This is a genomic window from Nonomuraea antimicrobica, from assembly GCF_039536965.1.
Classification (GTDB): Bacteria; Actinomycetota; Actinomycetes; order Streptosporangiales; family Streptosporangiaceae; genus Nonomuraea; species Nonomuraea antimicrobica.
The window spans coordinates 169,746-225,192 of the sequence record NZ_BAAAZP010000009.1 but is presented as its reverse complement, the minus strand read 5'-3'; the positions used below and the strand labels follow the sequence as shown (position 1 = coordinate 225,192).

General features: G+C 71.6%; 56 protein-coding genes and 1 pseudogene (2 of these 57 only partly in view). 32 read left to right on the top strand and 25 right to left on the bottom strand.

The genetic code is table 11. The annotated features are described in order from the left end of the window. The 3 genes in view from ABD844_RS03940 to ABD844_RS03930 are tightly spaced (each overlapping or abutting the next) and all read right to left on the bottom strand, a layout consistent with a single transcriptional unit that may run on beyond the window. On the bottom strand, nt 1-1,297 hold the 5' portion of the coding sequence (locus tag ABD844_RS03940) for an aKG-HExxH-type peptide beta-hydroxylase (protein WP_344873005.1). Its footprint begins 1,448 nt before the window's first position; 1,297 of the gene's 2,745 nt are visible here — the first part of the coding sequence; its start codon is at nt 1,295-1,297; its stop codon lies beyond the left edge, outside the window. Then, nucleotides 1,294-2,469: an FxsB family cyclophane-forming radical SAM/SPASM peptide maturase gene (locus ABD844_RS03935; RefSeq protein WP_344873003.1), complete on the bottom strand. Its 1,176-nt coding sequence runs from the start codon at nt 2,467-2,469 to the stop codon at nt 1,294-1,296. Before ABD844_RS03935 ends, ABD844_RS03940 begins: the two co-directional genes overlap by 4 nt. Then, nucleotides 2,462-2,842: a hypothetical protein gene (locus ABD844_RS03930; RefSeq protein ID WP_344873001.1), complete on the bottom strand. Its 381-nt coding sequence runs from the start codon at nt 2,840-2,842 to the stop codon at nt 2,462-2,464. The genes ABD844_RS03935 and ABD844_RS03930 overlap by 8 nt, the downstream gene beginning before the upstream one ends. 212 nt (nt 2,843-3,054) lie before the next feature. Between ABD844_RS03930 and ABD844_RS03925 the strand changes: the two genes are divergently transcribed. The 3 genes from ABD844_RS03925 to ABD844_RS03915 all read left to right on the top strand — a co-directional run bounded on the left by ABD844_RS03925 (nt 3,055) and on the right by ABD844_RS03915 (nt 5,244). Then, the gene (locus ABD844_RS03925; protein ID WP_344872999.1) at nt 3,055-4,212 is read left to right on the top strand and encodes a hypothetical protein; all 1,158 of its coding nucleotides are present in this window, start codon (nt 3,055-3,057) and stop codon (nt 4,210-4,212) included. A 275-nt stretch (nt 4,213-4,487) separates the two neighbouring features. Further along, entirely contained in the window at nt 4,488-4,853 is a 366-nt protein-coding gene (locus tag ABD844_RS03920) for a hypothetical protein (protein ID WP_344872997.1), read from the top strand. 22 nt (nt 4,854-4,875) lie between these two features. After that, entirely contained in the window at nt 4,876-5,244 is a 369-nt protein-coding gene (locus tag ABD844_RS03915) for a hypothetical protein (protein WP_344872995.1), read from the top strand. A gap of 23 nt (nt 5,245-5,267) precedes the next feature. Here ABD844_RS03915 and ABD844_RS03910 read toward each other — a convergent pair whose 3' ends face one another. After that, nucleotides 5,268-5,687, bottom strand: coding sequence for an FtsX-like permease family protein (locus tag ABD844_RS03910; protein ID WP_344872993.1), 420 nt, complete (start codon nt 5,685-5,687; stop codon nt 5,268-5,270). A gap of 316 nt (nt 5,688-6,003) precedes the next feature. Between ABD844_RS03910 and ABD844_RS03905 the strand changes: the two genes are divergently transcribed. After that, a complete protein-coding gene (locus tag ABD844_RS03905; protein WP_344872991.1) occupies nt 6,004-6,261 on the top strand; it encodes a hypothetical protein in 258 nt (85 codons plus the stop codon). Between the two features lie 89 nt (nt 6,262-6,350). Here the strand turns inward: ABD844_RS03905 and ABD844_RS53045 are convergent. After that, nucleotides 6,351-6,488, bottom strand: a pseudogene (locus ABD844_RS53045) (IS30 family transposase); the annotation flags it as partial. A 359-nt stretch (nt 6,489-6,847) separates the two neighbouring features. Here ABD844_RS53045 and ABD844_RS53040 point away from each other — a divergent pair. The 7 genes from ABD844_RS53040 (at nt 6,848) to ABD844_RS03870 (ending at nt 11,200) form a co-directional block, all read left to right on the top strand. Then, nucleotides 6,848-7,078, top strand: coding sequence for a response regulator transcription factor (locus ABD844_RS53040; RefSeq protein ID WP_425568499.1), 231 nt, complete (start codon nt 6,848-6,850; stop codon nt 7,076-7,078). A 172-nt stretch (nt 7,079-7,250) separates the two neighbouring features. Next, a complete protein-coding gene (locus ABD844_RS03895) occupies nt 7,251-7,406 on the top strand; it encodes a hypothetical protein (protein WP_344872988.1) in 156 nt (51 codons plus the stop codon). A 12-nt stretch (nt 7,407-7,418) separates the two neighbouring features. Then, on the top strand, nt 7,419-8,228 hold the full coding sequence (gene pqqB / locus ABD844_RS03890) for a pyrroloquinoline quinone biosynthesis protein PqqB (protein ID WP_344872986.1): 810 nt from the start codon (nt 7,419-7,421) through the stop codon (nt 8,226-8,228). Beyond that, nucleotides 8,225-8,896, top strand: coding sequence for a pyrroloquinoline-quinone synthase PqqC (pqqC, locus tag ABD844_RS03885; RefSeq protein WP_344872984.1), 672 nt, complete (start codon nt 8,225-8,227; stop codon nt 8,894-8,896). Before pqqB ends, pqqC begins: the two co-directional genes overlap by 4 nt. Continuing rightward, nucleotides 8,893-9,144, top strand: a complete 252-nt coding sequence (gene pqqD, locus ABD844_RS03880) for a pyrroloquinoline quinone biosynthesis peptide chaperone PqqD (RefSeq protein ID WP_344872982.1) — start codon at nt 8,893-8,895, stop codon at nt 9,142-9,144. Before pqqC ends, pqqD begins: the two co-directional genes overlap by 4 nt. After that, nucleotides 9,141-10,238: a pyrroloquinoline quinone biosynthesis protein PqqE gene (gene pqqE / locus ABD844_RS03875; protein WP_344872980.1), complete on the top strand. Its 1,098-nt coding sequence runs from the start codon at nt 9,141-9,143 to the stop codon at nt 10,236-10,238. Before pqqD ends, pqqE begins: the two co-directional genes overlap by 4 nt. A gap of 254 nt (nt 10,239-10,492) precedes the next feature. Next, nucleotides 10,493-11,200 carry a histidine phosphatase family protein gene (locus ABD844_RS03870; protein WP_344872978.1) on the top strand — a complete coding sequence of 236 codons (708 nt, stop codon included), beginning with the start codon at nt 10,493-10,495 and terminating at the stop codon, nt 11,198-11,200. Here the strand turns inward: ABD844_RS03870 and ABD844_RS03865 are convergent. After that, nucleotides 11,193-11,675: an NUDIX domain-containing protein gene (locus tag ABD844_RS03865; RefSeq protein WP_344872976.1), complete on the bottom strand. Its 483-nt coding sequence runs from the start codon at nt 11,673-11,675 to the stop codon at nt 11,193-11,195. The genes ABD844_RS03870 and ABD844_RS03865 overlap by 8 nt on opposite strands. Nucleotides 11,676-11,909: 234 nt before the next feature. Here ABD844_RS03865 and ABD844_RS03860 point away from each other — a divergent pair, with 234 nt between their 5' ends. Continuing rightward, the gene (locus tag ABD844_RS03860; RefSeq protein WP_344872974.1) at nt 11,910-12,743 is read left to right on the top strand and encodes a hypothetical protein; all 834 of its coding nucleotides are present in this window, start codon (nt 11,910-11,912) and stop codon (nt 12,741-12,743) included. A 40-nt stretch (nt 12,744-12,783) separates the two neighbouring features. Continuing rightward, nucleotides 12,784-13,557 (top strand): hypothetical protein, encoded by a 774-nt coding sequence (locus tag ABD844_RS03855; RefSeq protein WP_344872972.1) that lies wholly within the window; start codon nt 12,784-12,786, stop codon nt 13,555-13,557. A gap of 69 nt (nt 13,558-13,626) precedes the next feature. On the opposite strand, the gene ABD844_RS03850 is transcribed toward ABD844_RS03855, so the two are convergent. Beyond that, nucleotides 13,627-14,445 (bottom strand): SAM-dependent methyltransferase, encoded by an 819-nt coding sequence (locus ABD844_RS03850; RefSeq protein WP_344872971.1) that lies wholly within the window; start codon nt 14,443-14,445, stop codon nt 13,627-13,629. A 319-nt stretch (nt 14,446-14,764) separates the two neighbouring features. On the opposite strand from ABD844_RS03850, the gene ABD844_RS03845 reads away from it, so the two are divergent. The 4 genes from ABD844_RS03845 to ABD844_RS03830 all read left to right on the top strand — a co-directional run bounded on the left by ABD844_RS03845 (nt 14,765) and on the right by ABD844_RS03830 (nt 19,473). After that, a complete protein-coding gene (locus tag ABD844_RS03845) occupies nt 14,765-15,124 on the top strand; it encodes a hypothetical protein (protein ID WP_344872970.1) in 360 nt (119 codons plus the stop codon). Nucleotides 15,125-15,294: 170 nt separating this feature from the next. Next, nucleotides 15,295-15,846: an anthrone oxygenase family protein gene (locus ABD844_RS03840; protein ID WP_344872969.1), complete on the top strand. Its 552-nt coding sequence runs from the start codon at nt 15,295-15,297 to the stop codon at nt 15,844-15,846. Nucleotides 15,847-16,187: 341 nt separating this feature from the next. Beyond that, nucleotides 16,188-18,587: an RICIN domain-containing protein gene (locus ABD844_RS03835; RefSeq protein ID WP_344872968.1), complete on the top strand. Its 2,400-nt coding sequence runs from the start codon at nt 16,188-16,190 to the stop codon at nt 18,585-18,587. Nucleotides 18,588-18,681: 94 nt separating this feature from the next. Then, a complete protein-coding gene (locus ABD844_RS03830) occupies nt 18,682-19,473 on the top strand; it encodes a hypothetical protein (protein ID WP_344872967.1) in 792 nt (263 codons plus the stop codon). Between the two features lie 46 nt (nt 19,474-19,519). On the opposite strand, the gene ABD844_RS03825 is transcribed toward ABD844_RS03830, so the two are convergent. Beyond that, a complete protein-coding gene (locus ABD844_RS03825) occupies nt 19,520-19,996 on the bottom strand; it encodes a hypothetical protein (protein ID WP_344872966.1) in 477 nt (158 codons plus the stop codon). 234 nt (nt 19,997-20,230) lie between these two features. Between ABD844_RS03825 and ABD844_RS03820 the strand changes: the two genes are divergently transcribed. After that, nucleotides 20,231-20,785: an AAA family ATPase gene (locus ABD844_RS03820; RefSeq protein WP_344872965.1), complete on the top strand. Its 555-nt coding sequence runs from the start codon at nt 20,231-20,233 to the stop codon at nt 20,783-20,785. A gap of 124 nt (nt 20,786-20,909) precedes the next feature. Next, entirely contained in the window at nt 20,910-22,220 is a 1,311-nt protein-coding gene (locus ABD844_RS03815; protein WP_344872964.1) for an alkaline phosphatase family protein, read from the top strand. Between the two features lie 126 nt (nt 22,221-22,346). Here the strand turns inward: ABD844_RS03815 and ABD844_RS03810 are convergent, their stop codons facing one another. Then, nucleotides 22,347-22,994 (bottom strand): FMN-dependent NADH-azoreductase, encoded by a 648-nt coding sequence (locus ABD844_RS03810; protein ID WP_344872963.1) that lies wholly within the window; start codon nt 22,992-22,994, stop codon nt 22,347-22,349. A gap of 84 nt (nt 22,995-23,078) precedes the next feature. On the opposite strand from ABD844_RS03810, the gene ABD844_RS03805 reads away from it, so the two are divergent. Next, on the top strand, nt 23,079-23,576 hold the full coding sequence (locus ABD844_RS03805) for a MarR family winged helix-turn-helix transcriptional regulator (protein ID WP_344872962.1): 498 nt from the start codon (nt 23,079-23,081) through the stop codon (nt 23,574-23,576). 114 nt (nt 23,577-23,690) lie between these two features. Here ABD844_RS03805 and ABD844_RS03800 read toward each other — a convergent pair whose 3' ends face one another. Continuing rightward, the gene (locus tag ABD844_RS03800; RefSeq protein WP_344872961.1) at nt 23,691-25,235 is read right to left on the bottom strand and encodes a glycosyl hydrolase family 18 protein; all 1,545 of its coding nucleotides are present in this window, start codon (nt 25,233-25,235) and stop codon (nt 23,691-23,693) included. Between the two features lie 298 nt (nt 25,236-25,533). Between ABD844_RS03800 and ABD844_RS03795 the strand changes: the two genes are divergently transcribed. From ABD844_RS03795 to ABD844_RS03780, 4 genes are all read left to right on the top strand, one after another. Next, nucleotides 25,534-25,977 carry an ester cyclase gene (locus ABD844_RS03795; protein ID WP_344872960.1) on the top strand — a complete coding sequence of 148 codons (444 nt, stop codon included), beginning with the start codon at nt 25,534-25,536 and terminating at the stop codon, nt 25,975-25,977. 490 nt (nt 25,978-26,467) lie between these two features. Beyond that, nucleotides 26,468-27,625, top strand: a complete 1,158-nt coding sequence (locus tag ABD844_RS03790) for a radical SAM protein (protein ID WP_344872959.1) — start codon at nt 26,468-26,470, stop codon at nt 27,623-27,625. 98 nt (nt 27,626-27,723) lie between these two features. Beyond that, entirely contained in the window at nt 27,724-28,332 is a 609-nt protein-coding gene (locus tag ABD844_RS03785; protein ID WP_344872958.1) for a dihydrofolate reductase family protein, read from the top strand. Between the two features lie 142 nt (nt 28,333-28,474). Further along, nucleotides 28,475-28,642 (top strand): hypothetical protein, encoded by a 168-nt coding sequence (locus ABD844_RS03780; RefSeq protein ID WP_344872957.1) that lies wholly within the window; start codon nt 28,475-28,477, stop codon nt 28,640-28,642. A gap of 112 nt (nt 28,643-28,754) precedes the next feature. Here ABD844_RS03780 and ABD844_RS03775 read toward each other — a convergent pair whose 3' ends face one another. Then, nucleotides 28,755-30,290 carry a GNAT family N-acetyltransferase gene (locus ABD844_RS03775; RefSeq protein WP_344872956.1) on the bottom strand — a complete coding sequence of 512 codons (1,536 nt, stop codon included), beginning with the start codon at nt 30,288-30,290 and terminating at the stop codon, nt 28,755-28,757. A 108-nt stretch (nt 30,291-30,398) separates the two neighbouring features. Between ABD844_RS03775 and ABD844_RS03770 the strand changes: the two genes are divergently transcribed. Beyond that, nucleotides 30,399-31,316: a LysR family transcriptional regulator gene (locus ABD844_RS03770; protein WP_344872954.1), complete on the top strand. Its 918-nt coding sequence runs from the start codon at nt 30,399-30,401 to the stop codon at nt 31,314-31,316. 88 nt (nt 31,317-31,404) lie between these two features. Here the strand turns inward: ABD844_RS03770 and ABD844_RS03765 are convergent, their stop codons facing one another. Together ABD844_RS03765 and ABD844_RS03760 are read right to left on the bottom strand one after the other, a co-directional pair. After that, the gene (locus ABD844_RS03765) at nt 31,405-32,193 is read right to left on the bottom strand and encodes an ABC transporter permease (RefSeq protein WP_344872952.1); all 789 of its coding nucleotides are present in this window, start codon (nt 32,191-32,193) and stop codon (nt 31,405-31,407) included. Further along, nucleotides 32,190-33,131 carry an ABC transporter ATP-binding protein gene (locus ABD844_RS03760; protein WP_344872950.1) on the bottom strand — a complete coding sequence of 314 codons (942 nt, stop codon included), beginning with the start codon at nt 33,129-33,131 and terminating at the stop codon, nt 32,190-32,192. Before ABD844_RS03760 ends, ABD844_RS03765 begins: the two co-directional genes overlap by 4 nt. A 112-nt stretch (nt 33,132-33,243) precedes the next feature. On the opposite strand from ABD844_RS03760, the gene ABD844_RS03755 reads away from it, so the two are divergent. Further along, nucleotides 33,244-34,353 (top strand): sensor histidine kinase, encoded by a 1,110-nt coding sequence (locus tag ABD844_RS03755; protein WP_344872948.1) that lies wholly within the window; start codon nt 33,244-33,246, stop codon nt 34,351-34,353. Beyond that, nucleotides 34,350-35,003, top strand: coding sequence for a response regulator (locus ABD844_RS03750; protein WP_344872946.1), 654 nt, complete (start codon nt 34,350-34,352; stop codon nt 35,001-35,003). Before ABD844_RS03755 ends, ABD844_RS03750 begins: the two co-directional genes overlap by 4 nt. Before the next feature lie 33 nt (nt 35,004-35,036). Here ABD844_RS03750 and ABD844_RS03745 read toward each other — a convergent pair whose 3' ends face one another. Together ABD844_RS03745 and ABD844_RS03740 are read right to left on the bottom strand one after the other, a co-directional pair. Then, the gene (locus ABD844_RS03745) at nt 35,037-36,041 is read right to left on the bottom strand and encodes a zinc-dependent alcohol dehydrogenase (protein WP_344872944.1); all 1,005 of its coding nucleotides are present in this window, start codon (nt 36,039-36,041) and stop codon (nt 35,037-35,039) included. Between the two features lie 11 nt (nt 36,042-36,052). Then, entirely contained in the window at nt 36,053-36,178 is a 126-nt protein-coding gene (locus tag ABD844_RS03740) for a hypothetical protein (protein ID WP_344872942.1), read from the bottom strand. 122 nt (nt 36,179-36,300) lie between these two features. On the opposite strand from ABD844_RS03740, the gene ABD844_RS03735 reads away from it, so the two are divergent. Continuing rightward, entirely contained in the window at nt 36,301-37,017 is a 717-nt protein-coding gene (locus ABD844_RS03735) for a TetR/AcrR family transcriptional regulator (RefSeq protein WP_344872940.1), read from the top strand. A gap of 29 nt (nt 37,018-37,046) precedes the next feature. On the opposite strand, the gene ilvA is transcribed toward ABD844_RS03735, so the two are convergent. The 10 genes from ilvA to ABD844_RS03685 form a co-directional block, all read right to left on the bottom strand. After that, nucleotides 37,047-38,465 carry a threonine ammonia-lyase IlvA gene (gene ilvA, locus ABD844_RS03730; RefSeq protein WP_344872938.1) on the bottom strand — a complete coding sequence of 473 codons (1,419 nt, stop codon included), beginning with the start codon at nt 38,463-38,465 and terminating at the stop codon, nt 37,047-37,049. Between the two features lie 86 nt (nt 38,466-38,551). Continuing rightward, nucleotides 38,552-39,466: an LLM class F420-dependent oxidoreductase gene (locus tag ABD844_RS03725; protein ID WP_344872936.1), complete on the bottom strand. Its 915-nt coding sequence runs from the start codon at nt 39,464-39,466 to the stop codon at nt 38,552-38,554. Nucleotides 39,467-39,579: 113 nt separating this feature from the next. Then, nucleotides 39,580-40,011 carry a PPOX class F420-dependent oxidoreductase gene (locus tag ABD844_RS03720; RefSeq protein ID WP_344872934.1) on the bottom strand — a complete coding sequence of 144 codons (432 nt, stop codon included), beginning with the start codon at nt 40,009-40,011 and terminating at the stop codon, nt 39,580-39,582. 128 nt (nt 40,012-40,139) lie between these two features. Further along, nucleotides 40,140-42,092 (bottom strand): ABC transporter ATP-binding protein, encoded by a 1,953-nt coding sequence (locus tag ABD844_RS03715; RefSeq protein WP_344872932.1) that lies wholly within the window; start codon nt 42,090-42,092, stop codon nt 40,140-40,142. Then, nucleotides 42,089-43,825: an ABC transporter ATP-binding protein gene (locus ABD844_RS03710; RefSeq protein WP_344872931.1), complete on the bottom strand. Its 1,737-nt coding sequence runs from the start codon at nt 43,823-43,825 to the stop codon at nt 42,089-42,091. The genes ABD844_RS03715 and ABD844_RS03710 overlap by 4 nt, the downstream gene beginning before the upstream one ends. After that, the gene (locus ABD844_RS03705; protein WP_344872929.1) at nt 43,825-44,448 is read right to left on the bottom strand and encodes a TetR/AcrR family transcriptional regulator; all 624 of its coding nucleotides are present in this window, start codon (nt 44,446-44,448) and stop codon (nt 43,825-43,827) included. The genes ABD844_RS03710 and ABD844_RS03705 overlap by 1 nt, the downstream gene beginning before the upstream one ends. Before the next feature lie 195 nt (nt 44,449-44,643). Further along, nucleotides 44,644-48,213, bottom strand: a complete 3,570-nt coding sequence (locus ABD844_RS03700) for a hypothetical protein (RefSeq protein ID WP_344872927.1) — start codon at nt 48,211-48,213, stop codon at nt 44,644-44,646. A 2-nt stretch (nt 48,214-48,215) separates the two neighbouring features. After that, entirely contained in the window at nt 48,216-49,028 is an 813-nt protein-coding gene (locus tag ABD844_RS03695; protein WP_344872925.1) for a carbohydrate ABC transporter permease, read from the bottom strand. Beyond that, a complete protein-coding gene (locus tag ABD844_RS03690; RefSeq protein WP_344872923.1) occupies nt 49,025-49,930 on the bottom strand; it encodes a carbohydrate ABC transporter permease in 906 nt (301 codons plus the stop codon). The genes ABD844_RS03695 and ABD844_RS03690 overlap by 4 nt, the downstream gene beginning before the upstream one ends. Before the next feature lie 5 nt (nt 49,931-49,935). Next, complete coding sequence (locus tag ABD844_RS03685) at nt 49,936-51,243, bottom strand: extracellular solute-binding protein (protein WP_344872921.1); 1,308 nt, start codon at nt 51,241-51,243, stop codon at nt 49,936-49,938. 262 nt (nt 51,244-51,505) lie between these two features. Between ABD844_RS03685 and ABD844_RS03680 the strand changes: the two genes are divergently transcribed. The 4 genes from ABD844_RS03680 to ABD844_RS03665 form a co-directional block, all read left to right on the top strand. Continuing rightward, nucleotides 51,506-52,243 carry a DeoR/GlpR family DNA-binding transcription regulator gene (locus ABD844_RS03680; RefSeq protein ID WP_344872919.1) on the top strand — a complete coding sequence of 246 codons (738 nt, stop codon included), beginning with the start codon at nt 51,506-51,508 and terminating at the stop codon, nt 52,241-52,243. Nucleotides 52,244-52,336: 93 nt separating this feature from the next. Continuing rightward, nucleotides 52,337-53,911 (top strand): alkaline phosphatase D family protein, encoded by a 1,575-nt coding sequence (locus ABD844_RS03675; RefSeq protein WP_344872917.1) that lies wholly within the window; start codon nt 52,337-52,339, stop codon nt 53,909-53,911. A gap of 14 nt (nt 53,912-53,925) precedes the next feature. Continuing rightward, entirely contained in the window at nt 53,926-54,849 is a 924-nt protein-coding gene (locus ABD844_RS03670; protein ID WP_344872915.1) for a discoidin domain-containing protein, read from the top strand. Nucleotides 54,850-54,859: 10 nt separating this feature from the next. Then, nucleotides 54,860-55,447 carry the 5' portion of an L-fucose/L-arabinose isomerase family protein gene (locus ABD844_RS03665; protein ID WP_344872913.1) on the top strand. 837 nt of this gene lie beyond the right edge of the window, so only the first 588 of its 1,425 coding nucleotides appear in the window; its start codon is at nt 54,860-54,862; its stop codon lies off the right edge, out of view.

Below are 55,447 nucleotides of genomic sequence, written 5' to 3'. Positions count from 1 at the left end.
GCGCGGGCACGTCGAGGACGGGCGAGGGCGGGTTGCGCTCGTCCCAGCGATCCCGGTGCGCCGCGAGGTCGGCGTCGATGCGGCGGCGTTCGGCGGGCGGGGGCGACGGCAGCCCCTCGGCGCACTCCCCGGCCCACGCGGTGATCTCCGCCACGAACGCCTCGCCGAGCGGCGACAGGACGGCGTGCTCGCGCAGGCCGTCGAGTCCCGCGTGGATCTGGCGGACGGTCCGGTAGGCGCGGCCCACGACCTCCGCGGGCTCCAGCCCGCCCGCGTCGGGCAGGTCGAGCAGGCCCCGGTGGAAATGCACGGCCGTCGCGAAGCTGAACACCGCGTGCAGCAGGCCGCTGAGCGGCCGGGGGTCGTCCCGCCAGGGCGAGTAGTGCAGGGGCTCGCCGGTGTCCTCGACGATCAGCGGGGCGAGCATCATGATCGCGTTGAGCTTCTGGTGGCCGTACTCGTGCACGAGGGCCTCGGCAGTCTGCAGCGGGCTGCCCAGGGAGAGCGTGACGAGGCCGGGCGCCTCGCGGAAGCTGCCGCTCAGGTGCCGCCGCTCGTCGGGCGAACAGACCGGGACGATCACGCCGACGCCGCCGCGTACCTCCTCGGCCAGCGGCTCGGACACCCGGGCGATCAGGCGCAGGTGCTCCTCCATGGTCCCCAGCCAGCGCGCCGCGGCGGCCTCGTCCAGGTCGGCGAAGGAGAAGTCGGCGCGCCCGCCGAGCCGCAGGTCGAAGTCGAGCCAGTTGAGCTCGATGCCGCCGGACACCGTCGGCACCCGCGACAGCGGCGGGTCCCCGGCGAACGTCCCGTCCTTGACCGCGAGCCGGACGCGTCCGCGAGGCGGCCCGGCGGCCAGCGTCAGGCCCGCGCCGGGCAGGCTGACCCGGCCGTGCGGGTCGGCGCGGACGTCCGCGTCGAGTTGCCCGCTGCCCGTCAGGTACAGCGCCGCGCAGGCCAGCCGGGCGAACTCCCGCAGGTGGGGGATGAGGTGCACGTCGGGGAAGCGTTCGTGGGCGCGGCGGCGTACCAGGTCCCAGGCGACGTCCACCCAGAACGCGGCGCTGGGATGGCCGAGCACGCGCCGCTGGACGGGCGCCGGCGCCTCGGTCAGCGCGGCCAGGCAGCCCGGGAACCCGGACGCGGCCAGCACGGGCTCCGGCAGCGACTCGGCCAGGCGCCGCACCCCGACGAGGGTGTTCAGGTAGCGCGCGGCGAACACGGCCCTGGTGGTGTCGGTCCACCCGCCGGGCCTGGCGAACTTCGCGATCGTCGTCGCGTCGAGCCGTGGAGTCACCGCGCTCCTCCTTCGCGCCTGGCCACCCTCTGCAGGTCGGTACGGACGGTGCCGACGATCGTGCGGATCAGCTTCATCAGGTCCGCGCAGTACACCGACGGGTTGGCGAACCCGTTGCGCCGCGAGTAGCGCTGCGGGAAGTAGCCGCCGCCGCAGATGCGTACCAGGTCGCAGGCCCGGCAGGTGTCACTGAGCGTCGCCCACGCGTCCTGCCGCGCCCGGACCTTGGGCGAGGTCAGCGCGTCGTCGAAGCTGTGCTCGAACACGTTCATGCCGAGGTCGCAGGCGCCCGGATGGGTGACCTTGAGCGTGTCCACGGCCTGGATCTCGCCGTTGGTCTCCACGACGACGAAGTCGACCGGCTGCAGGCCCCACTCCTCCGAGCTCTGCGTCGCGCCCAGGAAGAGCGCGATGATGTCGCGGAAGCGCCGGATCCTGATCGGCTGCGGTTTCTCCGCGTACCAGACGTCGAAGATCGGCAGCAGCCAGTCGGCGTACGGCGTGGCGTCGGGAGAGTCCTTGCCCGGCGGCCTGCGGTCGTGGTGGCCGAGCGGCAGCAGGAAGTCGACCGACGGCGGGTCGAGCGAGCGGAAGTACGAGTACGTCTCCAGCGGGTCCGCCGCGAGGTCGACGACCGCGAGGATGCCGCCCCACAGCCGGGGAGCCGTGCGCAACAGCGCGATCGACCGCTCCACGGCCTCGAACGACGAGCGGCCCGCGTGGTCGAGCCGGTGCAGGTCCTGGACGGAGCGGGGGCCGTCCATGCTGAGCCCGAAGGACAGGTCCCACTCCTGGCAGAACGCGAGGACCTGCTCGGTGTACAGCACTCCGTTCGTCTGCCCGTTCCACCGGATGCGCACGTCGGGCGTGTGCCGGGTGACCGTCTCGAACAGTTGCCGCAGATAGTCCACGCCGAGCAGCAGCGGCTCACCGCCGTGCAGGATGACGTCGGCCTGCGGCAGGCCGTGGGCCAGGGCGTGCTCGTTGATCCGCTGCCCCAGCCGGGCGGCCGTCTCCAGCGACATCCGGTGCGGCTGCCCGCGCCAGGACTGGTCGGCGTGGTGGTAGACGTAGCAGTAGTCGCAGTCGAGGTTGCAGCGCGAGGCCACCTTGCAGATGTACGACTTGAACGGCTCCTTGTACGGCTCCTCGAACGACTCGGCCTCAGACACGTCCGGACCACGAACTGTGCGAGCTGAACGAGCTGAAGGAACTGAAGGAGTCGAAAGAGCTGAAGGAACTGAACGAGCTGAAGGAGTCGAACGAGCTGAACGCGCTGTGCTGGCTGTGCTGACTGTGCGCGCTGAAGGCGCTGAACGCGCTGTGGCGGCTGTGCGAGCTGAACGCGCTGTGCCTGCTGTGCCGGCTGTGCGAGCTGAAGATCTGCCCGAGTTCGCCGGAGGCCATCTCGTGCGGGTAGAGCTCCGTCAGTATCTGCCCGAGCACCGTGCCTTCGAGTTCCCCGACCGAGCTGAGGTCGAACTCGCCGAGCTCCAGATCGATACCTTCTGCGGAGGTCTCCGCGTGATCCGACGGCTCGGCCATCCGAACCTCCACGGCTGAGGGGACTTCAGGGGAGTGCGGCGGTACCTGTTGCCATAGCACAGCAACTCCCCGTGCCAGTCAAGGCCGCGAAACGGCCACCACCGTACGACGTGCACCACCAGGACATACGCCACCACGGGCACCGTCCGGCCGCCCGCGACCCGGCCGCGAGAAGGTACGGTGATCGCGGAAGGCGGAAGGCGGGAGGCCGGGTGGAGCGGTTGAGCTGGCGGCCCAGGGCCGGAGACCTCGGTGACTGGCTGGCCGAGATCTTCGACCGGTTCGCCGTGTCACCCGAGGGGTTCTCGGTGCGGCGCGGCGGGGAGAAGACGCCGCGCCACGACGGGCCGCCGAACGGCCGCCCCTACGATCAGCGGATCAGCCACACCCACCCCCGCACGATCGACGCACTGGTGTCCGACCTCGCCGATGACGACGTGCTGGAGGTGGGCTTCACGGTCCGCTCGCCGGACCGGTGGTCCCTGCGGGCGACCCCGCGCGACCGCTCCACGACCGACTGGATCGCGGTGTGCGCACCCGGTACGCGGGTGCCGGGCTGGCCACTGCCCGCGACGCTGCGGGACGGCGGGGATCTCCGCCGGGTGCTCGTCACGCTCGCCGCGCTGCTCGGCACGGCACCGCCCGATGACGATCCGGGCGGCGGGCGCGCGAGGTATCCCCGGCCGGTCGAGGTCAGCGGCACGATCGGCTCGGACGCTTACCTGCTGAGGGTCACCGGGTGGGGGCACGAGACGCTTTCCCTTCACGGGCGGAGCGCACGGCTCGTGGACGACCTCGCGCGCCTGTTCGGCCCGCGGGGGCCGGCGTCGCTGCCACTCCGTTCGCTCGGCGACCTCGCCCGCGGGTACGAGACGCTGATGGCCGAGCTCGGCCGCCGGTGGGCGACTCGATGGGCCGAGCCGCTGCCGGCGTTCGGCGACGTCCGCCTGCCGCCCGGCACCCGTCTCACCGTGACCAGGACGCCGGGCGCGGAGCCGTCCCTGCGGGTCACGGCGGAGGACCTGCTCGTCGAGGCCGACCACCCGGCCCATTCGCTGCGGGAGCGGTTCACGCTGCTGCTGTGCCCGCAGCTCTACACGCCCTGCGCCCCTCCCGGCCTGCCCGGGTGGCTGCGGTCGCTGGAGCAGGGCGTGTTCGGCAGGCCGGGCATCTGGACCGTACGCGGCACGGGCTGGCGGCCCCCGCGGCGCCGGGGAGCCGCCATGGTGTCCCGTGCCCTGCTCGAACAGGGCGTGACCGGGCACGCCTCGGTGGGGCTGGCGGGTGTGGAGTTTCTGGCCGTTCAGGGTCTGGTGCTCGGCGGTGAGCCGGTGGAGCTGACGGGACGGAGCACGGTCAAGGGCCGGTAGGCGTCGTGCCGCCCGTTCGGGGCGGCCGTACGTGTGCGCGTGGTGGTAAGAGGTGTGCGCTCCGTGCCAACGACATCGCTCCGAGGCCGGGAGATGCTGGCCACAACCGGAAAGCACCCGCCTTGGGGTGGCGGGTCGAGCGCCACGCGCAGCCTCTCCGCAGGCCACGCAGGCCATCGGACGGCGGCGGGAGCCACGCGGGGCCCGCGTTCGCGCGGTGGCGCGCCGGTCCGGCGGCAGAGGATCGCCGGATACGGGGAAGAAGGGTAATAGGCATGAACCTGCGTCAGAAGGCTGGACTGGTCCTGGCCGCGAGCACCGCGGTCATCACCCTGTCCACCACGACGCCGGCCGCAGCGGCCACGGTGACACCGTCCGCGCACGTCAACGTCATGGTGGTGCAGGAAGCGTCGGCGAGCCAGAAGTTCTCGTGCAGCAAGGTCAAGAACTGGAAGGCGCGGCTGGCCTGCCACGCCGTGATGAAGGCGGGCGGCGGGTGGGTGTTCTCGAAGCTCGAGAACGCCGCCAAGAAGGGGTGGAACCGCTACTCCGAGGCGTTCAACCAGCTCCCCAGGACCATCCGTGCCCTGCTCTGGAACCACAAGAGGTACTTCTACTGCCTCCTGTCGCCGTGGTGCTGACGAAAGCGAGGAGACAGCTCCCATGATGAGAACACGGACGACTTCCGCAGCCGCCGCCATCGCCTCGGCGGCCCTCACCCTGGCCCTGGCGCCCGCGGGCACGGCCCACGCGGCGCCCGCGAAGGCCGCTCCCATGACCGGCCCCATGACCGGTGCCGTGACGTCGGCCTCCGCTTCGGCCGGTACCGCTCCTTCCTGCGTCCACCGCAAGCTGCTCATCCGTCAGGGAGTCATGCTGACGAACAAGTGCGGCAAGACGATGAAGGTGAAGGTCCTCGTCAAGCGGGGCAAGGACAGTTGGTGCTTCACGATGAAGAACAACCAGCGGAGATTCTGGGCGTTCGTCCCCCAGGCGGCGTTCGCGAAGTACGAGAAGACCGTCACCTGCTGAGAGTGCCCGCCCGCGGGCCGGGCTCAGGCCCGGGGAATCACCGCCCCCTTGATCCGGCTCGCGGGCAGTACGCCCACCGCCGTCACCAGCAGCGCCTCGGCCATGACGTAACGCAGGACCTGAGCCTTGGTCGCGCCGAGCAGCCGCAGGGCGCCGTGTTCGCCCGCCCGGTCAGGGGCCGCCATCAGCAGCGTGTTGACCAGGGCGATCACGGTGTAGCCGAGCATGATGCCGAGCACGGCCAGCAGGCCGAGTCGGCTGGCGGAGGCGCGGCGGTCGGTGGCGGTGGCGGTGGCGGCCCAGGCGTCTTTGGTCACGGCGCGGGCGTTGTGTCCATCGGTGGCCCGCTCCAGCGCCTGCCGGACCTCGGTGGCGGCGGCGCCGGGGCGCAGTTTCACGTACGCGGCCGACGGCAGGGCGGAGCGGGCGTGCGCCGGGGTCACGTAGGCGTCGGCGACCGAACGGGCTCCGAGCAGCGCGACGACCGTCAGGGTGGCCCGGCTGCCGTCGGCCGCCAGAGTGTCACCCGCTGCCCCCTCCAGCCTCCCCGGCGCATTCCAGGAGTCGTCGCAACACCGTGATTGATTGCTGGCAGCGGGAAGGTTAGCGCTCTTGTGCGGCAGTCACCGAGGGTGGCGTACTCCAGTGCTTGGGTGTACCTCCTGCTCTCGGGCAGGAATCCCATAGACACACATGGTAGTGGATCTATCACTGTGGGTAGTTGACGGTCGGATCGTTCAACTCCCCTTGGAGGCGTACATGCGTCCCATCCGCCAAGCCCTAACCCTGGCCCTGGGCACCGCCGCCGCAGGCGCCGTGCTCGCCCTCACCTCCACAGCCGCCCACGCCGACCCGTACCTGCGCACCGACTACACACACAACTACTGGGCCACCTGCCAGGCATGGGGGCAGTCCCACATGCTCAGCGGTCAGTACATCGACTACCAGTGCAGGCTGGACTCGGGCACCCCAGGGTGGGACGCCATCTACCGCTTGTACCTCCAGCCGAGGTACTAATCACGCAAGCAACCCTGCCCCGACCTTCGAGCCATTCGCCAACAGTGTCTCCTCCAGCAAAGGCCAAGCGGGGCTTCGGAATCCGGTGATCACGTGTGCGCCGTGAGGAGCACTGCCAGACGCTCGGCTGGGGTTTCCCAGCCGAGCGTCTTTCGTGGCCTGGCATCGAGTTCTGCGGCAACGGCGTCGAACTGCTCGCGGCCGTGGACCGACAGGTCTATGCCCTTGGGTACGACCCCACCGGCACAAAGCCGCCGCCCGCCTGGGGCTGCCCGCCGACGGGCCGCTGCGCCGCTACGAGACCTGGGCCCAAGCCTCCGGCCTGCCCTGGGCCCAGGCCGTCCTGCGACGCTGCCAGGCCCTGCTCGAACCCGACCGTGAACGTGCGGACGAGCTCTTCCGCGCGGCCGTACGGCTGCACGCCGGCGGGGGTCGCCCCTGGGAGTCGGCACGTACCGCGCTGGTCTACGGCGAGCGCCTGCGCAGGGAACGGAGCAAGAAGGCCGCCCGCGTCCATCTGCGTGCCGCGCTCGAAACCTTCCAGCGCCTCGACGCCCGCCCGTGGGCGGAACGCGCCAGAAGCGAGTTGCGCGCCGCCGGCGACACCAGTCTCTCCCTCGCCGACACCGACGCCCTGTCGGCCCTGTCGCCGCAGGAGCTGCAGATCGTGCGCCTGGCCGCGGCCGGGCGTACGAACAGGGAGATCGGCACGCAGCTCTTCCTCAGCCCTAAGACCGTCGGCTACCACCTCTATCGGGCCTTTCCCAAGCTCAACGTGACCAGCAGGGCTCAGCTCGCCGGGCTCGACCCGACCTGAACCTGCGGATTGGCGGCGGCTTCGGGCAGACATCGGATGAAGGGCGCCACCAAGCACCCCAAAGGTCGAAATTTACGGAAAAGCCGCACCATAGCTCCGACCTCGGGCATTGACTATGGACTCACCTCACGGTCATATCGGTGGTAATACCCCGAACGGAAGGCAGGTGCTCATGTCCCAGCCGAAGGATCAGGGAAAGACGCAGCCTCGCAGGATCCACGAGCGGAAGGTCAAGGGCCGCGGCGAGGAGACGACCTGGCACAAGCCCGACTACCAGGTCGTCGAGGCCTCCATGGAGATGTCCGCGTACTTCCTGGCCACCAGGTAACCGGGCGGCGCCATGCGTCTGCAGGTGCTCGGCACCGCGGCCGGTGGTGGCGTGCCCCAGTGGAACTGCGCGTGCCCCGGCTGCTCCGGGGCACGCGCCCATCCGGGCCGCCGACGGCGTCACGCCAGCCTGGCCGTCCAGCTCGCCGACGGCGCGTACGTCGTCAACGCCACACCCGACATCGCCGACCAGATCGAGTCGTGCGCGTTCCTACGCCCTGGACCGGGCCCCCGCGAGTCGCCGCTCAAGGGCGTGATCCTCACCGACGCCGAGCTCGACCACACGATCGGCCTGCTCAGGCTCAGGGAGGCCGCGGCGCTGGAGGTGCGCTCCACCCCGGTCGTACGGCAGGCGCTGCGCCCCTTCGCCGACCTCCTGCACGGCTACGTGAAGCTGAGCTGGGCCGACGCCGACACGATCCCGGTCTCCGGCAAGCGCCCCCGGTACGCCGCCGGCTCCCCCGAGGCCCCTGGCTGGGTGTCCGCGCTGCGCCTGGGCCCGCTGGTGTACGCGCCCGCCATGGGAGTGTGGCCGGACGAGCTGGACGAGGCGTTCCTGCGGGCCGCGTGCGTGATCGTCGACGGCACGTTCTGGGACGACGAGGAGCCGCGCCGCACCGGGATCTCCACCAGGACCGCCACCCAGATGGGCCACCTGCCGATCGAGGCGACCATGGAACGGCTCTCCCGCCTGCCCGGCCGCCGGCTCTACACCCACCTCAACAACACCAACCCCCTCGTGGACCCGGCGGCCGAGCAGCACAAGGCGCTCGCCGAGCTGGGGATCGAGGTGGCCGCCGACGGGATGGTGATCGACCTGTGAACGGTTTCGAGGCCGAGCTGCGTGCCGTACCGGAGAAGCGCTACCACCACCTGCACCCCTTCAACCAGCGCATGCACGCGGGCGAGCTGACCCGTGACGAGCTGCGCGGCTGGATACTCAACCGCTTCCACTACCAGCGCCACATCCCGGTCAAGGACGCGCTCATCCTGGCCAAGCTGGCCACGCCCGAGCTGCGCAGGACGTGGTTGCGCCGGATCCAGGACCACGACGGCACCACCGACGGCGAGGGCGGCATCGAGCGGTGGCTGCGCCTGGGCGAGGCGGCCGGTCTGGAGCGGTCGCTGCTGCTGTCGGGCGAGGGCGTGCTCCCCGGCGTGCGGCTGGCCGTCGACGGCTACGTGAACCTGTGCCGCAACGGCTCCGCGCTGGAGGCCGTCGCGGCGTCGCTGACCGAGCTGTTCGCGCCGGACCTCATGCGGACGCGCATCGCCGCGTTCGAACGGCACTACCCGTGGATAGCCCCGGAGGGCCTGCGGTACTTCCAGGTGCGCGTCGGCCAGGGCCGCCAGGACAGCGGCGAGGCCCTGGCCCTGGTGCTCGGCTGGGCCACGACCAGGGCCGACCGGGACAGGGCCGTCGCGGCGCTCACCTACAAGTGCGACCTGCTGTGGGCCCTGCTCGACGCGGTGGACGGGGCGTACCGGTGAGCGAGGCGACGGCCTGGCGCCCGGCGCTGACGCGCTCGGCCATGCTCCGCCACGACCCCGTACGCGGAGCCGACCTGCTCATCGTGCCCGAGCGGATCGTCGTGCTGAACGACGAGGCGGCGGCCATCGTCGCCCTGTGCGACGGCGCGCGGACCGTGGCCGACATCGTCGCCGAGCTGCCCGAGGGCGCCGAGCCCGACGTCGTGGACTTCCTCGAACGGATCCGCGCCGAGGGGTGGCTCAGGTGACCGGCGCGAGGGCGGCGGGCGCTCCCTGGGCCATGCTCGCCGAGCTGACGCACGCGTGCCCGCTGCGCTGCCCGTACTGCTCGAACCCGACCGAGCTGGCGGCCAGGTCGAGCGAGCTGACCACGGCCGAGTGGCGGCGCATCCTCCAGGAGGCGGCGGCGCTGGGCGTCGTGCACTGCCATCTGTCGGGTGGCGAGCCGCTGCTGCGGCGGGACCTGGCGGAGATCGTGGCGGCGGCCGACCGCGCGGGCGTCTACACCCAGCTCGTCACCAGCGGCGTCGGCCTGACCGAGCGCAGGGTGGACGAGCTGGCCGCGGCCGGGGTACGCAGCGTGCAACTGTCGGTCCAGTCGGCCACGGCCGGGGAGTCGGACCGGATCGCGGGGGTCGCGTCGTTCGAGCGGAAGGAGCGGGCCGCGGCGGCGGTGATCGCGAGCGGGCTGCCGCTCGGGCTCAACGTGGTGCTGCACCGGGCCAATCTCGACGCCATCGCCGAGATCATCGAACTGGGGCTGGCGTGGGGCGTCGAGCGCATCGAGCTGGCCAACACCCAGTTCTATGGCTGGGGGTTGCGCAACAGGTCGGCGTTGCTGCCCACCAGGGAGCAGCTCGCCCGCGCCGAGGCCGTCGTGCGGGAGTACCGGGAGAAGACGGAGGTCGAGCTGATCTGGGTGGTCCCCGACTACTTCGACGGCGTGCCCAAGCCCTGCATGGGCGGCTGGGGCGCGATCTCGATCACCGTCGCGCCCGACGGGCGCGTGCTGCCCTGCCCGGCGGCGTACGACCTGCCGTTGGAGCTGCCCAATGCCCGCGATCGCCGGCTCGGCTGGATCTGGGAGCGCTCCCCCGCCTTCAACGCCTACCGGGGCACCGGGTGGATGCGCGAGCCGTGCGCGAGCTGCCCGCGCAGGGAGCTGGACTTCGGCGGCTGCCGGTGCCAGGCGTACGCGCTGACCGGCGACGCGAGCCGTACCGACCCGGCCTGCGCGCTGTCGCCGGATCACGGCCTCGTCGAAGGGCTGGTGGCGGGCGGCGCCTGGACGTACCGGCGGGCGGCACCCTCGGGCGACGGCCGGGACCGGCGGGCCCCTTGAGTCCCTGCGCAGCCCTTACCTGCAAGCACAAATCGGACATATGTATATATTTCGATTGTTCTGGGTATGAGGGAACTGGGGATTGATTGCCCACCCCGCCAAAGCGCCCCGGCTGCGGGGAAGCAGCCGGGGCGCCCGGCCGCCCGAAGGCGGCGATGGGCCGGGCTCCCGCCAGGACTTTCCGCTCACAGGGATCACGCGCCGCGTGTTCGGGCATTCGCCGCGGGCCGCAAAGCGAGTAATGTTCGGTGATTGTGGGATCCGAGAGTGAGCAGCCGGTCGAGTACCGCCAGAGCCGCTTCCGCACGCCACCGGGGGCGGCCGAGATTCTGCTGGTACGGCACGGCGAGTCCGAGCCCGTCCGCCCCGACCGGCCGATCCCGCGGGTCGACGGCCAGGACGATCCCGGTCTCGCGCCCGAGGGCCGCGAGCAGGCCGAGCGGGTGGCCCTGCGGCTCGGCGCCGAGCGCGTCGACGCCATCTACGTGAGCACGCTGCGGCGTACGTCCCAGACCGCCGCGCCGCTCGCCGCCCGGCTCGGCCTGACGCCCGTGGTGGAGCCCGCGCTGCGTGAGGTCTATCTCGGCGACTGGGAGGGCGGCCTGTTCCGGCGCATGGTCGCGGAGGGGCACCCGATCGCGCGGCGGATGTCCGACGAGGAGCGCTGGGACGTGATCCCCGGCGCGGAGCCCGCGGCGGCCTTCTCCGACCGGGTGCGCGAGGCGCTGGGCAAGCTGGGCGCCGCCCACCCCGACCAGCGGATCGTGGTGGTGACGCACGGCGGCGTGATCGCGGAGGCGCTGGCGGCGGCCACGGGTTCGCGGCCGTTCGCGTTCCTCGGCGCCGACAACGGGTCGGTGTCGCGCCTGGTGCTGACGGACAAGCGGTGGATCCTGCGCGGCTACAACGACACCGCGCACCTCGGCGCGGGCCACTCCGCCACGGCGGCCCCGCTCACCTGAGCGAGGACGCGCCCGGCTGCCGGGGCGACGACGACTCGATCAGGAGCCGGTGCGGCTCCAGCAGCTCCTCCGGGAGGTCGTCCGGGGCGCACCAGCGGGCGTCGAGGATCTCCATGGGGTTCAGCCGCAGCGTGCCGCCGCCCGCGTACGCGGCCGCGTAGGCGACCTCTATCCTGAGCCGGAAGCCGCTCCCGAGCCGTACCAGCTCCTCCACCCGCACCTCCAGCCCGGTCTCCTCCCTGACCTCGCGGACGACCGTCTGCTCGAAGGTCTCACCCCGCTTCGCGCCCCCGCTCGGCAGGCCCCACTGCCGGCCGGGAGGCCAGAAGCGGTGCCGCAGCAGCAGCACGTTCCCCTCGCGGTCGCGGACGATGCCGGTCACGCCGACCATGAACTTGGCCTGCGTCAAGTAGAGCAGCCGCCACTGCACCGACCCTCGGATGCCGAGCCAGAGCCGGGCCATCAGCCTCTTCACCGCTGTCCTCCGTGTCCGATGCCGTGCCCGGTGCCGCGCCGTCACCGTTCGTGATCGCCGGGGGAAAGCGTATCGGCCCTCCTCCCTGCGGGCAGCCCGCTGACGCGACGAACTCCCCGGTACTCCAGGTCATGAAACAGCCGCGCACGGTCGCGATCGATGCGCCAGGATGGAGGCACGTTCACCACCGAACCCGAGAACGCGCCAACGTCGTCGTGTGACGGGAGCACTTTCATGAGCGTGAGCCGGATCGCCGAGCGAGCGGTGCAGTGGGTGATGGCGGGCGCGGGCATCGCCATCTCGCTGGCCGGTCTCCTGGGGTTGCTCGACAGCGTGTCCCTGGGCGGCGCACTACCCAAGATCACCCTGCTCATCCTGAGCACGGTGGTCGTCTACCTGCTGCTGGAGCTCGGCCGCCTGCGGGTGGTCGACCAGATCCACGACGTGGTGCGGCGGCTCGACACGGACGCGATCGTCCGCGACCGCCTCAACGGCCACTACGGAGGCGTCGCCCGCGTGCATCCCGGCTTCCCCGGTGAGGTGTTCGCCAGGCTGCTCGACTCGGCGCACCGGGAAGTGGCGATCCTGCAGACCTGGATCCCCAACCTGGAGGACTTCCAGAAGCGGCTGGAGGAGGCGATCCTGCGCAGGCGGGTCAGGGTGCGGGTGCTGCTGCTGCACCCGGCCTCACCGGTCGCGCTGCTGCGTGACGAGGCCCTGGGCAAGCACCGCGAGCCCTCCGCCGAGGCGAACGTCCGCGAGAGCGTGGAGTCCTGCCTGGCCGCCTTCTCCGCCATGCACGCGCGGCTCGGCGAGCACGCGGGCCTGCTGGAGGTCCACGTCTACAACTCGCTGCCGTCGATCGCCGTCCACCAGGTGGACGAGCACTACCTGGTGAGCTCCTTCCTGCACGGCAAGCTCGCCATCAAGTCGAGCCAGATCGAGGTGTCGGGCTCGGGCACCGTGGTGGGCCGCGACGTACGCCACGAGCTGGACAAGATCTGGGAGATCAGCCGGCCCGTGGACCTGCGCGACTGGCAGGTGTCGGTCAACAGCATCTGCCTCTGAACGACGACCCCGGCGGCTCCGGGCCTGAAAGGACGGTCCCATGCAAGAGCTCGACGACTTCGAGGACGGCCTCATCGAGGCGTTCAAGCGGCACCCGGTGCTCGCCGGGGTGCCCCGGCTGCCCGACGCGGACTTCGCCGCGCTGCTGCTGCAACGGCGGTTCCTGTCGCTGGCCTTCACTCCGGCCTACGACCTGGCGATCGATCTGCTGACCGACGAGAGCGGGCTGCGCATCGCCCGTACGATCCTGCGCGAGGAATATCCGGGCAGCCACGGGCGCACCCGGTCGCATCGCGAGGACATGAAGGAGGACCTGCTCCGGCTCGGCGTCCCCCGGCAGGCCCTCGTCAACACCCGGCCGACCCCGGCGACGACGGCCGCCATCACCGGCACGCTTGACCTGATCGCCGAAGCCGGGCGGGCCGAGCACGCGGATCTGCGCCTGCTGACGATCCTGCGCTTCTGGGGCGAGATCCTGGTCTCGGTGGAGTACGAGCGGTTCTGGCCCCGGATGGAACCGCTGCTGACACGCGACGGCAAGAACCACTCCTGCTTCTACTACCCGCACCTCATCCACGACGCCAAGGCCCATCCGCTGGCGACCACCTCGCGGCTGTCGGCCAGCCACTCCGACCGGCTGGGGGTACGCCTGAGCGAGTTGCTGGCGCGCGACGGCGACACCGAGGGGTTCCGCGCGGTGGAGCGGCGGGCCTACCTGCTCAGGGTGGACTTCTACGACCAGTTCTCGGCGATGGTGCCGAGGCCGGAGGAGGCGGTCCCGTCCCCGACGGGTGGCGGCGCGGGCCGTACGTGAGGGCGCGTCCCCGCGCGAGCAGCGGGGCGGGGATGCGCGCAGGGTCGGTGCCCAGGCTCGGGACGGCGGTCAGGGCTTGCGGGCCACGCCTCCATACTGCGAGACCTCGCGGTCGGTGTACTGCGTGCCCGGCTCCGGCCGCCACCCGGGCAGCGACACCACCCCCGGCTCCAGCACCTCCATGCCCTCCAGGAAGCCCTCCAGCTCCTTCGGGCTGCGCAGCGTGATGGTGGTGCCGCCGCCGCCGTTCCACAGGGTGGCCGCCTCGTCCATGGCGGGGCTCCTGACGCTGCTGGCGATGGCGAGCAGGCTGCCGGAGGGCAGGGCGCCGGTGAGCGTACGCACGATCTCGTACGCGTGGTCCAGGCCGGGGACGAACTCCAGGATGCCGAGCAGCAGCAGGCAGACGGGCCGGTCGAAGGCCAGCGTCGCGCGGGCGTCGCGCAGGATGGTCTCGGGGTCGCGCAGGTCGGCGTCCAGGTAGGCGGTCGTCCCCGCCTTCGTGCCGCGCAGCAGGGCCCGCGCGTGGGCCAGCACGATCGGATCGTTGTCGACGTAGACGATCGCGGATTCCGGCGCGGCGCGCTGGGCGACCTCGTGGGTGTTGTCGGCGGTGGGGACACCGGTGCCGATGTCCAGGAACTGGCGAATGCCCGCGTCGACCGCCATGCGGACGACCCGGCCCAGGAACTGCCGTTCGGCGCGGGCGATGACGGCCAACTCGGGCGCCACCATCAGGATCTGATCGCCCACCTCGCGGTCGGCGGCGTAGTTGTCCTTGCCGCCGAGCCAGTGGTTCCACACCCGGGCCGGGTGCGGGACGCCGGTGTCGACGCGGCTGAGGAGGGCCTGGCTGTCGGGGACCTGCGTGCCCGGGTCGGAAGTCATGGATTCCTTTCCCTCACAAGATCACTCCACCAATCCCCTCATCGTAACCAACCGTGGTATGGCGGATGGTCACGAATTATCGGACTAATGCCCATATTTCATGACATCGCTTTGTGGCTGTTCTGGGCACAAATTCGCCGATATTCACTGTCTCAGGATGATTCCCGGCAAAAGCCCGGCAAGTGACAGCGGAAAGAGCACGACAATACGCCTCGCGCCATCCCGAGCGCATTCGTACGCCGGGGACGCCACCGGCACCGGGCACCGGTGTGGCGGCCGGGCGGCGTTCCTCGGTCAGTGCCCGATTAGCATTGGCGGCATGGCAGCAGGAGAGCGTCGCCTGACGCCCGAAGAAGAGGCGATCCTGCTCGCGATGCTCGGGCCGGACTTCCCCGGCAGCGCCGAACTGCGGGCCCAGGTGCCCTCGGTCCTGGTCACCGGCGGCTGCGCCTGCGGGTGCGACACCATCGACCTCAGGGTGGCGGGCGATCCCGCCGCGGCCCCCGTGCCGGACGGCGATCCGCTGTCGGCCGACATCCGCGGCACGAGCGACGGGGTGCTGCTCTTCGTCCGCGGCGGGTACCTGTCCTGCCTGGAGGTCTACACCCCGGACGACGCCCCCGCGCGGCTGCCCGGCCCCGACCGCCTCAACGTACGCCCTCCCGGGAAGCCCTCCTGACCAGCGCGCCTTCCTGACGGGGCGGCCGACCGGCCTGGCACCGGTCGCGTGGACGAACGCGTATGCGCCTGAGCCTGTCGGCCATGGTTCATTCCGGCCGGGACGGCTTGACTGAGGTCGTCGAACGATTCCAGGCCCGAGCCGGCCTGGCACCAGAAAAGAAGATGACCATGCACATCACCCGCGAAGCCCTCTCCCCAGTCGTACCGAAACGTCCGACCCCCTGGTGGTCCGCACCGGCCCTCTGGCTCGCCATGATCACCATGGGGCTCATGGCCGGCCTGTTCTACGCTTTCGCGGTCGCGGTCATGCCCGCGCTCGCCGGCGCGGACGACAGGACCTTCGTGCTGGTCATGCAGAAGATCAACAGGACAATCGAGAATCCGGTCTTCTTCGTGACCTTCTTCGGCGCCTTCGTCTTCACCGGGGCGGCGGCGATCGCCCGCCACCGCCTCGGGGCGCGGGCCGCCGCCCGGTGGATCCTGGCCGCATTGGCGCTCTACATCGTGGCCCTCGCCATCACGATGGGCGTCAACGTCCCGCTCAACGAGGAACTGGCGCGGGCCGGCGATCCCGCCCGCATCGCCGACCTGGCCAAGGTCCGCGGCGAGTTCGAAGGGGTGTGGGTGCCCGCCAATGTGGCCCGCGCGCTGGCCTGCACGCTCGCAGTGGCCTGCCTGGCCCGGGCCACGACACCGCGCGTCCGGGCCGGGCGGTCGTGACCCCTGTTGCCGTACGTGCCCTGCCGCGGGCTGTTCACCGCACCATGAGGGGCCCAGGCGCCGGGCACGTTCCCGGTGAGGATCTTGTTGGGCTCTCCGTTGTCGGCTCTTTGCGGCGTGTCCGACCACAGTTTTCCTGATCTACAGCCGCCGACCAGCCCATTGCGGTCATCTGGCTTCCTCAATCAACGTGAACATCCTCGTGTGCGAAACCTCTGCCCGGCTGCCCGCGCCTGCTGACCTTGCCGCAGGCCCAGCCGAGGGTTCAGAGGAGACCTGAGAAAGGGACGCGTGTGTACGGCTTATTGCTCAAACGGGGAAGGATCGGCCGGTTCAGATTCTTGGCCGCATCGCTGGGGGTGGCGATGCTCGTGGGCCTGCTGACGGGCTTCCCCGACCGGCCCGCGCAGGCGGAGCCGTCCGGAACCCCTCAGTACCGGGCGCTGGCCGGTGTCGGCTCCACGACGACGCAGGAACTGATGAACGCGTTGTCGAACGTGGTGACGGTGAACGGGCAGAAGGTGCTGGCCTCCTACGACGCGGCCCGTCCGCTGTTGCCGGGCAGGATCACGACCAAGGATCCGGCGACGCATCCGGACTGCACGCTGAACCGCCCGGGGGGCGACGCCTCCGGCCAGAGCGCCCTGCAGTATTCGATCGCGGCCGAGGACGGATGCCTGGACTTCGCCCGGCTGGCAGGCGAGCCGGACAGGCAGTCGATCTCCCCCGCCCACAACGTGACCTACCGGCCGTACGCGCTGGACGGGATCACGTACGCGACGAACCTGGCCAACCCCATGCGCCCGCCGAGCCTGGAGTTCCTGCGCCTCATCTACACCTGTGCCGACGTCTCACCGCTGTTCCATCCCCTGCTGCCCGCGGCGGGGTCGCAGTTGCGCAGCGAATGGCTGACGGCACTCAACATCCCCGAGTCGGACGTCAGCGCCGGGAAGTACCCCTGTGTCAAGGACACCAGTGAGGGGCAGCCCATCCGCGAGAACTACTTCACGCCGGTGCTGGCGGACCCGTACGCCATCCTGCCGATCTCGATCGCGAAGTACGTGGCGGGCGGATGGGCCGGCATCCGGATCGGCGACATCCAGGCGGCGCCGGAGTCGGACGGGCGGGGCCCCGTGGTGCCCAACACCGAGGACTTCCCCGAAGGCGTCGGCTACGCCGTCCTGGACGAGATGCCGATCCAGCTCACCCTCGCCGAACTGCTGGACCTCTACCAGTGCAGGAACACGTCGTTCGGCATCACGCCGCTGCTGCCGGCGGCGGGTCCGGTGCGGTCGGCGTGGTTGCGGACGATGCACATCACCGAGGCCGAGATCGCCGAGGGCCGCTACCCGTGCATCCGCGACACGAGGAGCGACGGTTCGCCGATCGCGGCCAACGACGGCACCGGGCTGCAGGACACCGAGATCATTCCCTACTCCATCGCCGAGTACCTCCGTCAGGCGGCCGGACACAGCGGCGGCTCGCCGATCCCGGACAAGCGCGCCGGACGCCGGCTGGGCTCGGTCCCGCAGGGCGGCGGAGTGGTGGCGCGGCCGTTCGCGCTCAACCCGAACTACGGCCGGCCGCTGGTGCACCGGCTGTACAACGTGATCCCCATGGCGAAGCAGCGGACCAGCCCGTGGCGGGAGGTGTTCACCGGCCCCGACTCGCTGATCTGCCAGAACACCGCGATCATCAAGACGCACGGTTTCACCCCTCTGGCGCCGGAGGCGTGCGGCGGCGGTGACCTGCCGCTCGACCCGCCACCGCCGAGCTATCAGATCCGCAACCTCAAGAGCGGCAAATGCCTGGCGATCGACGGGGCCGGCACCGCCAACGCGGCCCCCGCCGTACAGCGGACCTGCGGCAGCGGCCCGGAACAGCGGTGGAGCTGGTCAGGGGCCGACGGCCGGCAGCTCAAGAACACCCACAGCGGCAAGTGCCTGGCGATCGGCGGCGGCAACACCGCCAAGGGCGCGCAGGCCATCCAGTGGCCCTGCGGGTCCGGCAGCGAGCAGCAGTGGATCCTGCTGGCCGACCCCCACAGCACCGAGACGAGCATCAGGAACGTCAAGAGCGCCCTGATCCTGTCCGTGTCCGGCGCCAGCACCGCCGACGGCGCCAAGGTGATCCAGTGGACGGCCAACGGCGGCCCGGAACAGGCCTGGACCCTGCTGACCGCCACCACCCTCGCACCGGGCGGGCAGGCGCCGGTCAAGGCGGCCGACGCCTCGACCGGCGCCGGCGACGCCCGAACGGGGAAGGCGGCCGGGAACGAGTGGGTCACGGTGAGGTACCCGAAGCAGTTGGTCGACGTCCGCCACGGCAGGTGCAGAATGCAGGGCTACTGGTCCACGAAGGCCGTCCGGCCGGGCAGTGGCCCCATCGGCGGCATGTTCCTCGACACCCGCGCCTATGTCGTCGGCCCCAAGTGCGCGGTCACGATGCAGTTCCAGGTCATCAACTACCAGCAGCGACGTCTGTGGATATTCACCGCCGACCACAACTACGACGCCAGCAAGCCCTCGAGTTCCGGTCACAACGAGCGCTGGATGTTCTGGGGACCTATCCTCGGCGGAGGCTACGAAATGAAGATCGGCAACGTGATCTACCTCCTGTCCTACTCCTTGCAGGACATGACCGCCGGGACCAACCTCTCCTCGGTCGGGCAGGTCTGGGGGCCGAAGGCGAACTGGTGTGACGGCTGGGTCGGGCCGGGCGGCTGCCCCACCACGAACTGAGGAACTGAGACAAGGGCTGCGGGCGGAACGCGTCCTCTGAGGCCCGGCCCTGCGCGGGTCCGCGTCCCTACGTGTCCGTGTTTGGATGTTCCCCGTGCGGGAGTCAGTGGCCGAGCGGGTGGCGCGCGAGGTGGTCGCGGCGTACGCGGAATGCGGCGCGCTCGACTTCGCCTACGGCCAGGGCTCGGTGTTCAGCGGGTTCACCAACGACTCGGACCTCGACATCGTGATCGTCTGGGGTGCCGACGAGCCGCCGCCCCCGGCCCGGCGACCGGCCGGGCGGCTGAGCGACCCGGGCTGCGAGCCCACCCAGTTCCACGAGGCCGCGTACGGGCTGGACAAGCTCCGCGTCTCCGGGTGGGAGGTCGATGTCGCCCATTGTCCGCGGGCCCGGTTCGACTCCTGGTGCGCGCTGGTCGCCGCCGGAGACGGCTGGCAGGAGCCGGAGTGGCCCCAGCCGCTGCACGCCGTGGCGGGCTTCGTCCACGGCACCCTGCTGGCGGACGACCGGGGGACGGGCGAGGCGATCCGGCGGTCGATGCGCACGCCCGCCCCGCGACTGGCCGCCAAGGCCGGGGCCGCGCTGGAACGGCAGCTCCCCGCGTACGCGGACGCCCTGCTCGCCTGCGCCCGCGACGACGACGGGTGGCTCTTCCACGATCTCGCCGCCCGCCTGGTCCGGCAGCTCCACGTCGCCTGGTTCGCGGCCGAGGGGCACTATCTGCCCTTCCCTAAGCACCTGCGCCGGTGGGTCCGGCGCCTCGGCCTGGACGAGGGTGGCGCGCTGCTGGAGCGGCGCATCTGGGAGACGGCGACGCTCCACGAGCGCAGGCTGGCCATCGTGCGGTTCGCCGAGCACGTCCTCGGCCGGTTGCCCGCGGGGTGACGCCGCCGGGGGGGCGCGGCTCCCGGGGGCGTCGTGGGCGGTGTTCCTACTTCGACAGGTAGAGGGTCTTCCAGGTGCCCGCGTACAGGCAGTTGAGTGACGGCTTGGCGGCCTTGCGCTCGGTGCAGACCTTCAGCTCGACCTGGTAGACGTCGTGGTACTTGAACGAGAAGTCCTGCGCGGTGCGGTACGAGCAGTCGCGGACCCAGCGCTCCCTGAACGGCAGGTTGTTCCCCGACCGGTACGTGATGCGGAACACGGCCCACCCGCACGCGGGGCCGCGGGTGTTGTCGTACACCTTGCCGGAGATCCGTACGACGTCGGCGGTCGGCAGCACCTCGTGGTCCTCACCCGTGGCCGTCAGGGTGCCGGTGGCCCTGGCCGCCTTGCCGGGGGCGTAGTAGGGGCCCCACGTGCTGGTCGCCGAGTCGGCGGCCTGGGCGGCGGGGGTGAGGGCCGCGACGGTCGCGAGGGCGGCGGTGGCGGCGATGGCCAGGCCGGATAGAGTACGGGAGATCGGCATCGGGGGCCGTCCTTTCAGGTGGGCTGGCCCTACTGTGCGGTGCACCGATTTCAAGTGACTTGCCGGAAACCGGCGGTCGATTTCAAGGCGCTTGCCGGGTTCCGGCGTCGCTTTCAACCCTCTTGCCGGAGCGTGGCGAAGGCCCTCCGGCGCGCTGAACCCCGTGCCCGCCGTCCCGCCCCGACCGGCGGAAGCTCGCCCATGCCCATGACCAGAAAGGCACCCGTACCAGCGATGAAGCGCTACATCCTCACCGGCACCCCCGGCGCCGGCAAGACCACGATCCTGCACCGCCTGGCGGACCTCGGGTACGCCACCGTCGAAGAGGCGGCCACGGCGGTCATCGCCGACGAACAGGCCCGCGGCGACGCCGAGCCCTGGGCGCGTCCGTCGTTCGTCGGCAAGGTCGTGGCCCTGCAACGGCTGCGGCAGACGGAGGCGGGCCCGGCGCCCGTACGGTTCTTCGACCGCTCGCCCATCTGCACGCACGCCCTGAGCACGTTCGTCGGTCATCCGGTCCCGGCGTCCCTGTCCGAGGAGATCGACCGGATCGTCCGGGAGCGGGTCTACGACCGGCGCGTGTTCTTCGTCCGCAATCTCGGCTTCTGCGAGCCGACCGACGCGCGCCGGATCAGCTTCGCCGACTCCCTCGAGTTCGAACGCCTCCACGAGCGGACCTACCGCGCGTTCGGCTTCGAGCTGGTCGACGTGCCCGCCGGACCGGTGGCCGAGCGCGTGGCCGCGATCCTGGCCGCGGTGCCGATCACGGAAACTCCGCGACGGCCGTGATCGGCCCGGCGTTCACGGGGCCGTCACCCGGACGCGGCTGTGATCGTTGCCTGTGATCTTCTACGTTGGCGGTCCAACGTTGGCGGCGGCCGTCACGGTGACGGCACGAAAGCGGTGATGGTCGATGTCGATTTCACGACGTACCGTGCTCGGCGGCCTCGCGGCGGCCGGAGTCGGGGGCCTCGCTCCCACAGGGCGGGCCGACGCACGGACAGGCGGGCAGACAGGCGGGCGGCGCGGGGCCAAGCACGTCATCGTGGTGGACTGGGACGGCTTCGACCCCGGCTACCTCGGCCGGGTGCCGACCCCGAACCTCGACGCGCTGGCCGCCCGCGGCGTCCTCGCCGTCGCCGAGGCGACGTTCCACACGGTCTCGAACCCCTGCCGCGCGTCCATGAGCACGGGCGCCTACCCGGAGGTGCACGGCAACGTCGCGTACGTGTACGACCCGATGAGCGGCAGGGCGCAGGGCCAGAGCCGGCTCCTGGCGGCCGAGACCATCGCGGAGTCCCTGGCGGCCGAGGGCCGCACGGTCGCCTCCGTGCAGTGGTACATGATCCAGGACCACGGCGTCCGCTACGGCGACCCGGAGCACCTGTACGTCCAGCCGGGCGGCGCCTTCGGACCGCGGGTCGACGCGGCGATCGACATCCTCAACCTGCGCCCGGTGAACTCGAACGGCCAGCAGGTGACCGTCCCGAAGATCCCCGACCTGCTCGCCGTCTACAGCTCCGACCTCGACGCCGTGGGCCACGACGAAGGACCGGACAGCCCGAACATCGCCCCGGTGCTCGCCGAGCACGACCGGCAGCTCGGCCGGCTGGTGCAGGCCACCAAGGACGTCGGCATCCACCAGGACACGGCGTTCCTGCTCACCGGCGACCACGGCATGACGGCCTGGAACCGTTCCCTGCTCCCGCAGGTCGTCGAGGCCGTCACGGCGCTCGGCCACAGCGTCGAGATCGTCCCGTCGGGCAGCGCCCCGGCCCCCGGCACCGAGGTCGTCATCGTCCCCAACGCGGTGCGGGTGGGCCACGTCACGCTGCGCGGCACCGCCGCCGAGCCGCGGGCCCGGGGCCGGATCGAGGCCGCGCTGCGCCGGTTGCCGCAGATCAGCCGGGTGCTCGACGATCGCGCGCTGCGGGCCCTGCGCGCCGGGGACAAGCTCGGCGACCTGGTGGCCGAGGCGCGTCCGCCGTGGGGGTTCGCGCTCCCCGAGCCGCCGACCGGGCAGTGGCGGGGGGCGCACGGCAGCCTGAGCGAGATGAAGGTGCCCCTGCTGCTGTCCGGCGCGGGGATCCGTCCCGGGCTCCGCCTGCGCCGTCCCCGGCTGATCGACGTCGCGCCGACCATCGCGGCGCTGCTCGGGACCCGCCCGCCCGCGCAGGCCCAGGGGCGGGACCTGACGGGGATCGCGGGGTCCGCCCAGCCGTAGGCAGCCGGTCGCGGTTCTCGTGGGACGCGATATCGACGCGTTCGTCCGCTCCGCTGACAGGCCCGGTTGACAGGCCCGGTTCCCCCGGCTCCCCCGTGGCCCGGGGGAACCGGGGCCCCGAGGGCTCTACGCGGGCACCGTGGCAGCGGACCAGAGGAGGTCGATCTCGCGTTCGGCGGCGGCGAGGCTCTCCTCGGCAAGCGGGATGAGGTCGGACATCTGCGGGGTCACCTTGGCCAGCGTCAGCTCGGCGGTGATGAAGCGGGGCGTCAGACCGGCCATCGACAGGGCGTGCGGAAGCCACGCCTCGGCATGGTCCCAGCCCTCGCGGGGCGTGCCGGGGCCGTAGCCGCCGCCCCGGGACTTCACCACGATGAACTCGCGGCCACCGAGCAGCCCCTCCCCCTTCACCGGGTCGTACGACAGCCCGGCCGCCATGAAGTGGTCGACCCACGCCTTGACGCTGCTGGGCGCCCCGAAGTTGTACAGCGGGAGGCCCAGCAGCACCGTGTCGGCCCGCTTCAGCTCCTCCACCAGCCGCTCGGTGAGCGTCCACGAGGCCGCCTGCTCGGGCGTGTGCTGCTCGACCGGCACCCTCCGCGCGAGGCCGCCGAGGTGGTCGAGGTGGGGCAGGGGGTTGCTGCCGAGGTCCCGGTAGGTGACCGTGCCGCCGGGGTGGGCGGCCCGCCACGCGGCGGCCGCGCGGGCCGTGAGCCTGCGGCTGGTGGAGGTGTCGCCTTGGATGCTCGAGTCGATGTGCAGCAGGTGCGCCATGTCGCTACCTCTCTATAAATGATTGACTTAACGCAAATCATTTGTACCACATGGATCGGCTCGGGATGTCGATAGACTTGGGACATGGCCTCCCCGTCCGCTGCCAACGCGCCCACGACGCCCTCCGCAGACGGGCCGCCGCACCGCAGTGCGGCGCTCCTCGACCACCTCGCCCGCCGCCTGCGCCTGCGCGCGGAGTCGGCGCTGGCGCCGCTCGATCTGCGCACCCGCCACCTGGTGACGCTCACGCTGCTCCGCGATCGGGGCGCCTGCACGCAGCAGGCCCTCGCCACGATGCTGTCCATGGACGGCACCAACGTCGTCGGGCTGCTCAACGACCTCGAAGCCAAGGACCTGATCGAGCGCAAGCGCTCGCCGGAAGACCGCCGCCGCCACGTCGTCGAGCTGACCGGCGAGGGCCTGCGGCTGCTCGCCGAGGCCGAGCTCGCCCTCGCCGCCGAGGAGGACGCGGTGCTCCACGCGCTCGACCAGGAGCAGCGGGAGCTTCTCTACCACCTGCTCAGGCTGGCGCTCGGCGGCAACGGCGACGAGGTCTGCTCGGCGGAGGAGGATCCCTGCTGAGCCGCGCGTCCTGCCCGCGAGACTCCTGCGGGCAGGAGTCTCGCGGGCTGACCGCCACCGGCTCCGCGCCGGCACTCGGGCCGGCGCGGAGCGTTCTGGGTCAGCGTTCCTGGGTCAGCGGCCCTGGAGAGACTTGACGTTGTCGCCGAACGTCCAGTTCCTGGCGCCGTCCCAGTTGATGGACCAGGTCATCAGGCCCTTGAGCTGGCCGTTGAAGCTGCTCCACGCCTGGGAGACCAGGGAGGGTGACATGTGGCCGCCGCCCGCGCCCGGCTGGGCGGGCAGGCCGGGGACCTGCTTGTCGTAGGGCACTCGGATCGTGGTGCCCTGGATGACCAGGCCGTTGTTCAGGCAGGTGGTCTGGGCGACGAAGCCCTGCACGGTGCCGGCGGAGTAGGAGTCGCCGGAGCAGCCGTACATGCTGCCGTTGTAGTACTGCATGTTCAGCCACCAGAGGCGGCCGTTGTCGGCGTACTTCTTGACGATCGGCAGGTACGCGCCCCAGATCGAGCCGTAGACGACGCTGCCGCCGGTGACGTACGCCGTCTCGGGCGCCATGGTGAGGCCGAAGCCCGCCGGCATCTGGGCGAGCACGCCGTCGATGATGCGGATCAGGTTCGCCTGCGAGGCGGACAGCGTGTTGATGTTCCCGCTGCCAGTGAGGCCGGTCTCGATGTCGATGTCGATGCCGTCGAAGTTGTACTGCTTGAGTATCGGCACGATGGTGGCGATGAAGCGGTCGGCGACGGTGCTGGAGCTCAGGTCGATGCCGGCGGTGGCGCCGCCGATGGACATGAGGATCGTGGCGCCGGCCGCCTTGGCGGCGCACATCTCGGCCGGGGTGGCGACCTTGACGGTGTTGTCCATGCCGTCCTCCCACAGGACCGTGCCGTCGGAGCGGATCACCGGGAAGGCCATGTTGAGGACGTTGTAGCCGTGCTGCGCGATGCGCGGGTCGGTGACCGGGGTCCAGCCGAAGGGCGGATGGACGCCGTTGGCCGCGCCGTCCCAGTTCTCCCAGTACCCCTGCAGGACCTTGCCGGTGGGCCTGGGCTTGAGCGGACAGGTCCCGGCGGTCGGGGTGACGGTGGGAGTGACCGTGGGGGTCACGGTGGGGGTCACGGTGGGAGTCACGGTCGGGGTGACCGTGGGGGTGACCGTCGGGGTGGGGGTGGACGTGGGCGGGGTGCCGGGGCCGTCGAAGCTGACGTCGTCGGCGTAGTAGGTGCCCTGGCCGTACCAGCCGTGCAGGTAGACCACGGCGGTGGTCTGGCTCGGCCCGGCCGTGAAGGGCACGGTGAGCTGCGCGTACGCCGACGGCGACGAGGTCCAGGTGGACCCGCCGCCGTTCACGCCGAGGTAGACGTAGCCGCCGCGGACCCAGGCGGTCAGCGTGTAGGCGGCGCCGGGCTGGACGGTGACGGACTGGCTGCACTGGGCGGTGCTGGACCCGGTGGCGGCCCCGGCCAGGGCGCCGCCGCCGGAGCGGACGGGCGTGCTGACGACCGAGCCGCCCGCGCAGGTCCAGGGCGACAGGCCCCCGGCCTCGAAGCCGGGGTTGGCGAGCAGGTTGGCGGCGCTGGCCGAGGTCTGGGTGACGAACACACCCAGGACGGCGAGGAGCAGCGAGACGGCCAGCACTAACGGTGTTCGGGTCATGAGGACAACCCTTCTGTGGCCCGGACGTCGCCCGGACCGTGACGGGCGCGGCGCGGAAACCTGGAAGTGCCGCGCGTTGGGGGGTGCGTCAGCCCTCATTATTGTAAAGAAACTTATCCATTGTCTACGGCACCCCAGGTGGCAGCGCGCCCGGCCCGTCCCCGCATCGGGCGGCCCGGCCGGGGCACGACCTCTGGCGCTTTGCCACCGCCTGACGTCGCCATGACCGGCGGCCAACCGGCACTTGAGTAACGTGACCGGAAAGACCGACAAAGCTCCACCCCATGTAGGAATGCGCATGTCCGTTTACTGGGATCTCAAACACCGGCTCGGCGTGGCGGTCAACGATCACGACCTGCGGAAAGTGCTCGACTGCTACCAGCCGGACGCCGTCTACGTCACACCGGCGGGCATCGCGGAGGGCCACGAGCAGATCGCCTGGCTCCACAACCAGTTCCTGCGGGGCTTTCCCGACTTCCACATGACGGCGTGGTTCGAGCTGGGCGACTGCGACAACCCCACCGTCACGGAATGGACGTACACCGGCACCCACCTGGGCCCCTTCCTCCTGCCCGACGGACAGGAGATCGCGGCGACGGGCCGCCGGATCGCCATCCGCGCGACGTGCAACGCGCACGTCACGGACGGCAGGATCAGCTCCCACCGTGAGTACTACGACCAGTTGGAGCTCTACAGCCAGCTCGGCTACGGCCTCGTCGAACGGGGTCGCCTCCCCGCGTGACCCCGCCCCTCGGGGGTCGACCTCTCCGGGACCGGCGGTGTGCCGGCCGGCCGATGTCCGGAAAATGCCCGGTGAATGCCCGCGTCTTTTTCCTTGGGCCGACCGTGGCCGTTGTGTGAGCATGACGAGGTGCGGGCGTCACCTCGAATGGTGAAAACGCGTTCCCGGTGCGCCCATTGCCGAAATTCCGGGCCGGAATTTCGGTGGTTCGTCCGTCTGCGCGAAATCCCATGCGGATGGCGCCGTACGAGGGAGGTGACGATGACGATTCAGATCTTCGACGTCGAGGAGTCGGAAGACGCGTGCTTCGCGTTGTGCTGGGACCTGGTCTGATCGAACGGGGGTGCCGCCGCCGGGAGGCGGCGGCACCCCGCCGGAATTAGCCCTCATTCTGCCGACGTTGCGAGGCGATGAAATGCGTTTGTTGAAAGGCCGGAGTTCTTGGTGGTGCCTGTACGGATCCAGGATCGCCGCACTGCCGGCCGATGCGGTGACCGTCGACGACCGGGGGCGGCCCCAGGCGGTCGACGACGCGCGCACCGCCCTGGAGCAGGGCGGTTTCTTCCGTGAGCGATCCACCGACGCCTACAGCCTGACCGTGCTGACCAATACCGGATGCAATCTGGGCTGCGGCTATTGCTTCCAGAACGTCGGCACGGTGGACGAGACCGACTACCGCCCCGATCGCATCCCCCTCGTCCGGCTCGACTCCCGGGTCATCGCGGCCACGCTCGAGTTCACCGCGAAAATGATGCGGGATGCCGGGGCGAGCAAGCTGAAAGTCCTGCTGTTCGGCGGCGAGCCGCTGCTGAGCGGCGAAGCCTGCATAGAGCTGCTGAGCCGGGCGCGGGCTTTCGGCATGACATCGGCCGCGATGGTCAGCAACGGCACGCTCCTGACTCCGGAAATCGCCGAGCGACTCGTGAATGCCGGACTCAACGGGACACAGATCACTTTCGACGGCGACCAGGCCACCCACGACCGGATCAGGATCACCAGGACCGGCGGCGGAACATTCGACCAGATCCTGGGTAACGTCGCGGCCGTGGCGGCGTCGGTCGACATGCGCTGGCAGTTCCGCGTCAACGTGTCGCATCGCAACAGTTTCTCCGTGCCCCGGCTCCTCGACCAGCTCGCCGAACGCATCGAACCCGCGAAAGCCGGTGTCGACATCGCGCTGATCGACGACGTCGGCATCGGCTATGACAATCGCCTGGAGTTCGATGACACGCTCGCCCGGATGCATATCTCGTGGTATCAGCACGCGCTGGAGCTGGGATTCTCGGTACGCCCGCCCAGGGCGGGTTTCTGGTGCGACTTCTGCAGCCCCAAGGCCGGACGGCGCGGCACGGTCGTCAACGCGGACGGCACCCTGTACAGCTGCTGGGAAACCGTGGGCAAACCCGGGCTGGAGGTCGGTGACGTGTGGCAGGGATATCTCGCTTCCGAGATCATCGAACCGCGCTGGCACTCCTGCGACTACGCGACCGCCGCACACGGCACTCCGCAGCAGTCCAGAGACTTCCACGACACGATCGACGCGGCACTGCTCGACGAACTGTCCGCGCGCGGCGCCCTCTCAGGCCGTGAACGGCGCCCTCCAGAGCGCACGTCAATGCCCTATGACGCGGGGCCCACCGGACCGTAGGGAAGCCTGAAGAATTCCGTAAACGGCTTCCGCCACTCTGGAGCACATGAGAGCGGCGGGCGGACGAGCCCGCCGCCCCACGTGCGAAGGAGAGACACATGGCGAGCAAACTGGTGGTCGGGACCTTTGTGACCCTGGACGGCGTGATGCAGGCCCCCGGCGGTGCGGGCGAGGACGCCTCCAACGGCTTCACCTATGAGGGCTGGGTGCCCCCGCATCTGGACGAGGGGTTCGACCGCATCATGGGGCCGCTGTTCGAGCGCGCGGACGGTATGCTGCTGGGCCGCAGGTCGTACGACATCCTCAACGCGCACTGGCCCAACGTCCCCGACGAGGAGGGCGGCGCCAAGATCAACAGCATGCCGAAGTACGTCGCCACCCGCACGCCGATGAACGCCACGTGGCGCAACACCGAGGTGCTGGCGGGCGAGGCCGCCGAGACCGTCGCCGAGCTCAAGCGGCGCACCGAGGGCACGATCCTCGTCCAGGGCAGCAGCGACCTCCTCCGCACCCTGCAGAGCGCCGAACTGGTCGACGAGTACCACCTGCTGGTCTTCCCCGTCGTCCTCGGCCAGGGGAAGCGGCTGTTCGCCGAGGGCACCACGCCCGCCGGGCTGAAGCTCACCGGATCGAACACCACGGACTCCGGCGTCGCGTACCTCACGTACGAATGGGCGGGCAAGCCGAGCTTCGGCACCCTCGCCTAGCGGTTCCGCAGGCGTGGCAGCCCTTCGGATGGCGGCCCACGGGGACTCGTCGGGGAAAGAGCGGCACCGCTTGGCGGAAATCGTGGCCATGGCGCGGCCCGGCTGCCCCGGTCGTGGGCGTGCGCGGTGTTAGCGTCCGCCTATGGCGCCCGATCAGCCCGACGACGACCGCCCGCCCGGCAAGCCCCCGCCCGGCAAGCCGACGGTGCGGCGCCGCGTGCTGGTGATCCTCGGCATGATCCTGCTCCTGCTGTTCTTTCTGCTGATGGGGATGGCCTCGTTCCTCCTGGTCGTCCCAGAACTGGACTGAGTCGCCGGGCTCGGACGGGGGCTCTGGTCGCTGCGTCCCTGCCCTCGGGGACGGGGACCCCTCCAGAAGGAGTCCCGCCACTGGCTGAGTGAGGCCCGGCCAGGTCAGCCCCTCACGCTCGCGAGCGGTAGTGGTAGCTGTGGGACTTGGTGAAGCCCAGTCCGTCGAAGAGGGCTCGGGCGGCGTGGTTGTCCTCGACGACCTGGAGGTAGAGGCGGGAGGCCCCCTGCTCTCGCGACCACCGGGCGGCCTCGGCCAGCACCGCGCTCGCCACGCCCGCCCGCCGGTGGCCGGGGTGGGTGGCCAAGCAGAACAGCCCCGCCCAGCCGTCCTCCGCGACCACCAGCCCCAGTCCAGCGACGTCCCCGGCGACCGCCGACCCCGGCCCTGCGGCATCCCAGGGGACCGCCGACCCCGGCCCTGCGACGTTCGGCGTGACTGCCGGGCCTCGGCCGGAGGTGGTCCTGGCGAGCAGTGCCTTTGCGGGCGCGATGCGCCGGATGACGTCCATGTCATCGGTGTGGCCGGTCACCGCCTCGAACAGGGCGGGCCAGCGGCCCTGGTCGGCCACCCGCTCGACGCCGCCGGATCCCCCCGTCGCGGCCGGCACGGCGTCGACGTCGGCGGTCATGACGAGCGTGCCACCGCTCTTGGCGTAGCCGTGGGACTCCAGGAGCGCGTCCAGCTCCGCGTGCTGTTCCGCCGGGGTGACCTGGACCGTCGCGGGCATCGCCCGTCCGGCGTAGAAGCTCTCCAGTGCCTGGATGGACGGGGTCGCGTCCAGGATGGGCAGGGCCGAGTTGGCACGTCTGCGGTTCACGCCCGGAGTGTGGCGCAGCAGCCAGCCGTCGCGTTCCTCGGTGTGCCGGGCGGGCCAGGCGCGGGCGGCGCGTCGTTCGATCTGCGACGGGCGGGACGCGGCGCACAGCCACACGAGGCCCGGGACCAGGCTCCTGAGCATTTCCTCGTCGCCCGGGTCGCAGGGCGCGTACTCGGTGATGCCCAAGCCGACGATCTCGTGCCGGGCGGCCAGGGCGGCGACCGCCTCGGTGAGGGCGCTCGGGGACAGGCCGCCGGGCTCCGGGTAGCCGACCGACCTGATGCCGTCGAGGACGTCGAGGTCGATGTGGACGTAGAGCACGGCGTCGTCGCGCACGGTGGCGAGGCCGCCGATGCCCACGCGCCGGATGTGGTCGGCCTCGGCGGGGTCGAGCGAACGGGTGCCCGCCAGGGCGATCTGGCCGGGGCTCAGGGCGGGCGAGCGTACCAGGTCGGACGGCCCTTCGCCCTGGAGCGTACGCAGGATCATGCCGTGGAAGGCGCCCGACGGGGACGTGGCGGGAGTGTTCAGGTCGCCGTGGGCGTCGAACCAGACGACGGTCAGCCGGTCGCCGTGGCGACGCAGCGCGGCCGTGACCGGTTCGAGCTCGACGCCGCAGTCGCCGCCGACCGTGACGGTGAGGCCGTCGCCGGGCAGCGCGCGCCTGACCCGGTCGGCGGTCTCGGCAAGGGTGCCCTCGGCGTCCACCCGGACGTGCCGGGCGGCCCCGGGAACCATCGCCGCCAGCCTGGACGCGCCCTCGACCAGTCTGGGCGCCGTGGGTGACGACGACCCCTGCCACTGGGGGACCTCGACGACGGTCAGCATCCGACCCCTCCTCACCTCGAGTTCCGCGGGTGGCCGCAGCACAGTGTGGCGTGGTCGAATTGGCAACGTCCACTTAGTAATCGTGAGCTGATCTATAAGGATTCCTTGATGCTCGACCCCACCAGGCTGTGGCTGCTGCGCGCGTTCGCCGAGCACGGCACGATGACCGCCGTGGGCGAGGTCTGCGGCATGACCTCGTCCGCCGTCTCGCAGCAGCTCGCGACCCTGGAGCGCGAGGCGGGGGTCGCGCTGTTCGAACGGGCGGGGCGCCGGGTCCGGCTCACCGCCGAGGGGCGGCGGCTGGTCGGGCACGCGTACGCCGTGCTCAACGCCTTGGACGCCGCCGAGCAGGACCTCCGGTCGGCCACGACCCCGAGAGGACCCGTCCGGGTGGCCTGTTTCGCCACGGCGGCCGTTCGACGGCTGCTGCCCGCGATGGCCGCCGCCCGCGACCGCCACCCCGGCCTGCACGTGATCCTGTGCGAGCTCGAAGCCCGTGAGGCCGTCGAAGCGCTCCGCGACGGCGGCTGCGACCTCGCGATCGCCTTCACCTACAACCTCATCCCGCAGGACACTCCGCCCGGCGTCACGCGGCGGCTCCTGGGCGTCGAGCCCATCCTGATCGCCCTCCCTGCGGGCCATCCGGCGGCGGACGGCGACGTGGACCTGCGCTCGCTGCGCGAGGAGCAGTGGATCGCGGGGTCCCAGGGCACCACCGACCACGAGATGTTGCATCGGGCCTGCGCGTGGGCGGGGTTCCAGCCCAGGATCGTGCACACGGCCGACGACTACGCGCTCGTGCTGCGCATGGTCCGTGAAGGGCTGGGCGCCAGCCTGGTGCCCGAGGTGGTCGCCACGGTGGTGGGCGTCCCCGAGGGGGTGGTGCTGCGGGCGGTCTCCTCGGTGGAGATCACCCGCACCACGCACGCGCTGGTCCGGACGTCGACCCCGGCGGTGGAGGCCGTGCTCGGGCTGCTCGGCGACCGGCCCGGCCCGCCGACGGCCCACGCCCGCGGCTCGGGGTGAAACGACCGGCCCGCGCCCGCGCCCCGGAGCGACACGACCGGCCCGCGCCCACACCCCGGGGTGACCTTCTGGGCGCTCGCCGTTCCTCTTACTCCCAGCGGAAGAACACGGCCGCGACGCCACCACAGGCGAGCACGGTCGAGCCGAGGCCGATCAGGTGGGCGGGCTCGACGGGATGCCCGAGCCAGGTCAGCGACAGGGCCTCGGCCGCGGCCCCGAACGGCAGCCACTCCCCCGCCGTCGCCAGCACGTCGGGAAGGCCGTCCTGTCCGCCGAACATCCCGCCCAGCGCGCCCAGGGCGAAGAACAGGACGAGGCCGATCGCCACGGCGGAGTTCGGCGTGGGCGCCAGCGCGGCGACGACCATGCCCACGGCGTACATCGCCGCCGTGGTCAGGACCAGCACGCCGAGGGCCGCCCCCGCGTCCGCCGGGGGCCTGGCGCCGAACGCCAGCGTGGCGAGCAGCCACGCCGCCGCGACCCCCACGGCGGTCTGCAGCACGCCGACGGCCACCTGAGCGACGAGCACCATCGCGGGCGAGGCGGGCGTCACCGCCAGCCGCCTCAGGATCCCGGTACGGCGGTAGTACGCCAGGAAGCTCGGCATGTTCACGATCCCGGTCATGGCCACGACCATCGTGAACACCAGCGGCAGCACGTAGACGTCGAGCGCCGTCCTGCCGCCCGCGACGGCCTGGCCGCCGGCGCCGGAGGCGTTCATCACCAGGATGAGCATCGGCAGCACGACCGGCACGATCAGCCCGGCCGTGTCGCGGGCGACCATCTTCAGCTCGCTGACCAGGAGCACGCCCCACGAGCGCGGGCCGGGGCGGTGCACGGCGGTGGTCGCCGGGACGCCGTCGAGGACGCGTTTCATCGGCCGGCCTCCTCGCGGTCGAGGGGCCGGCCGGTCAGGGCGAGGAAGGCGTCGTCGAGGGTGGCCCGCTCGACGCGCGTCCCGGTCGCCACGACGCCCGCGCGCACGAGCGCGACACTCACCGCCTGGAGCAGGTCGCCGTGGCCCTCCACGACGACCTCGCCGCCGTCGGAACGTACCCGGTCGACCTCGTCGAGGCGTTCCAGCAGCCCGCCGGGCACCGGCTCGGCGGCACGGAACCGCACCCGCTGCGCGAACCCGGCCCGCCGGACCAGCCCTGCGGGCGAGTCGAGTGCGACCACCTTGCCCGCGTCGAGCAGCGCGACCCGGTCGCAGAGCCGCTCGACCTCCTCCATGGCGTGGCTGACGAGCAGCACGGTCACGCCCGACTCGCGCAGGCTCTCCAGCGTGGACCACATCTGGCGGCGGGCCTCCGGGTCGAGCCCGGTCGTCAGCTCGTCCAGGATCACCACCCGGGGCCGCCCGGCCAGGGCCAGCGCGATCGACAGTCGCTGCTGCTCACCCCCGGAGAGCTTGTCGAAGCGGACGTGGCGGGAACCGGCCAGGCCGACCGACTCGATCAGCTCGTCGGTCTCCCTCGGCGACCGGTAGAAGCTCCGGTAGAGGCGGACCAGCTCGACGACGGTCAGTGCGGCGTGCAGTTGGGCGTCCTGGAGCTGGACGCCGAGGAGTTGGCGCAGCCGGACGCGGTCGCGCCACGGGTCCAGGCCGAGCACCCGTACGGTGCCGCGGTCGGGCCGTCCGAGCCCGGCGATCAGCTCGACGGTGGTCGTCTTGCCCGCTCCGTTGCGGCCGAGGAGGCCGAAGATCTCACCGGCGGGGACGGACAGGCTGATCCCGTCCACGGCGATCGTCGCTCCGTAGCGCTTGTGCAGGCCGTCCGCTTCGACGGCGAGTGAGGACACGGTTTCTGGCATGCCGCCGACGCTAGGGGCGGGGAGGCGGGCGTGGCCCGTGCCGATGGTCAGCGTTCGCGGGCATGACTTTCGGCACCCCCGTGGCGGGCGGATCGGGCATTACAGTGACGGCATGCCGCGAATCGAGCCGGACGTCGGGGCGGGCGTGGTGATGCTCATGGGCTGCGGGGCGGTGGGCCTGCCGACCGTGCTGGGCGCGTCCGAGACGCTGGTGCCGCGCGCGCTGTGGCTCGTGACGTACGCGGCGCTGCTGGCCGCGGTGCTGGCCGCCGCCCTCTACGAGGGTCACCGGCCCCGCCGGGCCACCGCCGCCTACGCCCTGTCGGTCGTGCTGGGCTGGACCGTGGTCGCGACGGCGCCGGGCGCCGGCTGGCTGCCGATCCTGCTGGTCTTCGTCGCCGCGGTGAGCGCGTACATCGTCCCGCCGTGGGCCGGGGCGGCGGTCATCGTGCTCAACTCGGTCGTCATCGCCGTGACCATGGCCCACGCCGGCGGCGGGACCGCCGACGTCACCATCGGCACGCTGCTCTACGTGCTGATCCAGATCGCCACGCTGCTCAGCTCGTTCGCGATCATCCGGGAGCAGCGGATGCGGCGCGAGCTGGCCGAGGCGCACCTCGAACTGCGGGCCGCGAGCGTCGTACTGGCCGACTCCGCGCGGGCCCGCGAACGCCTGCGGATCGCCAGGGAGCTGCACGACGCGATCGGACACCAGCTCACCGTGCTCGCCCTCGAACTGGAGGTCGCCCGCCACCACGACGGCCCCGCCGCGCGCGAGCACGTCGAACGGGCGAACCGGGTCGCCCGCGACCTGCTCGACGACGTGCGCGAGACCGTCGGCCGGCTCCGCGCCGACGGCCTCGACCTGCGCGAGTCGCTCACCGCCGTGGTATGCGACATCCCCGGCCTCGACGTCGGCGTGCGCATCGACGACGACGTGCCCGCCGGGGAAGACCTCACCGCGACACTCGTACGCGTCGTGCAGGAGATCGTCACCAACACCATCCGCCACGCGGACGCCACCCGCCTGCGGATCAGCATCGAGACGACCTCCGACGGCGCCGTACGACTCACGTCCGTGGACAACGGGCGCGGCAGCCCCGCCCTCACCCCCGGCAACGGGCTGCGCGGCCTGACCGAGCGGATCAACGCGCTCGGCGGCGACGTGCTCCTCGACGGCAGCGACGGCTTCCGCGTCACGGCCAAGGTGCCGGCCCGATGATCCGGGTGCTCGTGGTCGACGACCAGACCCTCGTGCGGCAGGGCATCCTCGGCCTGCTCGACCTGACCGACGACATCGAGGTGGTGGGCGAGGCCGACGACGGCATGGCCGCGCTGGCGGCCGTCGACGCGCACTCCCCCGACGTCGTCCTGCTCGACCTGCGCATGCCGCGCCACGACGGCATCTGGGCCCTCGCCGCGCTGCACGAGCGCTCGGCGGGAACGCCGCCGCCGGTGCTCGTGCTCACCACGTTCGACCACGACACCCTGGTCCTCGACGCGATGCGGGCGGGGGCGCGCGGCTACCTGCTCAAGGACGTGACGCTGGAGCAGCTCACCCGCGCCATCCGCACCCTCGCCGACGGGGGCACGCTGATCTCGCCCTCGATCACCGACCGGCTGCTGCGCGCCGTCCGGCGCGGCCGGCCGCCCGCCGACGGTGAGCTGCCGCCGGTGCAGCAGCTCACCGAGCGGGAGCTGGAGGTGCTGCGGCTGGTGGCGGAGGGCTACAGCAACCGCGAGATCGCCCAGGCGCTGTTCCTGGCCGAGGGGACGGTGAAGAACCACGTCTCGACGCTGCTGCTCAAGCTCGGGGCGCGCGACCGTACCAATGCGGTGCTGCGCGCACTCCACGAGAACGTGCTCGGCTGACGGCGGTGCACGAGGCTCCGGCTTCGCGGGCTCCTATCGGCGCGGGTCGATGTGGATCTTCGGGCCCGGCCCCGCCCAGGGCGGGCGGTGACCGGCCAGGACGTCGGCGGTCTCGGCCAGGCCGACCGTGGCGGCCACGAGCGGGCGGGCGTCGACCGAGCCGTCGGCGTAGGCGGCGACGGCTCCGGCCAGTCCCACCGAGCCGCCGAGGATTCCGACGGCGGTGACGTCCTTGAGCACCAGGTCCCGGGTGTCGATGGTGCTCGGCGTGCCGGCCAGGCCGACGCAGACCACCCGTCCGGCCGGTTCGACCAGCTCAAGCGCGAGCGCGGGCAGCTCGGGGGCGTTGGCGGCGGCGTCCACGACGGCGTGCCAGGCCAGGTCCGGCAGTGACGGACGGGTCCAGGCGCCCGCGAAGCCCAGCTCGCGAGCCAGCCGGAGCCCGTCGCGATCGCGGCCGAGCAGATGCGTCTCCACCCCGTGTGCCCGCGCGAACAACGCCACCAGCAGCCCGATCGTGCCGGTCCCGAGGACGAGCAGCCGCTCGCCCGGCCGCAGGGCGGCGGCGCGGACGGCACGCAGGGCGTTTCCGCCCGGCTCCACGAGCGCGCCGAGCGTCTCGTCCACCGCGTCAGGGAGCGCGTACAGCGCCGCGACCGGGACGGCGACCCGCTCGGCCAGCGCCCCCGCCCGGCCACGGCTGATGCCCAGCTCGGCCAGCTCGGCGCACACGTGGTGGCGGCCCTCGCGGCAACGCTCGCAGCGCCCGCAGCCGAGCATGGTGTCGCCGGTGACGCGGCGGCCCAGCCAGGACGGGTCCACCGCCGCACCGACGGCCGCCACCCGCCCGCACCACTCGTGCCCGGGACGCAGCGGATACCAGGCGCGGCCGGTGCCCAGATAGCTCATGTGGCCGGTGAACAGTTCGAGGTCGGTGCCGCACACCCCGGCGCGCTCGACGGCCACGACCACCTCGCCCGGTCCCGCGACGGGCGGCTCGACCTCCTCGACCGCGGCCTCGCCCGGGCCGGTCAGCACCAGCGCCCGCACTAGCGGGGGCCCAGGACGTCGTGGGCGCCGTCCAGGCGGACGGTGGGCCGGTCGGCGGTGGGCGGGCCGATGCGCATGAGGTGCACGGCGAGTCCTCTCCCCGGTCGGTTGTCAGGACATGTCATGAAGGATTCTCTCCGGAACCGGCGGGTTCTCCCCCGAGCCGGTGGTCCGCCCGCAGCTCGCGGGCGTGGATCTGCCGATGCTGATCGTGGCGGATATCCTTCGGGGAGATCGAGAGGAATCCATGATGACCAGCAGCCCCGGCCCCGCGACCACTCCCGTGGCCCCGGGGGGCACACCGGCTGCGCCCCGGCGGCGTGACGCGGCCAAGACCCGCCGGCAACTGCTCGACGCGGCCCTCCAGCGTTTCGCCCACGACGGGTACGCGGCGACCACCGTACGCGAGATCGCCGACGACGCCGGTGTCAACGTCGCGCTCATCAACCGCTACTTCCAGTCCAAGGAGGGCCTGTTCGAAGCCTGTCTGGAGGCGGCCGTCGAGGAGTTCCGCCGGGCCGCCGACACCGGGCCCGACACCGCTCAGGGCACCGCTCAGGGCACCGCTCAGGGCACCGCTCAGGGCACCGCTCCTGACACGGTGATGGGCCCCGGCCTGATCTCCGACGCCATCCAGCAGATCATCCGCGTCATCTCCACGGGACGCCCGTACCAGTTGCTCCTGCTGTTGCTGCGCTCCTCCGGGGACGAGCGGACCGAGCACAAGCGGGTGGCGCTGCTGCGCTCGTACGCGGAAGGGCTGGCCTCGACCGCGGGCTGGCGGCACGACGAGCCCGGCGGCGATCAGCTCATGCTGCGCGCTCAGCTCGTGCTGTCGATCGCCATCGGCATCGCCACGCTGCGCGCCTCCACGCCGCTCGAGCCCCTCGCCTCGGCCGGTGCGCAGGACCTCGCCGACCCCCTGCGCGAGGTCATCGCCACACTGCTGCCGGGCCGGTCATAACGCGAGGCCGGTCACAGACACCGCGCCGGTCACAGCACGAAGCGGAAGAGCGGGCTCGACGGGTCGATCTGCTCGATCCGATGATGGGCGGCCTCCATGCGCTTGAGCAGCGCGGGCAGGTCGTTGGGGTTGGACAGCTCGATGCCGACCAGCGCGGGGCCGGTCTCGCGGTTGTTGCGCTTGACGTACTCGAACAGGGTGATGTCGTCGTTGGGGCCGAGCACCTCGTCGAGGAAGCGGCGCAGCGCGCCCGGCTCCTGCGGGAACTCGACCAGGAAGTAGTGCTTGCGCTCCTCGTGGACCAGGGCGCGTTCGACGACCTCGGCGTAGCGGCTGACGTCGTTGTTGCCGCCGGACAGCACGCAGATCACGCTCGCCCCGGCCGGGACGTCGAGCACGGACGGCACGCCCAGCACGGCGGTGGCCAGCGCGCCCGCGGGCTCGGCGATGATCCCGTCGGTCTGGTACAGCGCCAGCATCTCGCTGCACACCCGGCCTTCAGGAACGGCGACCAGCTCCGCGCCGGAGGCGGCGATCAGCGGGTACGTGACGTCTCCGGCCCTGCGCACGGCGGCGCCGTCGACGAACGTGTCGATCGTGCCCAGCGTGACCGGCTCCCCGGCCGCCAGGGCGGCGGCGACGCAGGCGGCCCCGGCGGGCTCGACCCCGACGACCTGGGCGCGCGGGTGCCGTGCGGCCAGCCAGGCGAGGGAACCGGCCAGCAGCCCGCCCCCGCCGACCGGGAGCACCACCAGGTCGGGGGTCGTACCGAGCTGGCCGACGGCCTCGCGGATGACCGTGCCCTGACCGGCGATCGTGCGCGGGTCGTCGAACGCGGGCACCAGCGTCGCCCCGCCGGCCCGGGCGTCGGCGACCGCGGCGGCGGACGCCTCGTCGTACGTCTCGCCGCCCACGACGATCTCGATCATGTCGCCGCCGAGCGTGGCGATGCGGTCGCGCTTCTGCCGTGGCGTGGTGCGCGGCAGGTAGACCCGGCCCCGCACGCCCAGGGCCGAACAGGCGTAGGCCACGCCCTGGGCGTGGTTGCCGGCGCTGGCGGCGACCACGCCCGCGGCCCGGGAGGCGTCGTCGAGCTGCGCGATCAGGTTGAACGCCCCGCGCACCTTGTACGAGCGCACGGTCTGCAGGTCCTCCCGCTTGAGCCAGATGTCGGCGCCCGTCCGCTCCGACAGGCGCATGCTGCGTTCGAGCGGGGTGGTCGCGACGACGCCCGCCAGGCGCAGCGCGGCGGCGTCGACCGCATCGGCGTCAACCGGCACGTCGACCGGCACGTCGACCGGCACGTCAACCGGCACAGCCGCGACCGCCGCGCCGGGGACCGCTCCGGCGTCGGCGGGCGCGTTCTCCCCCAGCGTGGCGCCTTTTCCCGGCAGATCGGTCACGTGCCGCCCTGTCTCAACGCGGATCGGCGCGCTGTCTCGTTCCATCCCTGAAGTCATAGCCCATCGTGCCCGTCAACCCCAACTCGGAGCCCTCACCCCCGGCGGGGGCGGGCGTTCCGCGGTGGTGGAGGTCAGAGGGAGGTCAGGTCGGCGGCCGCCAGGGTGCGCAGGTGCTCCAGCATGGCGCGCGGGCTGTCGGCGAGCGGCTGGACGCACACGTGGTCCGCGCCCGCGTCGAGGTGCGCGCGTACCCGCGCGATGATCGTCTCCGGCTCCCCCCACGCCACGATGGCGTCGACGAGCGCGTCACTCCCGCCACCGGCCAGGTCCTCCTCCGGCCAGCCGAGATCGCGCAGGTTGTTGACGTAGTTCGGCAGGGCCAGGTAGAGCGCCATGAAGCGGCGGGCGGTCCGCCGCGCCCGTTCGGGGTCGGTCTCGACCAGCACGGTCTGCTCCGGCGCCAGCACCGGCAGCGGGCCGAGCACCGTGCGGGCGCGGGCCGTGTGCTCCGGCGGCACGAAGTACGGGTGCGCGCCGTAGGCCCGCCGCGCGGCCAGCTCCAGCATCTTGGGCCGCAGCGCCGCCAGCAGGCGCGGCGCGGGCTCCGGGAGCGGCCCGGTGTAGTCCGTGGCGTCCATGGCGTCGAGGTATTCGCGCATCGCCGACACCGGCTTGCGGTAGTCGTGGCCCCGCTGCGACACCAGCGGCGCGTGGCTGACTCCCAGACCGAGCACGAACCTGCCGCCCGACGACTCGGCGAGGGTGTTCGCGCCGTTGGCGGCGGCGGTGGCGTCGCGGGCCCAGATGTTGGCGATGCCGGTCGCCACCGTCAGCCGCCGGGTGCCGCCCAGGAGCAGCGCCGCGTGGGTCAGCGCCTCCTTGCCCGACGGGGTCTCGCCGACCCAGAGCGTGCCGAAGCCCAGGCTCTCCACCTCGGCGGCGGCCTCCTGCTCGAACACGGCAGACTCCCCGCCGAGCGTGCTGTTCCAGACCCCCACGCGCCCCATGCGCCGCTTCAGCGCCGCGATCTCGTCCGCACCCGGCATGAACGCCCCCTCTCCCCGACCGTCATGGCCTGCCCCTGGTGAACCGGCTACCGATCTTCACGATAGGGAGCGCACCGTCTGGTGAGATCAACGTGCGGTTCACGAGTCGGCCGTCACCGGATGTCGGCGCCGTACACGTGCTCGACCTTCATCACTATGAGCACCCGCCGCTCGGAGACCATCACCGACCGGTACTCGGCCCAGTCGGGGTGCTCGCCCGCCGCGCGCCGGTAGTAGTCGACCAGCGCCTCGACCTCGGGGCCGTGCGGGTCGGCGCCCGGGCCGATGAGCGTCACGACGCCCTCGGCGGTGGCCCACGACAAGCCGTCGGAGCTGGTGACCTCGAGCGCGGCGCGCGGGTCGCGGCGCAGGTTCGCCGTCTTGGCCGTGCCCTCTCCCGTCGACACGTAGATCACCTCGGCCTGGCGCTCGTAGAAGGGCATGACGGGGGAGAGCTGCGGGCGGCCGTCGGACTTGACCGTGGCGAGGACGCCCAGCCTGCTCTCGGCCAGGAGAGCGCGCGGGTCGAAGGGTGTGCTCATCATGTTCATGAACAAGTCGCGGACGCCCGCCAGTATTTCCGGCGACGCGCCGGCCCGCCGCGCCGCCGAAACTCCAGGTCGGCGACGCGGCGCGGCGGCCCAGGCGGGTCCGCCCCCCGGGCCGCGCCCGCCTACTCCACCTCCGCCACGGCCTGGGCGAACTGGGCCGAGTAGAGCCGGGCGTAGGCGCCCTCGGCGGCCAGCAGCGACTCGTGCGTGCCCTGCTCGACGATCCGGCCGTTCTCCATCACGAGGATCAGGCTGGCGTCGCGGATCGTGGACAGCCGGTGGGCGATCACGAAGCTCGTACGCCCCTCGCGCAGCGAGCTCATCGCCCGCTGGATGAGCACCTCGGTCCGGGTGTCGACCGAGCTGGTCGCCTCGTCGAGGATGAGGATCGCGGGCTCCGACAGGAACGCGCGGGCGATCGTGATGAGCTGCTTCTCCCCCGCGCTGACCGTCGCGCCCTCCTCGTCGATCACCGTGTCGTAGCCGTCGGGCAGCGTGTGCGCGATGCGGTCGACGTGGGCGGCCCGCGCGGCGGCCTCGATGCGTTCGCGGGTGGCGCCCTCGGATCCGTAGCCGATGTTCTCCGCGATCGTGCCGCCGAACAGCCAGGTGTCCTGCAGCACCATGCCGATGTTGGCGCGCAGCTCGTCCCTGGACATCTGGGCGATGTCGACGCCGTCGAGCGTGATGCGGCCGCCGGTGACCTCGTAGAAGCGCAGGATGAGGTTGACCAGCGTCGTCTTGCCCGCTCCCGTGGGGCCGACGATGGCCACGGTCTGGCCGGGCTCGACGGTCAGCGACAGGTTCTCGATCAGCGGCCGGTCGGGCACGTAGCGGAACGACACGTCCTCGAACGCCACCCGCCCCCTGACCTGCGCGGGCCGCGCGGGCTCGGTGGGATCGGCGGACTGCTCGGGGGCGTCCAGCAGCTCGAAGACGCGCTCGGCGGAGGCGACGCCCGACTGCACGATGTTCGCCATGCCGGCCACCTGGGTGAGCGGCTGGCTGAACTGCCGGGAGTACTGGATGAACGCCTGCACGTCGCCCAGCGAGATCGAGCCCGAGGCCACCCTGAGCCCGCCCACGACGGCGACCAGCACGTAGTTGAGGTTGCCGATGAACATCATGGCCGGCTGGATGAGCCCGGAGATGAACTGGGCGCGGAAGCTGGAGGTGAACAGGGCGTCGTTGTGCTCGGCGAAGGTCTCGGCCGACTCCTTCTGCCTGCCGAACACCTTGACCAGCGTGTGGCCGCCGTACATCTCCTCGATGTGGCCGTTGAGCTTGCCGGTGGACGACCACTGCTTGACGAACTGCGGCTGCGACCGCTTGCCGACGACCGCGGTGACGTAGACCGTCACCGGCACCGTGACCAGCGCGATGAGCGCCAGCAGCGGCGAGATGACGATCATCATCACCAGCACCGCCACGACCGTCAGCAGCGAGGAGATGAGCTGGCTCATCGTCTGCTGCAGCGACTGGGCGATGTTGTCGGTGTCGTTGGTGGCCCGGCTGAGGATCTCGCCGCGCGGCTGGCCGTCGAAGTAGCTGAGCGGCAGCCGCGACAGCTTGGCCTCGATGTGCTCGCGCAGCCGGGACGCCGCCCGCTGCACGACGGTCGTGGTCATCCTGAACTGCACGATCCCGAGCAGCGCGGCCACCAGGTAGATCGCCAGCACCCAGGCCAGCACGTGGCCCAGCGCGGTGAAGTCGATGCCGTGGCCGGGCACCACGTTCATCGACGACACCATGTCGGCGAAGGTGTCCTGGCCCCGGGCGCGCAGCCCGGCCACCGCCTGCTCCTTGCTGAGGCCCGCCGGGAGCTGCGCGCCGATGATGCCGGAGAAGATCAGGTCGGTGGCGTGACCGAGGAGCTTGGGCCCGATCACGGTCAGCGCGACGCTGGCCGTGCCGAGCGCCAGGATGACGACCAGCAGCGCCCGCTCGGGGCGCAGCAGCCCCGACAGGCGGCGCAGCGTGCCGCCGAAGTCGAGGGCCTTCTCGGCGGGCCCGGACATCATCCTGCCCGGCCCGAAGGCGGGCTGCGGGCGCCGTGCCGGCGCCTCCGTGGTCATGCTGCGGCCTCCTGTTCGGTGAGCTGGGAAAGCACGATCTCCCGGTACGTCGGGCAGGTCGTCATGAGTTCGGCGTGGGTGCCGCTGCCGACCACGCGGCCCTCTTCGAGGACGAGGATGCGGTCGGCGTCGCGGATGGTGTTCACCCGCTGGGCCACGATGACGATCGTGGCGTCGGTGATCTCCTCGGCCAGCGCGGCGCGCAGGCGGGCGTCGGTGGCGTAGTCGAGGGCGGAGAAGGAGTCGTCGAACAGGTAGATCTCGGGCCTGTGCACCAGGGCCCTGGCGATGGCCAGGCGCTGGCGCTGGCCGCCGGACACGTTCGTGCCGCCCTGGGCGATGGGCTCGTCGAGGCCGCCGGGCATCTCCTCGACGAACTCGCGGGCCTGGGCCACCTCCAGGGCCCGCCACAGCTCCTCGTCGGTGGCGTCGGGCCTGCCGTACCTGAGGTTGGAGGCGACGGTGCCGGAGAAGAGGTAGGGCGACTGCGGGACCAGGCCGACCGCCCGGGAGAGCACGGCCGGGTCGAGGTCGCGTACGTCGACGCCGTCGACCAGCACCTCGCCGTCGCTCGCGTCGAACAGCCGCGGGACGAGGTTGAGCAGCGTCGTCTTGCCGCTGCCGGTGCTGCCGATGATCGCGGTCGTGCGGCCGGGCCGCGCGGTGAAGCCGACGTCGGAGAGCACCGGCTCCTCCGCGCCCGGGTAGCGGAAGCCCACCGAGCGCAGCTCCAGCTCGCCGATGCGGCGCTCCGGGGTGACGGGGTTCGCCGGGGGGTGGACGGTGACCTCGGTGCCGAGCACCTCCTCGATGCGCTCGGCGCACACCTCGGCCCGGGGGATCATCATGAACATGAACATCGCCATCATGACCGACATGAGAATCTGCATGAGGTAGGAGATGACCGCGGTCAGCGCGCCCACCTGCATGCTCCCGTCGGCGATGCGGTCGGCGCCGAACCACACCACGGCGACGCTGGAGACGTTCACCACCAGCATGACCGACGGGAACATCAGCGCCATCAGCCGCCCGACCCGCAGCGACACGTCGGTCAGCTCGTCGTTGGCCACGCCGAAGCGCGCGCGCTCGTGCCGGTCGCGGACGAACGCCCTGATGACCCGGATGCCGGTGATCTGCTCGCGCAGCACCTGGTTGATCCGGTCGATGCGCTCCTGCATCGTACGGAAGAGCGGCCGCATCAGCATGATGATCACGCCCACGATGGCGATCATCACCGGCAGCACGACGAGCAGCAGCGACGACAGCGCCGTGTCCTGGCGCAGCGCCAGCACGATGCCGCCGACGCACATGATCGGCGCGGCCACCATCATCGTGAACGTCAGCAGCACGAGCAACTGGACCTGCTGCACGTCGTTGGTGGTACGGGTGATCAGGGACGGCGGGCCGAACCTGTTGACCTCCTGGACGGAGAAGTCCTGCACCCGGCGGAAGATCGCGGCCCGCAGGTCCCTGCCCAGGGCCATCGAGGTCAGGGCGCCGTAGTAGACGGCCACGATCGAGCAGACGATCTGGATCAGCGTCACGCCGAGCATCACGAGCCCGATGCGGACGATGTAGCCGGTGTCGCCGCGCACGACGCCGTTGTCGATGATGTCGGCGTTGAGCGTGGGGAGATAGAGCGTGGCCAGGGTCTGGACGAACTGGAAGAGGACGACGAGCGTGATCTCTTTCCCGTACGGCCTGAGCTGGCCCCGCAGAAGACGGAGCAGCATCAAAGGGGACTTTCTGTGGAAGGGTCGGGGGCGGACCGCACGAGCAGCCCGTCGAGCAGGACGGAGACGGTCTCCTCGTCGTCCATGTCGCCGAACTCGCCGTTGTGGCCGTAGTCGCGGAACACGCTCGCCGCGATCAGCATGAGCAGCAACTGCGCCGCGGCCTCGGGGGAGCGCCGCAGCCGGTCGCGGTCGGGCTCCATCAGCGCGGCGACCGCGGCCGTGGTCAGGCGGCGGCCGTCGAACATCCGCTGCCGGAACTCGGCGTCCTCGGCCATCAACTCCTTGGGCGCGGCGATGAGGTTGGCGTTGGCGGTCATGCCTTCGCGCATCAGCGTGACCGCCTCGCGCAGCCGGGTGCGCAGGTCGGTCCGCGTGCCGACGGCGGCCAGCGCGTCCAGCGTGGGCTGCGGGTCGTACGCGCGCATCACGGCCGCGCGCAACAGGGTGGCCTTGTCGGGGAAGACACCGAAGATCGTGCCCTCGGCCACGCCCGCGGCCTCGGCGATCTGACGGGTGCTCACGGCCGTGCCGTGCTCGCGCACCAGGGGAACGGTGGCGGCGATGAGCGCGGCCCGACGGTCTTCCGGCGCCATGGCCGGCACTCTTCGCCTTCTTGACATGCGGAGGAGTCTAATGAGTGAGCACTCGCTCGTTCAAATCATTAAATACCGGCAAAGCGAAGTTCATGTCCCGTTTGCCGGGAGTTGTGGGGTGGCCGAGGGCTCTACCGGGACCGCCGCCCGAGCCTCTCGCTCGGGCGGCGGTGCCTTCGTCTACTCCGCGTCGGGGCCGCGGCCGCTCAGCCGCTCAGCCGCTCACCCAGGGCTGACCTCGTCGGCCTCCAGGCGCAGGTGTACCGGCCCGAACAGGCCCGTGCTGCGCTGGCCGGGGAAGACGAAGTGGGTGGGCCCGGCCTCGTCCAGGTACGGCGCCAGGGTGCCGAGCACGAGCACCTCGACCACGTTGTCGCCGTCCGCCAGCTCGACGTCGAAGACGTACGGCGAGCACACCCGCACGCCGCAGGGCCTGCCGTTCACCGTCACCTCGGCCGTTCCCCTGACCCGGCCCAGGTCGAGCACGGCCGGGCCGGAGCGGGCGGCGACCGTGGTGCGGTAGCGCACGCCGCCGCTGTACCCGGCCAGGCCGCGGTCCTCCCAGTCGCCCAGCCGCATCCGTCCGGGACCGCAGGTGAACCGGACGGGGCCGGTGAAGGCCGCGCCCCCCTGCGCCCCCGGCCGGGTGTGGACCCGGATCTCGACCTCTCCCGTGCCCGTGCGCCCGTCGGCCTCCTGCGCACCCGTACGGGCCTCGGCGTCCCGCGGCCGGTGTCCGCCGAGCTCGGCGTGCACCTCCAGGCGTCCGGAGGCGTGCACCTCGATGCCGGTCGCGCCGGGCGGCGCGTCCAGCAGGAACCGCTCGACGCGCGGGTGGGCGCCTGGGACCGCGAAGACGGTGGGCAGGGCGGTGGGGCCGCCGTCGAGCCAGTCGGCCCCGGGCAGCGGGTGCGGGCGGGGCAGCAGCCAGAGGGCGGCGGGGTCGCCGTGCTGGCGGCGCCGTACGCGGGCGGGGAGCCGGTCGGCGCCGTCGCCACGCGTCCAGTCAGGCCCGGACACCGCCAGGCCGTCGACCAGCACCCAGCCGTCGGACTCGACGCGTACCGTGTTCGCGCCCGGCCGCACCAGGCCGGTCACGTCGTAGCGGCGCACGCGCGGGATGTCCGCCTCGGCGTACGGGTCGAAGCCGCCCTGACGGCCCGCCTCGATCCCGTTGACCAGCACCCGGCACACGGAGGTGGAGGCCACCTGGAGCAGCGCGTTCTCGTCCCACTCCCCCACGTGGACGACGGTCTCCAGGGACGTGCCCGCGATCCACTCCGGCGGGGCCGGGGCAGGTGGCTCCGCCACCACGCACACGTACGCCCGCAGGTCGAGCTCCTCCTCCGGCACCAGCAGCAGCTCCAGCAGGTGCTCGCCGGGCGGGACGGTCGCGCGGGAGACGGCGGCGTGCCCGCGGTCGTCGAGCGGCCGCTCGACCCCGTCGAGCCACAGCGTCTTCGCGGCCCCGGCCCCGATCATCACCCATCCGGCCGAGGGCACGGTGACGACCGCGCGGAACCGCGCCTCACCGCTCTCGGGGACGTGCCCGAAGGAGAGGAACTCCAGCGGCACCCGCCCCTTCGGCCCCAGCGTCTCCCGGTGCACCGGGTCCTTGCGCAGCCCTCGGGAGGACGACCACTCCGACGGCGTCCACGGCCCGTCGCCGACCCGCTGTTCGCCGTGCGGCCCGTACGTCACGTCCACCGGCCGCCCGTCGGGCGTGCGCAGCGTCCGGCACTCGACCCCGGCGCCGCCGCCGAAGTCGGACCAGGTGTCGTCGAGCGTGGGCACCAGCTCGACGTCCCACTCGTCCCCGAGCGGCACCTCCACCGGGTACGCGGGCCGCGCGACCGGCTCGGCCACCGTTCCGTCGAACACCAGCAGCGCCGCGGACCCGTCGTCGAACGGCACCGTGACGCGTACGGCGTCGCCTTCCCTGGTGTGCGGCAGCGCCACCGGCTCGCCCCCGGTGAAGGGGCGCAGCAGCAGCGGCGTGCCCGACACCCCGCGGACGACGACCGGCATCTCGCGGCGGTAGCGGGCGGGGTCGAAGTCGATGACGGCGTCCAGCCAGCCCAGGTCCACGCCGCGTTCCTCGGGACGTCCGACGCCGACGCGGCTGGCCATGGGGAACGCCGCGGGCAGGAACACCAGCGTCGTCTCGCCGTCCTCGCGCACCAGGGCGGGGACGGGGGCCTCGACCCGCCGCTCCAGCCCGTCCAGCGCCTCGCCCAGCCGCCCGGCCGACTCCACGAACAGGGCGTCCCGCAGGACCGCACCGGCCCGCTCGCCGCCGGGCTCCTGCGCGGCGGCGGCCTCCAGGCGGATGTCCTCCGGCCGGGTGCCCACGGTGACCACCAGCCCGCCGTTCGCGGCGAACTCCCCGAGCCGGGCGGCCACGTCCGCGTCCAGCACCGTGACGGCGGGCAGGACGATGACGCGGTACGCCTCGGTGGAGACCGCCAGCCGCCCGTCCTTGACGACCGCGCGGCGCACCGAGTCGTCGTCGATGACGTCCGCGTCGAGGCCGAGCCGGTCCACCACGCCGGGCTTGGTGGCGAACCACGCCATGTCGCCCACCAGCTCGCGGTAGACCTCCTGGGCCCGGTCGGCCGCCGGGTCGCTGCCGGAGAGCCCGGTGCCGGCCTGGGCGGTCGCGGTGGGCAGCAGCACGGCGACGTCGCACGCGTGGCGGCCCAGCGACAGCGCCGCGCACAGCCGGGTGACCGCCTCGGCGAAGACCCGGTAGTGCCCCCAGTACGGCTGCCGCCAGTCGGTGGACGGCGGCGCCCACTCCCACCAGCCCCGCTTGGTCGTGTAGTAGACCGCGTGCGGGTTGTAGAGGGTGGCCCCGGCGCGCAGCCACGGCAGCAGCCAGTCGAACGTCTCCTCCAGCGTGCCGCCCCACCCGCTGGAGTGGAACGCCTCGATCCAGGTGCGCGGCCGGCCGTACAGGTGGGCCAGGGAGGAGTGCAGGCGCGCGTCGCCGTGGTGGTCGGAGCCGGGCGCGCTGAACCAGCGGTGCGTACGCGCGTAGTCGGCGTACAGCCGCACGCCGTCGACCGGGTCACCGGCACGGGCGGGATCCTGCTGGTCGCAGCCGTGCACGAGCCCGTGGCGGGCGTGCCATTCGGCCAGCGGCCGGAAGAACGCCTCCTCGGCCAGCTCGGCCCTGGTGCGCTGGTAGGCCCGCCAGTCGGGGTCCTCCAGCAGAAACGGGCGGCCGTGCCGGGCGGCGTGCTCGTCGGCGAAGTCCGCCGACCAGGTGGGCAGCGTCGGCAGCTCGTCCTGGAACGACCCGGCGATCACCCGGCCGAACCAGTGCCCGACCCGCCGTTCGAACTCGCCGTGCACCCGGTCCAGCAGCACCGCGCACGCCTCGCGCGAGAGGTAGTCGAAGCCGCGCCGCGTCACCGTGCCGTCGGCGGCCAGCCAGTGCCCGGCGAACTCGGGGCGTTCGAGCACGAGCCGCGCCTGGAGGTCGGCGCCGGAGAAGCCGAGCTGGTCGTAGAACCACAGGTACGCGCCCAGGTCGTGGGCGTCCTGGCAGACGCCGTCCAGCAGCTCCCACCACGCCTCCGACAGGAACGGCGGCTCGTCGGCGTCGGCCCCGAACATCGGCCCCGAGGGCGCGAGGTTGAGGATGACGAGGTTGTGCACGCCCCCGGCGACCAGGCGCTCCATCTGCCAGCGCAGCCGGTCGCGGCGCAGCGGCTCGCCGCTCCACCACCAGATGGCCGCCGGGGAGAACGCCTTGGGCGGCTCGCGGAAGACCTCGAAGACGTTCATCTCTATCCCTTGAGACCGCTGGCGAAGCCCTTGATGACGTAACGCTGCAGGGCCAGGAACACCAGCACGATCGGCAGCGCGCCGAGCACGAGACCGGCGAAGACGAGGCCGTGCTGGGAGACGTACTGGCCGACGTAGGCGAACACGCTGACCGGGACCGTCTCGTATCCGGAGCCGCCGAGGTAGACCAGCGGGGTGAAGAAGTCGTTCCAGATGAAGACGGCGTTGAGGATCAGCACCGTGCCGGTGATCGGCCGCAGCAGCGGGAAGACCACACGGGTGAAGGCCGTCAGGTGCGAGGCGCCGTCGAGCATCGCGGCGGCGGCGTACTCGTGGGGCAGCGCCCGGATGAAGCCCGTGTAGAGGAAGACCGTGAAGGGGAGCTGGATGCCGGTGTAGAAGAGGATCATCCCGGCGTGCGTGCCGATCAGCCCCAGGTCGGTCACCAGCTCGAACAGCGGGATCATGCCGAGCTGGAACGGCAGCACGATGCCGAGCAGGAACAGCACGTACAGGCCGTAGCCGAGGCGGGTCTGCACACGCGCCAGGAAGTACGCGGCGAACGAGCCGAGCGCGATGAGCGCCGCCAGGCTGACCGCGGTGATCACCGTGCTGTTCATCAGCGACGGGCCGAGCGCCGCCGACGACCAGGCGCTGCCGAAGTTCTCGAACGTGGGCGGGTCAGGCAGGCTCAGCGGCGACTGCGCGATCTGCCCCGGGTCCTTCAGTGACAGCGAGACCAGCGTGTAGACGGGGAACAGGAACGCCACCGCCACCACGATCATGACGATTTCCAGCAGGAACGTCCTTCTCACGCCGTCACCTCCCGGCTGCGCAGGTAGTAGACCTGGATGAGCGACACGGCGGCCACGAACAGCGCCAGCACCAGGGCGATGGCGGTGCTGTAGCCGAACTTGCCGAAGACGAACGCCTGCTTGTACAGCACGGTCGAGAGCGTCTCGGTGGCGTAGCCGGGGCCGCCGTTGGTGGCGGCGAAGACCTGGTCGAAGAGCTTGAGCCCGCCGATCGTGGAGAGCATCAGGTTGATCGTCAAGGAGGGGGCCAGCAGCGGCCAGGTCACGTAGCGGAAACGTTCCCAGGTGCCGGCGCCGTCGATCTTCGCGGCCTCCTGCAGCTCCTCCGGCACGCCCTCCAGGCCGGCCAGGAAGATGACCATGGAGTAGCCGGCGTTCTGCCACACGACCATGACGGCGATCGACCACAGCGCGACCGACGGGTCGCCGAGCCAGTCGACGCGCAGGCCGAGCAGCCCGTTGAGCCCGGAGGACGGGTCGGGGTTGAAGAGGTACTTCCACAGGAAGGCCACCATGACCGGGCTGACGACGACGGGCGCGAAGAAGATCACGCGAAGCAGCGCCCGGCTCTTCAGCTTGACGTGCACGCCGAGTGCCAGCAGCAGGCCGACGCCGTTCTGCACGACCACGATCGCCACGGTGAGCAGCAGCGTGTTGCCGATCGAGCCCATGGCCTGCTCGTCACCCAGCAGGGTGCGGAAGTTCTCCAGGCCCACGAAGGACATGTCCTGGCCGATCCCGCTCCAGTCGGTGAACGCGTACACCACGCCGGCGACCGCCGGGTAGAGCACGATCAGCGCGTACACGGCCAGGGCGGGCGCGGCGAAGAACCAGGGTGGGGAGGCCGGGTCGGAGCGGCGCCGCCGCGAGGCGTGCGCCGGCTTGGCCCGGCCTGCGGTCACGGGAGTCACTTGCGGTAAGCCTCGTCCATCTTCTTCAGCGCCTCGTCGATGGTGGAGTCGCCGGCCAGCAGTTCCTGGATCACCGCGAAGTGCACGGGCTGCACCTCGGCGTTCGGCCAGCGCTGGTCCATGAAGGGCACGGCGCGGTCCTTGGTGAAGGGCAGGAACGACTGCACCGCGGGGTCGATGCTGGAGCTGGCGTCCTGGGTGAGCGGGATGGCGGCGATGGCCTTGGCCCAGGCGTTGATGTTCTCCTGGCGGGCGAGGAAGTCGATGAACGCCTTGGCCTCCTCGGCGTTGCGGCCCTTGGCGGACGCGCCGAGGCCGACGACGACGCCGGCCGGGATCCACACCGAGTTGGCGTCGTCGGCGCCCGGCACGGGGAACATCGACAGGTCGTCGGGCGAGGAGGCGGCCTTGCGGAAGTCGGGCAGGACGGCCGAGACCTGGACGGCCATGGCCGCCTTGCCGGTGGCCACCATGGAGGTCTGCTGCTCGAACGTGGTGCCGTTCGGGTTGTCGTTGAAGAAGCCGCGCTTCTGCAGCTCCAGGTACATCTCCATGGCCTGGCGCCAGCCCGACTGGGCGAAGCTCGTCTGCCCGGCGGCCTGCTTGTCGTCGAACGTGGGGTCCTTGGCGTAGACGGTGGAGGGCACCAGCGCGTACGTGATGAGCTGGGTGACCCACGGCGTCTGGGCGCCCAGCGCGATCGGCACCACCCCCGACTTCTTCAGCTTGTCGCACACGTCGAGGAACTCGCTCCACGTGGTGGGCGGCGCGTCGATGCCGGCCTTCTCGAAGACCTTCTTGTTGTAGACGGCGCCGATCACCGAGGACCCGGCCGAGTAGAGGTAGGTCTTGCCGTCGAGCTGGAAGGCGGGCTTGAACCCGGTGGGGATCGTCTGGGTCCACGGCTGCGCGGACAGGTCGGCCAGCAGGCCCGCCTTGGCGATCTCGGCCATCGACATGGCGCTGCCACTGCCCGGGTAGACGACGTGCAGGTCGGGGGCGTTGCCCGCGCCGAGCTGGGTGCGCAGCGAGGTCTGCACCTGGTCGGTGGGGGCGTAGGACACCGTGACGCGGACAGACGCCTTGACCTTCTGGTAGGCCGCCGTCAGCTCGTCCATCGGGGCCTTCTGGTCGGCCACGCCGATGAACTTGAGGTCGGTCGTGGCGCCGCCGCTGCCGCCGGTGGTGGCGGTGGTCTCCGGCCTGGTGGAGCAGGCCGTGGCCAGCGTGGCCACGGCCAGACCGCCCATCATGCGCAGGAACTGGCCGCGGCTGACCCTGGCGTTGTGCAACAGGTCGGTCATGTCGCTGTCTCCTCATCGTGCGGAAGGCTGAGATCCCGCCCGATGGTGCCTGACACGGCCATGCTGACCAGGCCCGGCACCAATGCGAACGTTTTAATCGATCGTTAAGTTAACAAACAAATGTGTTAAAAAGGTGGTTGCCGGGAGGGTACGAGTCGCCCGACCGGGGTGTCAAGGGTAGGATGCGCAGCCGTCCGGCAAGGTGGAGACTTTGGTGAATTCGCGTCAGCATACCTCCAGCAGGTCAGTGCGGTGGCAGAGCATGACCGAGCACATCGTGCGGCAGGGCTCCGCCTCCGTCACCGAGCTCGCCGAGTCCTTCGGCGTGAGCCTGATGACCGTCCACCGCGACCTCGACGAGCTGGAGCGCCAGGGCATGGTGCGCAAGGTCAGAGGCGGTGCGACGGCCCAGGCCAGCAACGTGTGGGAGAGCAACATCGCCTACCGGCTCAGGGCGCACACGGCCGAGAAGGACGCCATCGCCCGGGTCGTGGCGGGGCTGATCGAGCCGGGCAGCTCAGTGATGCTCGACGACTCCACGACCGCCCTGGCCGTCGCCCGCCACCTGGACGAACTCGGCCCGCTGACCGTGGTGACGAACTTCCTGGAGGCGATCAGGCTGCTGGCCGGCCGCCCCGACGTCCGGCTCATCGCACTCGGCGGCGAGTACCGCCCCACGCACGACTCGTTCCTCGGCCTCGGCTGCGTCGACGCCGTCGAGGCCATGAACACCGACCTCGTGGTGGTCTCCACCTCGGCCGTCTCCGACCAGTACGCCTACCACCAGGAGCAGGAGATCGTGCTGGTCAAGCGGGCCATGCTGCGCGCGGCGTCCCGGCGGGTGCTGGCCGTCGACGGCTCCAAGCTGGCCCGCGTGGCGCTGCACCGGGTGGCCCCGCTCGACGACTTCGACGTGATCGTGGTCGACGCGAACGCCCCCGCCGAACTGCTGCAGCGGCTGCGCGACCACCACGCGGACGTCCGTGTCGCAGACTTGTAACGTCTGGATGCGTGATTTGTAACTTGCATCTTGTTAAGAGCTTGGCTGCTTGCTAGAAAGTGAGGGCTTTCGTCCCCCTACATGGGAAGCAGCATGCCTGAACTCTCCCGCCGAGGTCTTCTCGGTCTGGGCGGCGCCGCCTTCGCGCTCGCCTTCACCACCGACCTGGCCGACCCGTGGACCGCTCCCGCGCGGGCCGCGGCCAGGATCGACAACCCCTTCCAGCTCGGCGTCGCCTCCGGTGACCCGTTATCCGACCGCGTGATCCTCTGGACCCGACTGGCGCCCAAGCCGCTGGAGCCGCTCGGAGGGCTGCCGTTCGCCAAGTTCCGCGTCGACTGGGAGATCTCCGAGGACGAGAACTTCACCCACCGCGTCCGCCACGGCTCCACCTGGGCCACCCCCGAGTACGGCCACTCGGTGCACGTGGACGCCAAGGGCCTGCGCCCGGGCCGCGAGTACTACTACCGTTTCCGCACCGGCGGTGAGATCAGCCCCGTCGGCCGCACCAAGACCGCGCCCGCGCCGCGCACCAGCCCCGACGCGCTGCGCCTGGCCTTCGCCTCGTGCGCGTCGTGGCAGGACGGCTACTACACCGCCTACCGCCACCTCGCCGACGAGCGCCCCGACGTGGTCTTCCACCTCGGCGACTACATCTACGAGTACGGCATCGTCCCCATGGGCGGCAACCGCAACACCCCCGTGCCCGAGCAGTTCCGGGTGCAGTGCGACACGCTCGACCGCTACCGCGTCCAGTACGGCCTCTACAAGAGCGACCCCGACCTCCAGGCCGCCCACCAGAGCGCCCCCTGGATCGTCACCTGGGACGACCACGAGGTGCTCGACAACTGGGCCGGCCGCTTCGGCCCCGGCGGCGACGTGACCGAGCAGGACTACCTGGTCATCCGGGCCAACGCCTTCCGCGCGTTCTGGGAGAACATGCCCGTCCGCGTTCCCGCGATCGAGGGCCCCGACGCCCGCATCTACCGCCGGTTCACCTTCGGCGACCTGGCCGAGTTCAACGTGCTCGACACCCGCCAGTACCGCGACGACCAGGTCTGCGGCGACGGCCAGCAGATCGACTGCGCCGACCGGCTGGAGCCCTCCAGGCAGATGCTCGGCGCCGAGCAGGAGACCTGGCTGCTCGACGGCCTCGGCGCCTCCCGCGCCAAGTGGAACGTGCTCGCCCAGCAGATCGCCATGATGCAGCTCGACTACGACGCCGGCCCGGCCCAGCGGCTCAGCATGGACCTGTGGGACGGCTACAAGGCCGCCAAGGACCGCCTGCTCACCGGCATGGTCGACCGCCAGGTCAGCAACCCCGTGGTGCTCACCGGCGACATCCACTACAACCTCGCCGGCGAGCTCAGGACGAACTTCGACGACCCCGCCACGCCCGTCGTCGGCGTGGAGTTCGTGTGCACCTCGATCAGCAGCGGCGGCAACGGCAACGCCAGCACCGGCGTGCCCCCGGGCAGCACCGACCCGACCAACCCGCACCTGCGCTTCTCCAGCTACCAGCGCGGCTACGTCTCCTGCGAGGTCACCCGCGACCAGTGGCGCTCCGACTTCAAGATCGTTCCGTACGTCGACCGCCCCGGCGCCCCCGTCTCGACCCGGGCCTCCCTGGTCAGCCTCGACGGCGCCCCCGGCCTGCACGCGCTCTAGAAAGGAACGGGATCATGCGTACTCTCGCCGCCGCGCTGGCCGCCGCCGTCACCGTCACCTCCACGCTCACCGCCGCGACGTCCGCCGGCGCCACCACCGCCGCCGCCCGCGACCCCGAGCCGTCGCCCCCGGCCCTGTCGGTCAAGGTCGAGCCAGGCCGCTCCAAGGGGACCGGCTCGTTCACCCCGATCGCCGGCGCGGACAAGCTGGTCGCCCCGATCGGCGTCGACCCGGCCTGCCCGGCCACGCTCCAGATCGGCCTGCGCAGCGACGCCAAGAAGGCCGCCTACGCGACCATGCAGGTGGCGGTGGACCCGCCCCTGACGGCCTCCCGCCCCATGCTGACCAGCTATCTGCCGCCCGGCTACGAGGTCCGCGCCAAGCTGCTGGTGGCCGTGCCGCCCGGCACCGAGCAGGGCACGTACGACCTGCGCCTCAGCGCGTCAGGCAGCACGCTGAAGGTGCCGGTCGAGGTGGTGCCCGTGGACGGGCTCGACAACGGCGGCAACCTCGCCCTGCGCCGCCCCGTCACCGCCTCCTCCCAGCACACCAACGCCAACTACCCTCCGTGCAGCATCGTCGACGGCGACCGCTCCTCCAACGGCTGGGCGGGCGGCAACGGCTGGAACGACGCCACCGCCAGGGCCTGGCCGGACACCGTGGCCATCGCGCTCGGAAACGCCCGGCAGGTGTCCAGGGTGGACCTGTATACCCTGGACACCGAGCGCTACCCCGCCTCCCGGCACGGCCTGCGCGACTGGGACGTGCAGGTCCAGGTCGGCGGCCAGTGGCAGACGGTGGCCCAGGTGCGCGGCAACACCGCCGGCACCGCGCGTTCGGACTTCGCGCCGGTCACCACCGACGCCGTGCGCATCGTGGCGCTCGCGTCGAACGGCGCCAACGACTACACGCGCATCATCGAGGTCGAAGCCCGCTAGGAAGGACATCATGAGCACGTTCCCCCGCATCACCCCGCGCCGCACCAAAGTGGGGCTGGTCGCCGGAGGGCTGGGCGCCTACTGGCCGCAGTTCCCCGACCTCCTCCCCCAGCTCCAGCGCTCGGCCGACCGCGTGTCCGAGCGCATGCGCGAACTGGACGCGGAGGTCGTGGACGTCGGTTTCATCTCCGACGCCCAGGAAGGGGCCGAGGCGGCCGAGAAGCTGCGGGCCGCCGGCTGCGATCTGATCGTCGGGTTCCTGACGACGTACATGACGGCGACCATGCTCGTGCCGATCGCCCAGCGCAGCGGCGCCCCCGTGCTCCTGATCAACCTGCAGCCCACGGAGTCGATGGACCACGCCACGTTCGACACCGGACAGTGGCTGGCCTACTGCGGTGCCTGCCCGCTGCCGGAGATGGCCAACGCCTTCACCCGCTCCGGCATCCCGTTCCGCTCGGTCTCCGGCTACCTGGAGGACGAGCGGGCGTGGGAGCGCATCGGCCGCTGGGTGCGGGCCGCGGGCGTACGCGCCGCGCTCCGGCACGGGCGGCACGGCCTGATGGGCCACCTCTACCCCGGCATGCTGGACGTCTCC

Bases quoted from the DNA above. Each gene is read 5' to 3' on its own strand.
- ABD844_RS03795 (WP_344872960.1), top strand. From the start codon at position 25,534: ATGTCCGTTTACTGGGATCTCAAACACCGGCTCGGCGTGGCGGTCAAC.
- ABD844_RS03780 (WP_344872957.1), top strand. From the start codon at position 28,475: ATGGCGCCCGATCAGCCCGACGACGACCGCCCGCCCGGCAAGCCCCCG.
- ABD844_RS03680 (WP_344872919.1), top strand. From the start codon at position 51,506: ATGACCGAGCACATCGTGCGGCAGGGCTCCGCCTCCGTCACCGAGCTC.
- ABD844_RS03800 (WP_344872961.1), bottom strand. From the start codon at position 25,235: ATGACCCGAACACCGTTAGTGCTGGCCGTCTCGCTGCTCCTCGCCGTC.
- ABD844_RS03785 (WP_344872958.1), top strand. From the start codon at position 27,724: ATGGCGAGCAAACTGGTGGTCGGGACCTTTGTGACCCTGGACGGCGTG.
- ABD844_RS03845 (WP_344872970.1), top strand. From the start codon at position 14,765: ATGGCAGCAGGAGAGCGTCGCCTGACGCCCGAAGAAGAGGCGATCCTG.
- ABD844_RS03710 (WP_344872931.1), bottom strand. From the start codon at position 43,825: ATGCTGCTCCGTCTTCTGCGGGGCCAGCTCAGGCCGTACGGGAAAGAG.
- ABD844_RS03815 (WP_344872964.1), top strand. From the start codon at position 20,910: ATGTCGATTTCACGACGTACCGTGCTCGGCGGCCTCGCGGCGGCCGGA.
- ABD844_RS03770 (WP_344872954.1), top strand. From the start codon at position 30,399: ATGCTCGACCCCACCAGGCTGTGGCTGCTGCGCGCGTTCGCCGAGCAC.
- ABD844_RS03840 (WP_344872969.1), top strand. From the start codon at position 15,295: ATGCACATCACCCGCGAAGCCCTCTCCCCAGTCGTACCGAAACGTCCG.
- ABD844_RS03860 (WP_344872974.1), top strand. From the start codon at position 11,910: ATGAGCGTGAGCCGGATCGCCGAGCGAGCGGTGCAGTGGGTGATGGCG.
- ABD844_RS03720 (WP_344872934.1), bottom strand. From the start codon at position 40,011: ATGATGAGCACACCCTTCGACCCGCGCGCTCTCCTGGCCGAGAGCAGG.
- ABD844_RS03765 (WP_344872952.1), bottom strand. From the start codon at position 32,193: ATGAAACGCGTCCTCGACGGCGTCCCGGCGACCACCGCCGTGCACCGC.
- ABD844_RS03700 (WP_344872927.1), bottom strand. From the start codon at position 48,213: ATGAACGTCTTCGAGGTCTTCCGCGAGCCGCCCAAGGCGTTCTCCCCG.
- ABD844_RS03820 (WP_344872965.1), top strand. From the start codon at position 20,231: ATGAAGCGCTACATCCTCACCGGCACCCCCGGCGCCGGCAAGACCACG.
- ABD844_RS03750 (WP_344872946.1), top strand. From the start codon at position 34,350: ATGATCCGGGTGCTCGTGGTCGACGACCAGACCCTCGTGCGGCAGGGC.
- ABD844_RS03725 (WP_344872936.1), bottom strand. From the start codon at position 39,466: ATGCCGGGTGCGGACGAGATCGCGGCGCTGAAGCGGCGCATGGGGCGC.
- ABD844_RS03895 (WP_344872988.1), top strand. From the start codon at position 7,251: ATGTCCCAGCCGAAGGATCAGGGAAAGACGCAGCCTCGCAGGATCCAC.
- ABD844_RS03760 (WP_344872950.1), bottom strand. From the start codon at position 33,131: ATGCCAGAAACCGTGTCCTCACTCGCCGTCGAAGCGGACGGCCTGCAC.
- ABD844_RS03705 (WP_344872929.1), bottom strand. From the start codon at position 44,448: ATGTCAAGAAGGCGAAGAGTGCCGGCCATGGCGCCGGAAGACCGTCGG.
- ABD844_RS03915 (WP_344872995.1), top strand. From the start codon at position 4,876: ATGATGAGAACACGGACGACTTCCGCAGCCGCCGCCATCGCCTCGGCG.
- ABD844_RS03850 (WP_344872971.1), bottom strand. From the start codon at position 14,445: ATGACTTCCGACCCGGGCACGCAGGTCCCCGACAGCCAGGCCCTCCTC.
- ABD844_RS03810 (WP_344872963.1), bottom strand. From the start codon at position 22,994: ATGGCGCACCTGCTGCACATCGACTCGAGCATCCAAGGCGACACCTCC.
- ABD844_RS03755 (WP_344872948.1), top strand. From the start codon at position 33,244: ATGCCGCGAATCGAGCCGGACGTCGGGGCGGGCGTGGTGATGCTCATG.
- pqqB (WP_344872986.1), top strand. From the start codon at position 7,419: ATGCGTCTGCAGGTGCTCGGCACCGCGGCCGGTGGTGGCGTGCCCCAG.
- ABD844_RS03740 (WP_344872942.1), bottom strand. From the start codon at position 36,178: ATGACATGTCCTGACAACCGACCGGGGAGAGGACTCGCCGTGCACCTC.
- ABD844_RS03670 (WP_344872915.1), top strand. From the start codon at position 53,926: ATGCGTACTCTCGCCGCCGCGCTGGCCGCCGCCGTCACCGTCACCTCC.
- ABD844_RS03855 (WP_344872972.1), top strand. From the start codon at position 12,784: ATGCAAGAGCTCGACGACTTCGAGGACGGCCTCATCGAGGCGTTCAAG.
- ABD844_RS03685 (WP_344872921.1), bottom strand. From the start codon at position 51,243: ATGACCGACCTGTTGCACAACGCCAGGGTCAGCCGCGGCCAGTTCCTG.
- ABD844_RS03675 (WP_344872917.1), top strand. From the start codon at position 52,337: ATGCCTGAACTCTCCCGCCGAGGTCTTCTCGGTCTGGGCGGCGCCGCC.
- ABD844_RS03905 (WP_344872991.1), top strand. From the start codon at position 6,004: ATGCGTCCCATCCGCCAAGCCCTAACCCTGGCCCTGGGCACCGCCGCC.
- ABD844_RS03715 (WP_344872932.1), bottom strand. From the start codon at position 42,092: ATGACCACGGAGGCGCCGGCACGGCGCCCGCAGCCCGCCTTCGGGCCG.
- ABD844_RS03825 (WP_344872966.1), bottom strand. From the start codon at position 19,996: ATGCCGATCTCCCGTACTCTATCCGGCCTGGCCATCGCCGCCACCGCC.
- ABD844_RS03930 (WP_344873001.1), bottom strand. From the start codon at position 2,842: ATGGCCGAGCCGTCGGATCACGCGGAGACCTCCGCAGAAGGTATCGAT.
- ABD844_RS03920 (WP_344872997.1), top strand. From the start codon at position 4,488: ATGAACCTGCGTCAGAAGGCTGGACTGGTCCTGGCCGCGAGCACCGCG.
- ABD844_RS03805 (WP_344872962.1), top strand. From the start codon at position 23,079: ATGGCCTCCCCGTCCGCTGCCAACGCGCCCACGACGCCCTCCGCAGAC.
- ABD844_RS03735 (WP_344872940.1), top strand. From the start codon at position 36,301: ATGATGACCAGCAGCCCCGGCCCCGCGACCACTCCCGTGGCCCCGGGG.
- ilvA (WP_344872938.1), bottom strand. From the start codon at position 38,465: ATGGAACGAGACAGCGCGCCGATCCGCGTTGAGACAGGGCGGCACGTG.
- ABD844_RS03775 (WP_344872956.1), bottom strand. From the start codon at position 30,290: ATGCTGACCGTCGTCGAGGTCCCCCAGTGGCAGGGGTCGTCGTCACCC.